The following is a 57,671-nucleotide window of genomic DNA, read 5'->3' as shown; positions in this document are numbered from 1 at the left end:
GGCTACTCAGCTTATCGAACGGGAAAGCGTACAGAAACCAAATGCTTAAAAAGCGTGAAGGCAGTCACCTACGAGGCGGCTGCCTTCACGCTTTTATCCAAGCCGTATTTTTCCTTCAAATAGATTCTCCTGCCAGTACTCTAGCAATTGCAGCCTGCTCACGTTTTCGATACACAGACGGTGTCTCGCCGAAGGACTCCTTAAATTTGCGCGTAAAATAAATGGTACAGTCAAATCCGACATCCGACGCAATCTCGTTGATCTGCCTATTCGTCCCTGTCAGCAGTTGCGCCGCCTTCTCCAGTCGAATCTTGCTTAATATATTCAATATCGTATCTCCTACCTGTTCTTTAAACAGGTGCGACAGTCTTGAAGTAGACAGACAGCTCTTTCTTGCCAGCTCGGGAACGCATATCTTTTGTGCGGGGAACAGCTGAAGCTCATGCAAAATTTGAGCGATTCTTGGATCCATGGAGACTGAACTCTCTTTCATGCAAGTCTGCTGAATATATATCAATGCCTCTTCTAACGCAATCTCCGCTAGCCGGCGATGTAGTTCCGAGCTCCCTGCAGGGGATTCATGTCTCACCATCCGTAATAATGCTTCTAGAATACTGTTTCTCTGCTCATCAACCCCAATGTGTCTGTAAAAAAAGCGTTCTTCCGATCCGGGAAGCCTAAGCCAAGTGCTCCACTCCGGATCGGGAACAAAGTGCACCCAAATAAATTCCCAGGCTGTCCCCTTTGTTCCGTAATGATGAGGGACACCGGGCATGAGAATCGTAACGTCTCCAGGTTGACAGTTAACCGCGTTTTGAGAGTTTTTTTGGACATGACCTTCGCCGGAAACGGTATACATTAATAACCAGTCTCTGCTGCCGGAAGGGCGATGAACGGCATATTCAGCAGACTCGTTATAATGGCCAGCAATCAGGATCCCGTATGGCCGGTCGATATGAATAGCATAATCGGTTTGTTTTTTAGCCAAATCGGTACTACCTCACATTCTTACGATTATCCTACAATTAAAAACAATTGCTTCTATTAAAAAACGATCAGCAGAGCAAATTATCGTGCATCGAATAGAACATATCATAAGGAGGCTGTACGGGCAATGACTGAGGTTTCCAGACTTAATCTATTGAATTGCAATCAAGTGGAAGTTCGCCCGGGAAAACTGGGGTCGAGCGGCGGGTATAATCCAAAAGGAGAATCCTTTGGTTTCACCAATTATTTTATGACTAAGAACAACAAGCCGTTTATCCCCGTAGTTGGAGAGTTTCATTTCACTCGCTTCTCCTACCTGCAATGGGAGGAAGAGTTGCTCAAAATGAAAGCCGGTGGCATTCATGTGGTGGCAAGCTACGTCTTCTGGAATTTTCACGAGGAAGAAGAAGGCGTGTTCGACTGGAGCGGCAGCCGAAACTTGCGGCACTTTATCGACCTGTGCGCGAAGCTGGAGTTTCCGCTTATTTTGCGGATAGGTCCGTTCTGCCACGGCGAAATCCGTAACGGCGGCATTCCGGACTGGGTCATCGCAAAGCCTATCGAGATCCGCTCAAACGACCCGGGATACTTAAAGCTGGCCAGAAAACTGTACCGGGAGATTGCGGTGCAAATGAAAGGCAGCCTATATCAAGAAGGCGGTCCTGTCATCGCCGTTCAGCTAGAGAACGAATTTATGCATTGCGGCGCCCCAAACGAAGCATGGGGTTATAAAACCGGTAAATTCCTGTCTTCGGGAACGGGCGGCAACGAGCATCTGGCAGAACTCCGCCGAATCGCCGAGGCTGCGGGAATTAAGCCAATGTTCTTCACCGCGACGGCCTGGGGCGGAGCGGCTGTTCCGGAAGAAGGCTTCCTTCCGATGCTGGCAGGCTATGCCTATACGTCCTGGATTCCCAATCAACCGCCAAGCCGGGAATTTATGTTCCGCGATTTGCGGGTAGTACCGGCTGAACCTGTAAACTTTGACACGAACGAATATCCGGTCGCTTATTGCGAAATGGCCGGCGGTATGCAGGTAAGCTATAATGCCCGTCCCTCCGTGCCTGCTGCCAGCATTGAAGCGATGACGCTTGTGAAGCTTGCAAGCGGCAGCAACCTGGTCGGCTACTATATGTATCACGGCGGATCTAACCCGGTTGGAAAAAACGGCTATCTGAATGAACAATATCTGCCGAAGATTACGTATGACTATCAGTCGCCTCTGGGAGAATTCGGCCGCGTGGGAGAGTCTTATGACCGTATTCGCTCCTTGTCCCTGTTCCTGGAATCATTTGGTTCCGTTCTGGCGCCTATGACAACTGTTCTGCCGGAAGGCCAATCGGATCTAGAGGTAACCGATACTTCAACACTCCGGTGGTGCGTCAGACAAAAGGACGGCTCCGGCTTCGTGTTCCTTAACAACTTCCAAGACCAAGTCGATCTGCCGCAGCGTCCATTCCGCATTGAGCTGGAAACAACCCGCGGCACGGTCTCCTTCCCCTTGGAAGGAGAAGCGCTGTTACCGTCTAACAGCGGCATTGTGTTGCCGTTTAATTTAAACCTTCATGGCGTTTCCTTAATTAGCGCAACTACGCAATTGCTGACGGAAGTGCAAGACAATGGCGAGCGAATTGTTTTCTTCTATGCGCATGACGGCTTAGCTGCTGAGTATGTGATAGCGAAATCTTCTTTGTCTCATATTGACGTTAACGAGAGTCAAATTAGAGATGCAGGCGACAACTACGTGATCCGGCCGATCGTTGGCAAGAACAGCGGCATTTTGTTCCGGACGACAGACAATAAGCCGATTCGATTTATGACGCTGTCCCGTCAGGAAGCGCTGCAGACCTACCGTTTCGAACTATGGGGACAATCTAGAGTTGCAATCTGCAGTTGTCCTGTTGTTTCTCATCTTGATCAGCTCATATTCACATCGCCAGGAAATCCGGAATTTAAGGTCTCCCTATTCCCGCCGCCAGCGAATGAACTTTACACGAATAACGGAATGGCCGTACAGCTAAAAAGAGAGGGCTTGTTCCACACGTATTCGCTGGATGTTCCAGTCTATACGCCAGAGCTTGACATCGCAAAGCCTTCCGATCAAACAGCAATTCTGCAATTCCATGACAGTGACTGGCCCTCCCATGTTGAAGACGTATGGCTCGAGATTGATTATGACGGGGATGTCGCCCAGGCATTCTTAAATGACAAGCTGCTTACCGACCATATCCATTTCGGAAAAACATGGAGCATCGGCCTAAAAGACTTTTATAATCAACTCGGGCACGCTACGCTTCATCTAACCATTACTCCTTTGCGCAAAGGAACGGTCCATACCTTTATTAACCAAGCTCAGGTCGAGAGGTTTGAAGGCGTAGAGATCGCGGTCTTCCACCGAATTGAAGTCATTCCGCATTATCGGATAAGCCTCCTGCCGGTAATCAATAAAAAATAGAAAAAAAGAGAAGCCGTCTTATGGTCATGATATGACAATGAGACGGCTTCTCTGCTTTAATCATTGAATTAATAATTTATTAAGAAATTGCTGGTATAGTGACCATAATAAGCATAAGAAGGGAGAACGGTCTGAGCTGATTCCTCTCTCCTACTACGACGATCCAGAGGTGGATGCAAAAAAATGATGCGCCGAACAAACCTCCTAAATTGGTCCATTCCGTTTTTAACGTTCCTGCTTGCATTACTCCTGTTTCCAACGAGCAGCTATAATGATTCGGATACGTTCTGGCATATTGAAAACGGCAGGTATATGATCGAACACAAAACCATTCTTCATCATGCCATTCATACGTTTTACGGGGATAGTCTTCCGTATATCCCGCATGAATACGGCTTTGAATTAATCGAAGCAGCTCTTTACCTGTTATTTGGCTGGCCGGGTATCTACCTGCTTACGGCCGTCAGTTTTGGTGTTCTTATGCTTGGGCTCTACCGGCTAATTAAAATATCCAGACTAGAGACAGGCTTTGAGGATATGCCGTTTATATGTACGCTTATATTATTTCCGGCAGGATTTTGGATTTACTACGTTTACTTTACAAGCCGACCGCAAATGATGTCCGCCTTCTTAATCGTCTGGTATTTCGTCTGGATGAGATCCTTCAAGATGACCGGAAGCCTGCGTTACGGCGTCTTGATGGTTCTTTGCTCCTGTTCTATCGCCAATATACATGCAGGCGTATGGCCGGTTATTGCCGTTTTTTCCGGCATGCAGATCTTAGCAGACTTATGGGAGAGATCTCTGCGTGTTCGCCACGTCATTGTTTATGGCGCAGCAGCACTTGCCGCACTGGTGAACCCTGGAGGGATTCGCAGCATAACCTATTTGTTCGTCGTCACCCGGCATCATTACAACCATCTCATTAATGAATGGAAGCCTATAGATTTTTTGGATTGGGAGAACATCCCGATTGTGCTGATGCTCCTATTTTTTGCTTATATCCTTCCATTCTCCCTACATAACAAGATATTCAGGTTTATGATGATGGCTGGTATTGTCTATCTTGGCGTCACCAACTACAAACAAAACTTATTTCTGTGGCTATTCGTCCCATACTTTGCTGCAACGTCCATCTCTTATGCACCTGGACTTCGTTACCTTGCCAAGCTGCGTATTACGCCTAAGCCGAAAAACGTTGCATACGGGCTTGCAGCCGGACTTGTCCTTAACAGCATTATCGTATTTGCGCATCCGCCTCAGGTGGACGATAAAAATTATCCCGTAGACGAAATGAATTATATTCTTGATCGCCAGAGTAACGGAACGCGACCAAAGGTTCTCTCCACATACGGAACATCCGGATATGCCATGTATCGTGGTGCTGACGTATTATGCGATGGGCGCGAAGACCCGTTTATTACCGAGGCTTCCAAAAGCATATTCGGCTGGACGGCTTTCGAACGTTCCATGTACGGCTTCTCGGACAAACTTCCCGAGATTGTAAATGCCGATCAACCGGACTACCTCATCATTCCAATCGATTCATCACCCCAGCATCGGAAGCAATGGGAAACCGCGTTCGGCAAACCCGTATTTTCGGGACATTATGGGTTCGTTTATGATATCCGTTCCAAGCCTAAAGACTAGCCGTTTTGGTTTATTTATAAAATAGAAGCCGGTTGGCATAGGCATTCCGGTAGTCGGTTGGAGTCAATCCCGTGATCCTCTTGAAGCTGTGCATGAACGGATGGCTGTCCGGGTAACCAAGCCGCTCGGAAATCTCTTTAATACTTTGATTGGTATCAGCCAGCAGCGATTTAGCGGCATCCATCTTCTCCTGAAGCATAAATTGTTTCAGCGGAATTCCAGCGATCTCAGAGAAAAGGAAGGACAAATACTTGGCATTATAACCAAAGTGCTCAGCCAATTGGCTGACCTTCAGATTCTCATGCCGATTCCACTTGATATAATCCACAATGTCGTTAAAAAGCTGCTGCTGCTTCAGCTTTTTGCCCGATTGGTTCTGAATGAAATACAGTTGATTGTACAACTCGCATAATATTCCCGTGGTCAAATAATTGTTGAGTGTCTGCTCCCGGTAGCTGCGGACGGAATCCTGCAGCTGCTTGAGCAATACAATCAACTTATCCGGACTTCGGAGCGTTCCTTTTTCCGGAATCCATACCTTCCCCTGCTCATACCCCGGATCATTCTCTTCGAGCTGGTAACCGTCCTGAACCGCAAAATGAAGCCAATAAAAGCTGCAGTCAGACTCCCGGTAGCCGGCCTGCTCGGCTCCCGGGGGCATAAGCAGGAAGTCGCCCTCGTTCAGGACATGGCGCTCGTTGTCCTTGGCTATATATAACGTACCCCTGGTCTGGATAAACAGCTCAAACTCATGCAGCAAGCGGTGCATGTGCATCCACTCCGGATTTGGCGCCACGAATTTCCCGGTCATTACCAGGGTTACCGGCCGGTCTACACGGAAGCTGAAGCTGGTCATAAGCCATCGCCCTTTCTGCCCTTTTTACACCTCATTGTAGAATAAATCAAGCAAATCGGATAGTTCCCTCCAAATTAACTTCCTTTTTGACACATAATCAAACCTTACGCCATTTACCGGAACCGCCAGCTAGTAATAAGCTTTTATCATATACGGGAGAGGATGATGTTCATGAAAGCATTAACAGGCATTCCGGCTTTGAATCATTTTGGACTGAACCGGGTGAAGTTGTTCAATGAATACCAAACAAACGCCTTTCAGAAGGAATTGGATTATTTGCGCAGCTATGACCTGGACCGGCTGCTTGCCGGATTCCGGGAGACAAACGGCCTGCAACCGAAAGCAGACAAATATCCCGGCTGGGAGAATACCGAAATCCGCGGGCATACGTTAGGGCATTACTTAACGGCCGTATCCCAAGCCTATGCTCAAACGCAGGATTCCGGGCTGCTGGAGAAACTGAAATACCTGGTTGCAGAGCTTGCGGAAGCCCAGCAGGAGAGCGGTTATTTATCCGCTTTTCCCGAGACGTTGTTTGACAATGTGGAGAACGGAAAGCCGGCATGGGTTCCTTGGTATACCATGCATAAAATCATTGCCGGGCTTATTGCCATCTATCACGCGACCAAGCTGCAGCAGGCTTGCGAGGTCGTGAGCCGGTTAGGCGATTGGGTTGCAGACCGTGCCTGTTCCTGGTCGGAGGAGCTTCAGGCTACCGTTCTTGCCGTAGAATACGGCGGCATGAACGACTGCATGTATGATTTGTACAAGCTCACCGGCAACAGCCTGCATCTGGAGGCTGCCCACAAGTTTGATGAGATCAGCTTGTTTGAAGCGCTTCGGGAAGGAAGGGATGTGCTCAAAGGCAAGCATGCCAATACGATGATTCCGAAGTTTATCGGTGCCTTGAACCGTTATTTAACGCTTGGCGAAAGCGAACGCGGCTACCTGGAAGCGGCGGTTAACTTCTGGGATACCGTCGTCTACCATCACAGCTATATCACTGGCGGCAACAGCGAATGCGAGCATTTCGGAGAGCCGGATATTCTGGACAGCAAACGCTCGGACGTAACCTGCGAGACCTGTAACAGCTATAATATGCTGAAGCTGACGAAAGAGCTGTTCAAGCTCACGCAAGACAGCAAATACGCCGATTTTTACGAGAAAACATATATAAACGCCATCCTTTCTTCGCAAAATCCGGAGACCGGCATGACGATGTATTTCCAGCCGATGGCCACCGGTTACTTCAAAATTTACAGCTCGCCCTTTGAACACTTCTGGTGTTGTACGGGTACGGGCATGGAGAGCTTTACCAAGCTGAATGACAGCATCTATTTCCATTTGGACCATAACCTTTACGTCAATCAATTCTACAGCAGCAGACTGGATTGGAGCGAGCAGCAAACCGTTGTTACGCAGACAACTTCGCTGCCGCATAGCGACCTTGTGCATTTCACGGTAAGCACAAGCAGCCCCAAACGGCTTGCTATTCATATTCGTGTCCCTCATTGGGCTGCCGGAGAAGTCGACATCGTCCTTAATGGGGAAGCCGTTATCGCTTCCGTTCAGCAGCAGTATGTTGTTCTTGACCGGATCTGGAAAGACGGAGATACCATTGATGTTCGCATTCCAATGAAAGTTACTTTCTCCTCTCTTCCCGATGCGCCTCATGTCATTGCCCTGCAGTACGGTCCTATCGTTCTAAGCGCAGCGCTTGGCAAAGAAGATATGGTCGAATCAAGAACAGGCGTTATCGTTAACATCGCGACAAGAAGGATCGCTGTGAAGGATTATATCGTACCCCAAGGAATGAACGTGAAGGAATGGCTCAGCCGCTTCGACAAGCATGTCGTGCGTCTTGGGAATGAACTGGCCTTTTCGCTTATAAACACCGATATGGATGAGCGGTTGATCTTTACTCCCCACTATCTGCAGCACCAGGAAAGATACGGCATTTATTGGACCCTCCTGGATGATGAATCCAAGGAACTGCGGCAGCATATGGAAGCTGTGGACCGCGAACGGAAGTTAAAAGAAGCTACGATAGATTCCGTTCAAGTTGGCAACGATCAATATGAATTGGAGCATCAGATCGAAGGCGAGCGCACGCATGGCGGTACGTGGGAAGGATTAAACGGAAGGATGGCGGAAGCCGGAGGATGGTTCAGCTATCGGATGAAGATCCAATCGGGAGCCTCGTTAGCGGTTACCTTTAACCGCATGCATACGAACAGAAGCTTTGATATTTACGTCGACGATAAGCTGCTGGCAACCGAGAGCTTTCCCGACGTTTGGAAGAGAAATTTCTATGAAACGCTGTTTGAGCTTCCCGATACTATAACAGCTGGCAAAACATTCGTAACCGTTAAGTTTGTTCCGAATGGGAAGATAAACGGCATTTATGGCGTTCTAAGAACAATCCGGCATACGGCAGAAAAATAAACAGATGGGACGCTTCTGGTTTTTGACCAGAGGCGTCCCTTTTACTGCTACCCTTATTAAAGCGTCTCCTGAACAACACCCGATTCAGCATACTCATCGCTATTTCTAAATATCAAGCGGCTAAAATTGTAGGCACCGTTATTCCAAACCTTGAAATCGTGAAAACCATCCTTCATCAGAACTTGATAATAAGGTCCAAGATGATTCCCCGCTTGGTCTATTAGTCCCTCGATCGATTTGGCATAGCTGGTAATGGCTACGCCATCGGCATCACCGCAAGTCATATACAGCAGCTGAAGCTTATGATCGGATGACGCGAGGCTTGCTCCAAGAACATTGCCGCCGCTCGATGTGGGGGCATTCGAAAAAGCACCGACATAAGCGAACAAATCGATCATACCGGACGTGAGCACCGTTTGGTCCAGCCCGTTGTTCCAGGAACTCTCGGTTCCCGTAAATCGCGTCGAGTCGTATCTGTAACCGCCGACAATCAGGTTCAGAGCTTGCATTCCTCCCATCGAAAGCCCGGCGATCGCTCGATGCGCGCGATTATATAGGATTCCCTCAGGAGATGTGTCTGTTATGTCCGCGTAAGTTTTGTAATTGGATTCGATAAACGGAATCAAATCGTATCTCAGCTCATAATCGAAGTAATAGAATCCCAGCATATTGGTTCCCTCGGTCGTAAAGGAAGAATCCATCCAGTCATGGGCGCTTCTTCCGTTGGGGAATACGACGATCAGCGGTTCGATGTCCCCCTTTGCAATGAGATTATCGAATAAATTGCAAATGATAAATCGCTCGTCAACCTTACCGTTGCTGCTTAACCACTCGAATTGATTCCCGCCGACTCCATGAAGCAAATACAATACATTGTATTTGACGGCGGTATCGTTTGGGTCATAACCCGCAGGCAGGTAGACATTGCATTGTTTCCAGATGGTATCGCCTGAAACGACTTCTCTTCCCGCTTCGCTGATCGCGATGTTCCGATCGGTGACAAGCTGCCGCGATATATTAATATAGTTGCTTACCTCATAGGAAACCTCTTCGATTGTACCTTGAAGCTCTTGATTAACAGACCTTAGATACTCGGCGGGTACCGCCGTCACTTTGATATCTCTCATGGTTCATTATCGTCCCTTCGGTCGCATGGTAATAGTTTAATATTAGCATGACGATTAAGGACGACGTAACCTCACAAATTATATGTTTATCATAGAATATAAAAGAGCACTGCGTTAACACAGTGCTCTTTCGAGTGTCGATAAAGTCCTTTGGACTTTTCGGCGCTTTTAATTTTATATGGAATAACTATCTTGAATGAGAGCCTTCACGACACGCTTCACGACATCTTTAGCTGCTTCCTCGATCGAAGCAGCAACTTCGATTGGCAAAAAGGCTTTACCAATTATGTCTTGCGCAATGGCTTGGTCATTGTCGTTCATAGAACCGGCAGGCACCAATGCAATAAGTCCCGCATCGTTTAGCAATGTGGCATAAGCCGCGATTTGCCGCACGGATTCTCCTGATCTGTTATCGATCAGCATCGTATGGTAACCTCTCGCTACCAAACGTTTCTCGACTTCCTTCGCAAGAGCCGTATTGTCCAGACCGGAACCCGTAAGCCAAAGCGTTAATGGCTGCTGTCCTTTTTGCTGGGCACGAACATCTCTGGTGACTTCCGCATCGATCCGAACGGCATTGTTAGAGCTTTGAAGAGCCTCGTCAATAACGCCGCAAGCGGATGTCATATTCGTTACGCGATCGATGAGAATAAATCCGCCGATGCTTTTATTTTTTTCAAACGAGTCAAAAACAATACCATCCGCTAGTGAAAATTCGCATTTAGCCAATTCATTCTTAACCACATGATCAGCTGTAACCGTATTGCCTGTATTAATATCGATTTTATAGTTAATTGCCGTCACTGTACCTGGAAGAACCTTCGTACCTACCTTCACCAGAGCATCTTTGCCCGGCGTCAGGACGGAATCATCCATCCAAAGAATCGTGGCGCTAAAGCTGTCAGCCTCTTGGAGCTGATTGTCCTTCGTAAATACGCAACCCCGCGAAACGTCGACTTCCCGGTCTAATTGAATCGTGACGGGTTGCCCCGCATGAGCCGAATTTCTGTCCTGGTCCGTTACTAAGATTCGTTTAACCTTCGCCTTCTCACGGCTAGGCAGCGTTATCAGTTCATCGCCAACCGCGATGCTGCCGGCTTCAATCTGGCCTTGGAATCCGCGGAAGGTGTGGTCCGGTCGGCATACCCGCTGAATGGGCATCATGAACGGCTTCGCTTCGTCGCTTGTATGAACATCAACACTCTCCAAATACGGCAGCAAAGGAAGACCCTTGTACCAAGGCGTATTCGGCGATTTCGTCGTAATGTTATCCCCTTCCGTTGCGGAAACAGGGATCACTTGAATGCTCTCGAACAGAAATTCTGTGGTGATGCGAGAGAATTCTTCTTTAATTTCGTCAAATTTCTTCGGATCAAAATCGACCAAATCCATTTTGTTTACCGCCAGAACCAGATGCTTAATCCCCATGAGAGCGCAAATCCGGGTATGGCGCTTCGTTTGAGTGATAATTCCTTTGGTTGCGTCGACCAGAATAACGGCAAGATCGGCAAAGGATGCGCCTACGGCCATGTTGCGCGTATATTCTTCATGCCCCGGCGTGTCCGCTACAATGAACGAACGGTGATCCGTCGTAAAATAACGGTAAGCCACGTCAATTGTTATCCCCTGTTCGCGTTCCGCAAGCAGCCCGTCAAGAAGCAAGGAGTAGTCGATTTTGCCGCCGCGGCTGCCCAGCCTGCTGTCCAGCTCGAGCGCTCTCTCCTGGTCGGCGAACAAGAGCTTAGCCTCATAAAGCATATGTCCAATCAAGGTGGATTTGCCATCGTCCACGCTTCCACAAGTTATAAATTTAAGCAGACTCTTCATCTTAGAAATAGCCCTCCCGTTTGCGTCTCTCCATGCTTCCCGCTTCTTCCTGGTCGATTACCCTTGTTGTCCGTTCGGAGGATACCGCACCAAGCGTTTCCTCGATGATCGCATCCAGCGTGTCCGCCTCTGAAGGGGCACCGCCAGTCAGCGGATAGCAGCCTAATGTGCGGAACCGCATCTTTGCCATTTCAATCTTCTCGCCTGGCTGCAGCTTCATCCGCTCGTCATCCACCATAATCATCTGACCGTCACGGTTGACGACAGGCCTTTCTTTCGCAAAGTAGAGGGGAACAATATCAATGTTCTCTCTGCGAATGTATTGCCAGATATCCTTTTCCGTCCAGTTGGAAATCGGGAATACGCGGATGCTTTCACCTTTATTGATTCTGGTGTTGAAAAGCTTCCACATTTCCGGCCGCTGATTTTTCGGATCCCAGGCATGATTCTTATTGCGGAAGGAGAAAATCCGTTCCTTCGCGCGCGATTTTTCCTCATCGCGTCTTCCGCCGCCAAATGCAGCCGTAAATCCGTATTTGTCCAGGCCTTGCTTCAAAGCTTGGGTTTTCATAATATCCGTATAGGCGGAACCATGATCGAATGGGTTGATCCCTTGCTCAATCCCTTCCTGATTGGAGTGAACAAGCATCTTGATTCCGAATTCTTTCGCTTTGCGGTCGCGGAATTCAATCATTTCTTTGAACTTCCACGTTGTATCGATATGAAGGAATGGAAACGGCGGCTTCTCCGGATAAAATGCTTTCAACGCCAAATGCAGCATCACGGAGCTATCCTTACCGATCGAGTACAGCATGACGGGATTTTCGCATTCCGCCGCTACTTCCCGAATAATATAAATCGCTTCAGCCTCGAGTTGATCCAGATGTGTTGTTGCATCTATGGAATCAAGCATCAAATTGTCCATGAAAAAGTGCCTCCCTTTAATCCTTACTAAATCTATAGGCTATATTTTATATCGTATCAGATTTTCACTTTGTTGCAAAGTGGAATAAAGTATTTTCTTTTATTTTTTTGACGCGTCGGTTTTCAAGAAAAGGGAGGACGCAACCGTACACCTTTCAGATTGTATAATTCCATTTTAGGAAAAAGCGCGGCGATCAGATAACGCAGGAAGTCGACGATTGGCTCATCCCCATCATGATCCAGACTGAACCGGCCGCGGATCATTTCCCGCAGAGATAAATTTGGAGTTCCTCAGAAGAATAATTACCAAACTCAATAATAATGAAAACATTCCCACTAGTACGACGTATTGTGTACCCATCCCTGATATAATTAGCCCGCCAACGGCAGAACCCAGTGTTGTTCCTACATTACAGGAAGCTATGAATACTCCATTTGCAAAGTCAGGCGCTTCAGGAGCTGCGGATGCAATCAAATATTGATTTATATTGGCCATTATTCCTCCGGCAAGTATTCCCCAAATGAAAGTAACAATTGCCATTGGTACGGTAAACTGCCCCGCGAAGATAACAATGATGTAAACAGCGCCCATGAGCAAAGGAAAAGATATTACTGGCTTCAAGGAACTACTAGATAGTAATTTGCCTGCGACAAGATTCCCGATAATATTGGCTGCACCAAAAATGAACAACGTTAAACTTATGACATTCGAAGGCATATGCGTTACTGTTTTCAGATAATCCGTAATGTAACTATAAACTCCAAAAACAGAAGAGTTCAATAAAACGACAGCCACAATGGAAAGCCAAACAATCGATTTTTTTAATACGGAAAGTTGCGTACTATATGAAAGCCTTTCTTTAACGGGCATAGATGGTACGAAGATCAATGTAGCAATGAATACCATACCGTTAACCACTGCAAAAAATGCCATCGCCATTTCATACGAAACGGCACTGTCGATGAAACTGGCAATCGGTACTCCGGCTACCATACCAGCAGAAACTCCTATAAATACTTTAGCAACCGCTTTTGGCGCTTCTTCTTTTTTTACGGAGGAAGCAGCTGCAGTAAACGCCATCGAACAATAAATCGGATGAAAGAAACCCAAAATTATACGAACAACTAACAGAATCGTAAAGTTAGATATAAATATGGATACAATATTTCCCAGAACAAAAACACCTAATACAAGTAACATGACCTTTTTGCGATTTATACCTGAAAGCAATAACGGCATCGTAGGACCAGATACTGCAATCGCAATGGCAAAAAGACTCACCGTCAATCCAGCTTTTGCTACGCTGACATGAAAGTGATCAGCAATGGAAGGCAATAACCCAATAACGCCCATCTCGGTATTTAAGATACCAAAAACACCGATGGTTAATATTAATATCAGTAATTTATTTTGATTCTCCATAATCTCCTACCTTCGTTAATAGATAATGTTGTTTCATCTTTCGAAACTTATTTTAGATATTCATTTAACATATAACAAATACTTATATCTCATATCATGATATGCTTTAAAAGCATCGAAACGTGATATCATACCCATAAGAAAGGAGCAGTGTTTATGGAACTTAGAGTTTTGAGATATTTTCTTACAGTTGCAAGAGAAGGCAGCATTACAGGCGCTGCTGATTTTTTGCATCTTACACAACCAACCTTATCAAGACAATTAAAAGACCTTGAACAAGAATTAGGTAAAAAGCTATTTAACCGCAGCAGTCACAGCATCTCTCTTACGGATGAAGGAATGCTCCTGCGGAAGAGAGCAGAAGAAATTGTTAATATGGTCGATAAATTAGAGAGAGAATTCAGTTCCATGGAAGAAACAATAAGTGGCGATGTATACATTGGTGGCGGGGAAACTTACGCGATGAAGCAGATTGCACACGTAGTAAAGGAGTTGCAGTTAAATTATCCAAATATACGGTATCACCTGTTCAGCGGCAACGAGGACGATGTGACTGAGCGGCTTGACAAAGGCTTCCTTGACTTTGGTATTTTAATTGATCCTGCAGATTTGTCGAAATATAATCACATAAATATCCCAGACAAGGATGTCTGGGGCGTTGTGATGAGGAAAGACAGTCCTCTTGCTGTTAAGGATACCATTCAAGCAGCAGATTTATTAAATGTTCCGCTTATATGCTCACGCCAAGCCATACAACAGACATTGTCTAAAAATGAATTTGTGGATTGGTTTGGTGAAGAATTTGAAAAGCTAAACATCGTGACTACATACAATCTTTTATATAATGCTGCTATCATGGTCGAAGAGGGCATCGGCTATGCCATAACCATTGATAAAATTGTGAATACGTCTAACGATAGTAAACTTTGTTTTAGGCCGCTGAAGCCAAGACTTGAGTCTGGCTTAAATATTGTTTGGAGAAAACATCAGTTTTTTTCCGTTGCTGCCGAACTGTTTTTAAATGAAATACGACAGAAATTTTCAAGTTCTTTATCCATTTGACTTTGCTTCCTTTTAACCACCTTCATCCTGGTACAATCTTCCCGTCAATCCGTGTAACGAGACTTAAAATAAAATTTGTTTGCATTAAAAAAGCCATCCTTCACTGAAAGGATGGCTTAGTTTTATTACTGATCCTAAATAGGTGTTTACATCTTCGCCTTATAAAACTAATCAAAATTTGAGATCGAGTTGATGGACACATTCTGCCCCATCATTCTCCTCGCCTCCAAGTTTACTCAGAATTGCATGCGCTTCACTTGTTGATTTGGCGTTCATCAAGCTGTTTCTGAGTTCACTTGCCCCTCGAAACCCACGGACATAGATTTTGAAGAAACGGGTAAGCGCACTAAACGAACGTGGCACCTCTGCTGAGTATTGATCATGCAGATCCAGATGGAGCCGCAGCAGATCAAGCAATTCCGCACTGCTGTGCTCCTTCGGCTCTTTCTCAAAAGCATATGGATTTTGAAAAATACCGCGTCCAATCATAATACCGTCGACACCGTATTGCTCAGCAAGCTGCTGGCCGGTCTGACGGTCAGGGATATCCCCGTTAATGGTCAGAAGTGTATCTGGCGCCACCTCATCACGAAGCTTCTTAATCTCCGGAATCAGTTCCCAATGAGCTTTTACTTTGCTCATTTCCTCTCTTGTCCGCAGATGAATGGACAGATTAACAATGTCTTGTTTCAAAATATGGGTTAACCAGCCACGCCATTCGTCTACTTCACTAAAACCAAGCCTTGTTTTTACACTGACAGGCAGTCCCCCGGCTTTGGCGGCTTGGATGATTTCCGCTGCGATTTCAGGACGGCAGATCAGGCCGCTGCCCTTCCCATTCTCAGCTACATTCGCCACTGGACAACCCATATTAATATCGATGCCTTTGAATCCTTCTTGCGCCATTCCGATGCTCATTTCACGGAAAAATTCCGGCTTATCTCCCCAGATATGTGCTACAATGGGCTGTTCATCTGGGGTAAAAGTCAAGCGCCCGCGTACACTTTTGTTTCCCTCTGGGTGACAATAACTCTCCGTATTGGCAAACTCCGTAAAATACACATCCGGTCTGCCCGCTTCGCTTACGACATGGCGAAAAACAACATCCGTCACATCTTCCATGGGTGCTAGTACAAAAAAAGGTCGTGGTAAATCGCGCCAAAAGTTTTCTTTCATCATTAAAAACCCCTCTATGCCTACCAGAACAATCGCTGTCCCGAGAATAGTAAAATACTTAGTACACGCCTTATTATAAACTGAAAAGCGCCATGATGGGTATGTCACTTCGTACCGTCAACAATGTTTCGTAATTACACCATAGTTGCCTGTCTAATTATAGATTTTTCACCTTATCGATTATAGAGCTTTATTGAAAGTGATTGAAGTCATTTAAATCTAAACATATCATGAAAGAAATAAAAACCCCCTGTCCTCTAATATCCTTTTACTTTTACAGCTTCATCATCAGTGAGCTGTAATACATTTTTCCCCCAAACACTTCTCAGCTCTAGATGATGGATTCATAACGATCTCCCTTTGCATGTAATCTATATATGCTGTATAGGAGGCGAACCATATTGGACCTAGAACACCATCCCTATCTTGTTCCTAATATCTTTTTGTTTATTGATCGAAGATGTTATCCTGATTGGACCATACAAAAGGCTAAAATCAGCTTTCACGATCTCACCTTTGTTATCGAAGGAAAGGCTAATTACTATATTGACGGCAAGAAATTCACCGCTGAAGCAGGAGATCTCGTCTATGTTCCCAGCGGCAGTGTGCGGGAAGCTCATACCTTTAAAGATTCTCCTATGCATTCCTATCCTTTTAACTTCTACTGGGCAGATCCTCATAATCATATTCAAATGCCCTTTCAGGGGTTGACGAAAAAGGTTATCACGAAAGAGATCCTAAGCTATCTGCGTGAATTTAACCATGTGTGGATGAGCAAGCAGCCTTATTACCATATTCAGGCACGGGCACTATTCGAATTGATCATCCACCGTCTATTAACCAGCTTTCACCGAAATTTATCAACCTCTATTGATCCCCGAATAAAGAAGCTTATAGAATATTTAACAGAACATTACTCAGATCAGAAATGATGCTTTCTTCCGGTGATTTCACCGTTAAGGATGCCGCAGAGCGCTGCGGCATCCAAGATATCTATTATTTCAGCAAAGTATTTAAAGAGATAAAGGGATATCCTCCATCTGCCGCCAAAATAAAATAATCTTAGTGTTACAACGGCAAAGCAGATGAAAGACAGAGGTCCCCATTACTGTTGCAATGGGGACCTGCTCTTGTCATTCAAAGTGCTGTTACTTCTTCCAGACTTCATCAATAGACGACTGGAATTGCTCTTTGTATTTGTCAATTACTGTGGATACCGATACACCCTCCAGAATATCGCCGACCATTTCATAGTAAGGCATATTCGGATAACCATCCTTTCCGTCAACTCTATTAATAGTTTCTCCTGCTGTCTTGGCGTTATGGATATCATCCTCATTGCTAAATAACGTTTCCAGCGTGGCCTGCTTCGGATAATCATAAATTGAATCGATATCATTGATTTTCTCATAGATATAGACCAACTGCTCAGGATGCTCTATTACACTCGGAATGGTCATGTAGTTCGGAATCGTCAAATGCGAGTGATATGCCGCCGCGCTAGGTCCTTTAGGAAATGGCAGGAATCCGATATCCATATCCGGCATATCCTTTTTGAAGCCATCCATCTCATAATCGCTTCCCGCGTACATCAATGTGTTGCCTTGACGAAAGAACTGCCCAGGTTCCGTCCAGTCTCCGCCTTCTGTAGGTCTAGAGATGTTTTCCGTAGCAAGCTTGGAGATGAACTCCAGGGTTTCCTTTGTTTTCGGATCCTCCAAATTCTGTTTATCACCTGCGACCAGATTGGCGTCATTGGAAGCCAGCGCCTGCACCAGAATATTGGCTGTAGCAACCCCCCATGTATCCAGCTTACCGTTATTGTCCGTATCTTTGTTAGCTTCTTTGGCAACTTGTATGAAAGTATCCCAATTCCAGTTATCATCATTCACATAATCCTGCAGTGGCTTCATGCCTAATTTATTCATCAGAGTACGGTTATAGAAAATACCTGACGATGCGCCGTTAATTCCGGAGCGGAATCCATAGCCTCTGCCCTCATACTGCGAATAATCGTTTGTATATTGCTGAATAAATACTTTGTCATTCTTCGTATATTCGTCTACAGGAGAGAACAGCTCCTGCTTAACAAGTGATGGAATCATCCACGGTCTCGCCATCCGGATAATGTCGCCGATCGGTTCTCCGGCAAGCAGCGATGCTGTAACCTTGCTTGAATATTCTGCATAGTCAACTATGACATATTCAATCTTAAAATTATGCTTTTTCATTAGTTCATCCAGATTCTGCTTTCGCTTGATATTATCCGGATTATCTTCCTTGATGGATTCGTCATACCAGGAAACCCATTTAATCGTTCGATCGCCCATGTCGAAATCCATTTCAGGTGTTCCGGTATCATCCTGAATTGCAGCAGGAGTTGCATCATTGGCTTCCGATTCCGAAGAAGTAGGCGTACTGTCGACTCCTACATTGTTGTTCTTGTTATTGCCGCCGTTGCTGCTGCATCCAGCGGCCAATAACAGAATCAGAATCAACGACATAAGCAGCGAATTCCTTTTCCACATCTTATATCCCCCCTATGATTTGGCTGTCTCTTCTGAAGTACAGCGCTTACAATAAGAAATGTTATCTGCTTTCCGGCAAACAAACCATGGATAATCTAAACTTGATTTGTAAGTTTAAAACATTAATTCTATAAAGAGATCATTCAGACATACATTTTTAAAACAATTATTCCAAAAAGTCAAAAAGTAGGTGCGCAAAATCGGAAACAATAAAAAAAGAGCACTGCATAAACGCGATGCTCTTTTTTATCAGCTACTTGGCATAGTACCACTTAATATTAAGTGTACCCTTTTACTTCTTTGCCTTATAAAACTCATAATTCAGCTTCATCAGCGCCCTCTTCTCAATCCGCGATACATAGTTTCGGCTAATGCGGACCATCCTGATCAACGATTATAACGAAATGAGCCTGCACATGGCAGGCTCATTTTGGGATATGATTATTGCTCTTTCTTCCAATCCAGTTCGACCAGTTTGGACTGCAAGAAGGCAATGTTCTGCTTCGCGTACCAGTCTGGATCGGATTGACGCGAGTGGAACCCGATTTCCGACGTCAGATAGCCTTTGTAGCCGACATCCTTCAATGCGCGGAGTACGCCATCGAAGTCGCAGCGTCCATGACCTGGCGGAAGCCGGTCGCTATCGGAGAGATGAATATGATGAAGCTTATCGGCCATGCGGTACACATAATCACTTGCGACTTCATTTCGGTACAATGAGTGGAACGTATCGAACATGAGCTTGACGTTATCCTGACCGGATTGCTCGCTCAGAAGTAGCGCATCATCCGCGGATTCAACGAGATTGCTGTCAGTCGGCGTCGGTTCGACGACCATGGTAATGCCAAGCTCCTTCGCATATTTCGCAACTTCGACGAGTGCCTCAAGACTGTAATCCCATGCTTGCTTCTTCGAGGTTCCGAATACAGCCCAACCAGCCAGGTAAATGACGGTTGGACACTCCCAATCATGCGCTAAGCGAAGTACTTCTTTATAGTGATTGATCGTATATGCTCTTTCCTCTGCAACCGGCGAACTTGGATTGTGGCCCGGACCGCCTCCAGGAGCCGGCAGCAAAGAGGATACGCTCAAATTCTCTTTCTTCAGCAGCTGGAGAATATCTTTGCGACGCTGCGCGGACACATGATCAGGCCATGCGTGCGGGCTGGCGCAGCCGATTTCAATGCCATCGTAGCCAAAGGAGGCAAGACGATGAATGACTTCTTCTAACGGATATGAAGGCACCCACACCGGAAAGCTGCTGTACACCCATGTATTAAACGAAATTCCTTTCACACTAAACACAACCTCTCGTATTTATTTCAATCTTGAACGGATCAATCCCAGATAAACACTGCCTTTTCCGTTAATCGCTCATCAAACATCCGGAATGCGGTCGCAGCTTCATCCAGCTTAAACGTATGAGAAACTAGCTTCTCGACAGGCAGCTTGCGCTCGATAATGAAGCGTGTAATTTCATCGTATTCGAAGATGGGGAAGTACCAGGAGCCTATAACCGTGATTTGCTTACGGATCAGCTGATTGCTCGGATCGATCGTCAGCTCCCGGCCTTCGCCGATAAAGGCTGCACGGCCATGTGCCCGCAGGCAGTTCAACGCCGTGTTCTGCGCATGCGGACTGCCGGAGCAATCGATCGCCGCATCCGCGCCGCGGCCGTTCGTAATTTCCATGATACGTTCCAGCACTTTTTCTTTTGCGTTAATAACATGGTCCGCGCCCAGCTCTTTGGCCACTTCAAGACGTTCATCCAGCATGTCAACCGCTATGACGGTCGCTCCTAAGCCTTTAGCAACCATGACGCCCGCTCCGCCCATGGGCCCTAAACCAAAAATAACGAGTGTGTCTCTGCCGTTAATGCTCAGGCGCTTCTGGGCATGGTACAGCGTACCAACCGCATCGGTGGAAACCGCCGCGACGAGGTAGCTCATCTCATCCGGAATACGCATGCAGTTCTCTTCCGGAACTACGACATAATCGGCATCGCCGCCGTGCGTATCGAAGCCGATGCATTTCCATTCCGGACAGAACATCTTGTAGCCGCTCTTGCAATATTCGCACTCACCGCAGCCGATCGCCAAGTAGACGGCAACGCGATCACCGATCTTGAAGCGCGCAACCCCGTTTCCTACCTGTGTAATTTCACCGGCTGGCTCATGTCCGGGATGGATGCAGCCGGATTTCGTCGTCCCTCCGCCTACGACCGGATTGCTGCCGTAGTAGAGGCTCATGTCGCTGCGGCAAATGGCCGATGCCTTCATCTTAATCAGTACCTCGCCGCTGCCTGGAACAGGAATGGGTACTTCTTTCACTTCCACTTGTTTATCGCCTGGAAAAACAACAGCCTTCATCTTCATCCCTATTCCCTCCATTAGTGTTGAACTTGAACCCAGCGCTCTTCTTTATCGCTTATAAGAATCGCTTCCATAATACACATCGATAGATGCCCGTCTTCGAAGGTTGCGAAATTCGCCTTATCCTTCAGCGGGTTCTTGCCTTCCCGTATATACTTGTAATACTGCAGCATCATGTTCTTCACCGAATCAGGCCAACCTTCCGTATGCCCGCCAGGATGATGAATGGAAGGTCTCGCTTCTTCGAGGAACAATGCCGGATCTGCCATCAGCACCTCATTGAAACGATCGCGATGGCCAATCCATAAACTAGCCGGCTCCTCCTGCTTCCAATAGGCGGATTTACGGCTGCCGTTCAATTCAAAGCTAAGCGCATTCTTCCTGCCGGCGCTAACCTGTGATACCGTAAAGGCTCCCTTACTGCCATCGTCGAAGCGGATAAGCACCGATGCATAATCCTCCGTATTGACAGGTATATCTTCATATTCTAAAACCTGCTCCCCTTTGCTTGCGCCGAATGTAATTGCATGGGATACTGGCTTCTTTCGGATTGGATGCACGGTCCATAGATCAGCGAATACTTGCTTAATTTTCTTCCCTGTTACATATTGAACAGTATCGCACCAATGGGAGCCGATATCCGCAATAGCTCGCGACCTGCCGCCACTTTTTTCATCCAATCGCCAATTGTAATCCGTTTCGTACAGCAGCCAGTCCTGCAGATAGCTGCCGTGTACGGCATTGATCCTGCCGAATTCATCCTGCTTCACCATTTCCGACAGCTGCTTCATCATCGGATATTGCCGGTAGTTAAAATTAACGCCGTGCACGACGCCGTGCTTGCGAGCTAGTGCCACCAGCTCCGCAGATTCGGCACTCGACATGGCCAGAGGCTTCTCGGACAGTACATGCTTGCCGGCCTCGATGATTTCGCGGTTGATCTGATAATGCAGATGATTCGGCGTGCAATTGTGAACGACCTCAATGTCAGGATTGCGGAGCAAATCCTTATAATCTCCATAGGCAAGCGGCACGCCGAGCTGATCGGCTTTATTCCTCGCGCTTTCCTCACCGTTCTGGGCCAAGGCTATTACTTCTACAAATTCCAGTCTGCGTACGGCCTCAATATGGGCAGGTCCAATAAAACCGGTTCCGATAATACCCGCTTTAATTTTTTTATTCATTTTTTTACAGCCTTCTTGCCGAACAAGACAGCCAATATAATAATGAGACCTTTAATCATCATTTGTTGACTGACATCGAGGCCCATAATAATGAGTCCGTTATTAATCGTGCCGATCATAAGTGCGCCCACTAAGGTACCGATGATCGTGCCGACGCCTCCGAACAAGCTCGTTCCGCCGAGAATGACGGCCGCAATGACGGACAGCTCATCGCCTTCTCCGAAGGAGAAGCGTCCCGCATTCATCCGTCCGGCATAGAGCAGACCAGCCAGGCCAGCCATTACACCCGTACCGAGGAAAACCATAAGCTTGATGCGCGCGGTCTTCACACCGGAGAATTTAGCTGCATTCTCATTGCCGCCTGTAGCAAGCGTCTGTCTGCCGAACGAGGTTTTGCGCAGGAGCACATGCGCGATGATCGTAAACACTACAACCCACAGCAATAGAACAGGAACCGGACCGATATCGCCCGAGCCGAAGATGAAATTAAAATGGTTATTGATGATCGGAATCGGCGCCGTATCGGTGATCCACATTGCCATCCCTTTAACAGCTCCCATTGAACCAAGCGTTACGAGGAAGGAAGGAATAGCCGCCTTCGTTACAAGCAAGCCATTTATAAGACCGATCGCAAGCCCCGTGCCGACACCGGCGATGAGTCCGCCGATCAATCCGAAGCCGGATTGAAGAGCCAGCGCGCCCGTCAGCGAGGATAAGGCGGCGATGGAGCCTACGGACAGATCGATTTCGCCCGTGCTGATAACAAATGTCATCGCAAGGCCCATCAACGAAATAGTGGCCGTCTGTCGCACGATGTTGAGCAGATTGCCCGATGTCAGAAAACCATCTTCGAACAAAGTAGCCGAGAAATAAATAAATACGCCGATAAAGGCCAGATAAACGATGTAGTTCCTCCATTGAAAACTTTTTATGGATCCGAGCACGCCCGGTTTGTTGTCAGATTTGGTTATACTAATATCCCTGGATTGCATATTGCAGCTCCTCCTCAGATTGAATCTCCTTGCGCTTCATCTCCCGATTGATCTTGCCTTCGTGCATGACAAGCACGCGATCACTTAGTGCAAGAAGCTCCGGGAGTTCTGAAGAAACAACGAGTATTGCCTTGCCGTTTGCGGCCATTTCGCGGATGATATCGATAATTTCGGTTTTGGCGCCGATATCGACGCCGATCGTCGGTTCGTCCAGCAGCAGAACATCCGGTTCAGTGGCAAGCCACTTGGCCAGAACAATCTTTTGCTGGTTACCGCCGGATAACAGGCCGCTTTGCTTATAAATGTTGTCGGTCTTGATATTTAGCCTTTCAACGAGACGCTTGCTGATCTCATTGGATTTCTTGTTGTCGATCAGCATCCCTTTTTTCACCTTTGAGAGAATCGGGAGGATCATGTTATCACGGATACTGTGCTGTAAAACCAGTCCCTGCATCCGGCGGTCTTCCGGAATTAAGGCAATCCCCGCATCAATTGCGTGCCGTGCGCTTTGAATTTTCCGCTTCTTCCCGTTTACATAAACCTCGCCGTTGTCCATCGGATCAATGCCAAAGATCGTACGCAGCAACTCTGTTCGCCCGCTCCCCATGAGACCGGCCACGCCGATGATTTCACCGGGCTGGATTTTCAGGCTGACATTGTCCACCTTCGTTCCCGCTGTGACGTTCCGAATCTCGAATACGGGCGGTACATCGGTAGCATAGTCGCGTTCCACCCACTCAAACGCTTTGTCGAACTCCGCGCCAACGATATGCTGAATGACCGAGTCAAGCGTTGTTTCCTTGATAATTTCCGTCGTGATTTTACGGCCATCCCGCAAAATAGTAATGCGGTCACAGATCTGAAAAATTTCATCCATGCGGTGGGAAATATAAATGATCGCATAACCCTTTGCCTTAAGCTGATTAATGAATTTAAACAGTACTTCCGTCTCCGTCTTCGTCAGTGACGAGGTTGGTTCGTCCATGATGAGAACCTTGGCTTCCTGCGACAAGGCCTTTGCGATTTCGGTCATCTGCCAATAGCCAACTCCGAGCTCCTGTACAACATCTGACGGTTTTATATCAACACCTAGTTCTTTGAGCAGCTTTTCAGTCTTGCGCGCATTGTCTTTGTCATCGAGCAGCCCCAAAGAGGTTTTGGCTTCACGAGTTAGATAAATATTCTGAGAGACGGTTAATGTCGGAATTAAACTGAACTCCTGAAAAATCATCGATATTTTATTCGCCCTTGCATCTTCATAGCTTTTAATGCTAACCGGCTTTCCTTCGATCACGATGTCTCCTTTGTCGGCCGTGTAGACGCCGGTAAGAATCTTCATAAGCGTCGACTTGCCGGCTCCGTTCCCGCCCATTAGCGCATGAACCTCGCCTTGCTGCACCGAAAAGCTAACATCATTCAGAACACTAATGCCATTAAATGCTTTAGAGATATTTTTCATTTCGAGAATGGGTTGTTCCACTGCACTCACCTTCTTTATTTGGAGGCCGCCAATGAGCAGCCTCCGTAAATTGGATGTTTACTTCTTCATTGCATCCTGTATACTTGCCGGTGCGTCTGTGCCATAAATCAGCTTCCAGTTTTCCAGCACATTTTCTTTGGTTACTTTGATAGCTGGCGATGCAACATAGGCAGGGGCTTCCTTGCCAAGCAGAGCATAACCGGACAGAATGGCTTGCGCTACGCCTTGGTCATACGGAAGCTGTGCGCCAAGACCACGAACGATACCGTCGGAAGCGATCGATAAGGCTACGTTAGTACCAAGGTCGACTGTAGTGACAATCAGATCGTTCCGCCCCGCCGTTCTTGCAGCAGCCATAACGCCCTCTGCCGGAACGTCCCACGGTGCGAATATCCCGTTAATATCCGGGTTTCTCGTCAGCATCGCCGATGCAACTTCCTCACCCTTGTTCGGATCGGTAATTCCGCCTTTAGCGACAATTTCGATATCCGGATACTTCTCTTTAATGCGGGCTTCGAACGCATCGGAACGGTTCTTTGTCACGAAAAAGTTCACATCATGAAACACAATGCCGACCTTCCCTTTCCCGCCTAGCTTCTCCGCCATAATATCTGCAGCTAACGCACCGTTACCATAGTTGTCGCCGGATACGATACTGATATAATCCTTGCCAGGGACAAGCCCTTTCGCCGCACCATCCATGAATACCAGCTTCACGCCTTGATCGACGGCTTTCTTGTATGCGCTTGCAGTGGATACAGCATCGACTGGAACAGAGATCATAATATCTGGTTTTTTCGCCAAAACCGTTTCAATGTCGTTGACCTGCTTTTCGGCTTTAAACTGGGCATCTGTTACCGCAACAACTTCAATACCCATTTTCTTGAACGTATTTTCCATTGCGCTTACAGCAGCTGTCATATAGTCGGTACCGGAATAATGCATGACGATCGCAGCCTTGAACTTCCCATCCTTAATCTTCTTCAACTCGTCTTCAGAGAGCTGCAGGCTCTTAGCCGATACCGCCTTCTCTCCATTTGGGCCAATGTCCTGAACCGGCAGATCAGGAATATTCGGATTAATCGTCAGTGGCCCGGAAGCCGTATAGCCCTCATGTTCTTTCGGTGCCTCCGTCTTGTTTTGCCCGGCGTTTCCGCAGCCTGCTATCGTCAAACCGCATACAAGCAGCAAAGCAAGTGATGATATAAATCTTCTCTTCATATTCTGTTACCCCTCACTTTATATAAGTTGTAGCTCGATTCCTTCGCATCAGCTGAACAATCGATTAACTTGAGTATAGGGCGAACGTGGTTACCAAAATAGACGATGAATTTAACCTGAAGGGGGAACTTTTTAGTGGAGAATTCACGCGAACGTAAAGAAGGACCGTGCGATGTTTTGAAATCACACAGTCCTTCTTTTTTACCTAGTAAACTAATTTTCATTCGTTAATAGCCGCTCTCTCTCATCAAATGCTCAACCTTAACAGCCGCTTCATCCAGTGCGGTCCTCGCATCCTTCTTCCCGGTCAAATACTGCTGCACCGCCGTTTGGACGGTCTCCGACACTTGGTCGTAATTTTTGATTCGCGGCCTTCCCATACCCACGCTCAAGGATTGGCCGAGCACCTCGTAATACTCACGAAGCGACTCGTCGGGCACAGTCTTGGCTGTCGCATAAGCTGACTTCCGGGTCACGTGCTGCCGAAACCGCAAGTAATCGCGCTGTACATCAGCGCTGGTCAAGTAGTCAGCCAATTCATAAGCTTCTTTCTTATGCTCCGAATACTTGTTTATTGCTAGCCCCCACGAGCCGAAATGGGGCCCCCGTACCAATATATCCCCATTTTTCACGCCGGGAAGCATGAAATAGCCGACCTGGCCGCCTTGCAGGTTCGGTTGTAGCTTCATATCGTGGAAATTCATCCCCATGGCCACTTGCCCGAAGCCAAAAGCGATCTCGACCTCATCCCACGTGTAGGAAAGAACGTCTGGCGGGGTCACTTTGTCCTTAAGTATCCAGCTTCCATAAGTCTCCAGGGCCTTTACTCCGCTCTCGGAATTAAATACGGGATTAAGCTTCTCATCGAACAGCTTTCCACCGAAAACGCTCAGAAATGATTTGTAATCGACGAAGCCGGCTTCATGCTTACCCGCCATCAATGTTGTGCCGTACATATCGATCGTCCCGTCGTGATTGATATCGCGGGTAAAGAACTTGGCAATGTCCATATATTCGTCCAGCGTAGTCGGGATGCTGAGTTCGCGTTTAAACCTTTTTTTAAAGGCGGCCCGATTAGCCTCATCTTGGAATAAATCTTTCCGGTAGCTGACGGTAAGCACGTTCGACTGAATCGGCAAGCTCCAAATATCGAAGCCCGCTGCTGTTATACGATCCAGATTGATCGTATCCATCCCAGGCGGCACCCTTTGCGGCATGTCCTTGTCAAAGACAGAACTATCCAAAAACAATTTCGCGATGAAATCGTTTATATCCGCAGTCGATTCCGCTTGACGGATAAAAGGCGTCATCGGTTCCAGATGTTGAATAATTTTCGGTATCCATGGGGTATCGACAGCAATGAGATCATATTCACTGCTCATTCGGGACAACTCCGTAAACACCTTTTCCTGCAGACTGTTATACGGAAACGTGTTTACTTCAACGCTAATCCCTGTCTGCTTCTCGTAGTTTTCGGCCGCATTAACGACCGCCTCAGACCCAGCTTCTACCGTTGCATATAATACCTTCAGCTTAGTGCTTGAAGAAAGGGAATCCAATTCGTCCGGCGAACCGGAACGATATATGCTGCCATCCGTACATCCGGAGCAGCTTATCGCGATCATGCATAGCATAAGCATATGTATCCTTAGTCTGAACACCTCTGCGCCACGCCCTTCTTTTCTGTCTTCTTACTCACTTTCATCCGGTTCGGTCAGGATACCATTATTCTTCCTAAACTCCGAAGGCGAATAACCGAACTCCTTCTTGAACAAGCTTCTGAAGTAGGCATAATCGGCATACCCGATATCCTCCGAAATTTCGTTCACCTTCTTTCTCGTGTTCAGCAGGAGTGCGCTTGCATGCTTCATTCTTCTGCGAGTAAGATACCTGACGAAGGTGATGCCCATTTGCTGTTTGAACATGCGGCTTAATGTAACGGGGTGGACATTTACGGCTTCCGAGACAACCTCCAGACTCAAGTTTTTCTCATTTGAATTCTCGATTACTTGCAGAGCCTGCTTAAACCAGTTAACCGCTTGCGGAATCTCGCGATCTTGCTGATCAAGGTTCTTAAGTGCCCTGACCCCGTTTATCACCATATGGCGAATCCGGTCCTTCAAAACTTCCCATGTATAATGCCGTCCTATCCATTCATGCCAATAATAAAGCGTTTCTTCATCCACCATAATCATATTGTTCCTGCTCAGACCTTCATCCAGTACAGCCATAAGGTATGCGCATTCCTTCCGAAGCTCATCGTAAGTCACATTCGTCAAGCATTCGAACCATGCATTCAATCCCATTTCCAGCTCTGAGATCTCACCGGTCCGCGCATGTTGTATAATGATCTGCCTGTGCTTCGCGGCTTGATTCGCCCACTCTTTCTGTCCGGCACGTTTGCCGGAAGGAGGAGCATCGTTTATCTGAAAAAATCGGAGCTCCCTCTTCATGCGCATTTGCGACTGCAATGCGGGTAAAAAAGCTTTTCTCTCTCTGAAGCCGCTAGCTGATTCTTCCAATGGCGCTCTTAATACGATGGCTTCCAGGTCGGAATCCAGCGTCAATGTGAGCAGTATATCGTGGGAATTGTTGTATTGATCCAATAGTGCTGCGCGATTGCCTAGCTCGATTTGCTTCCATTCGCGTTCATCAAACCACAGGCTGACATTAAAAGGCTGTACCTGCTCAATGGAAACATGCGGAATCGGGGTGACGCTCATAAGCTGATCCAGCTCCTTAATAAAAGTCTGCACCAGCATTCCTTTCACCTTAAGGACAATATCCGACAGTTCTCCACGATCTGCCGGCTTGAGCAGAAAGCCGGTGGCGCCGAGTGTGAGCGCTCTCCTCGCATATTCAAAATCATCATACCCTGATATAATGACCACATGAATAGCAGGATACTTCTCATGTATGCGCTGAAGAATATTCAGTCCGTCAAACTCCGGCATGCGGATGTCCAGAAAAACAAGATCGGGTTGAATAAGCTCGATTCGCTTCAGGGCTTCATATCCAAATTCCGCATTAAACACTTGCTCATGCGGAAAAAGCGCCGTCAGCTTTTGAATAATGCTGACCCGCACTTCACTTTCATCGTCAACGACACAGATTTTCACAATAAATCCAACTCCTTTATGCAAACCTAAAGCGAAGCATATAGAAAATGACGCGAACGAGGGGGAACCCGTTTTTGTTCTTATTCATTTATTTGAAGCGTATCATACAACGCATGTCGCTGAAGTACAAGTTGTTCGTGCTGTTGATTCTGATTTCGATCATTCCCATATCGTTGGTTAGCTATAGCTCCGAGTACTTTATGTTTCGCTCCAGCACGGAGTATTCGGCATCCATTTCTTCACAGTATGTGGAATTTGTCTCCAAGGAGCTCTCCGATTATTTGCAAGCCATGAATGAGTCGTTCGACAGTCTCTTTATTAACGCAAGCTTCCTTAACTATCTTGGAACACCTGCCGACCAATTAACCGAGCAGGCCAATGCTATGATGCGATTTCGGCCAATAGTCCGGAACTCGCTGCAATTTCACCCCGAGGTACTCGGTGTACTGTATGTCGACCGCTTGGGAAAAATATATTTCGATTCGTACCAGAATCAATTGAACCCCTTGTATTCGTTCGGAGCGGACCACCCCTATAAGGCTGCATTTGCAAACAGCAAGCCGGAGCTCACTGCGCCGCATCGATTGCCTTATATTCTGTATAGCAAAGCAAATGTATTCTCTTATATCAGACCAATATTGGATACAGACACGGGCCAAACAGAGGCCTTGTTCATCATAGAAATCAAGGAAGAGAAAATCATGAGCATGCTTAGCAGCAATCGGCAGGGCGAGGAAGGGCAAGTTATTATGTATCATGAGAAGAATGATACGACCGTGTCCGAATCGCCCGATGCCGCCGCTCTGATGCAAGATTTCCAACAAGCCAGACTGCAAACTCATAAGACAAGCAGGCAGTTGCTGTTCACATCCGGCGCGCGAGAATATCAGGCCATCTACGCCGATCTTCCAGGCAGCGATTGGAAGATCGTATGGACGGCTCCCCTTAGCAGCATTAATAACGGGGTTCGGCAAACGTATCTGCTTACGCTTCTGATTGCTGCCTTCAGCCTGGTGACCGCCTTGATTATCGCCTTCCCTGTCATGAGCAACATTCTTCAGCCCTTGTTCAGGTTGAAGAAAGGGATGCAGAGCTTAGGGCGCGGCGTCTATGTCCCTGTGCCGATGAAGCACAACTATGATGAGATCGGATTTTTAATCAACAGCTATAATCAAACGCTCGACAAGCTTCAGCTCATGGAACGGGAAGTATATCAAGCCAACATGAGAGAGAAGGAACGCGAGCTGCTTCAGCTGCAAGCTCAGATCAATCCACACTTTCTGTTCAATACGCTGGAGACGATCGAATCCTACGCGGTCAGAAACAATGGCGAGGCTGTCGGCGATATGGTACAGTCTGTCTCCCGCATGATGCGATACACGATTAGAAGTGACGACGGATGGACCACGCTAAAAGAGGAGATGGCGTACATTCACAATTTCCTGACGATCCATTACTATCGTAACGGTAAAGATGTCGACGCCCATTTCGAGATCGATCCCGAGCTGCTCGATTTTCCGATCATGAAGCTCAGCATTCAGCCTTACATCGAGAATGCAATCAAATACGGTTGGAGTCCGAATATGAGCACCGACGAGTTTCAGCTCACCGTCAAGGTTCAGGCCCTCGCGGATGCCTTAATGATTGTCATATGCGATACGGGAACCGGGATATCCAAGGATGTGCTGGACAAGCTTAGGCAGTTGATTCAAGGTAAGGGAACGACCAAGGATCCATATTTCCGTAAGCATACCGGCATTTTCAACACGTACCGCAGATTAATGCTGGTCTATGGCGATCAGGTTCAACTTTCTGTCGAAAGCACGCCGGAGCACGGCACCCGGTTTGAATTCAAAGTCCCTTACGGACACCAAAATCGAGGCCCCGCTTAATCGCTTGAATTCGCCGATCATGATTTGAAGATCCCGGGAGCAAACAAGAGGTAACCATTATGGCTACCTCTTGTTTGTTATGCTTCTTGAACTGTTCCCACTGATGCCGTTGCCGGCTGCGGTGAGGTACTTACCCATCTGCCACTGCTTGCGGATTCCAGAATCGCATCAGAAATTACATGGATACGATACCCGTCATGGAAGTTCGGAGAGACGGCCGCATCGTTAACGATAGCAGATATGAAATCATGCGTTTCGATGATTTTTGTCTCGCCGTAGCCGATTCCGAGAGCTGGAATAGGCCACAACGCTGCACCGTTCGGATGGGCAGGACCGGTATAAATCGTACGGAATCCGCGTCTGTCGTCCGGGTCATCCGAGAAGCAAACCTGCAGCTCGTCTCGTCGTTCGTAATTAAAAGCAATGGATCCTTTGTCTCCATGAATTTCAAAGGTCAGGAAGTTATTTCTTCCCCAAGCATTACGGGTCGCTTCGATGCTCCCAACAGCGCCGTTCTCGAATCGAAGCAGCGTACTGATCTCATCATCCACGTCAACTACTGCTTTCTCCAAGGCGCCAGTTGATTTTACCGTACCCAGCTTATCCACGATGCCGGCGGATACCGGACGCTCTTTGATCCACGTATTGGCCGTACCCATCACTTCTGTAATTTCTCCTACCAAATAACGGGCGAAATCAATTACATGCGTGCCGATGTCCCCAAGCGTACCCGAACCGGCCACATCCTTGCGGAAACGCCAGGACAGCGGCGAATTCGGATCGGCTGACCAATCCTGCAAATAGGTGCCCCGGAAGTTCAAAATGTTGCCGATCGCACCTTCCTCAATATATTTCTTCGCAAGCGTGACGGCAGGCGTCCGGCGATAGTTAAACGCCACCATATGCTTCACGCCGGCTTCGTTCACGGCATCCAGCATCTGCTTTGCTTCTTCTGTCGTCCGGGCAAGCGGCTTCTCGGAGATAATATGCTTCCCTGCTTTGGCCGCGGCGATGGCGATTTCGGCATGCGTATTATTCGGCGTGACGATATCGATAATATCGATGCTCGGATCTTCGATCACTCTTCTCCAATCAGAAGAGTACGAATCGAAGCCGTAGCGGGCAGCAGCCTCTTTTGCCAGCTCCTCATTGATATCGACTACCGTTTTGCGGTACGGAATGGCAGGCGCGGGCCAGAAAAACATTGGCATTCCCGCATAAGCCAGCGAATGCGCCTTCCCCATGAAACCTCCGCCAATCATCCCTACGTTTAATGTACGCATTGTATTCTCTCCTTCACAGGTACGATTAATGGATTACAGAGACTTGTTCGTTTATAACAGGTGACGAATTACTTCGCCATATCTTGAATCGCTGCAGGTGCATCCGAATGGTAAACGGTTTTCCAGGATTCCAGGACGTTCTCCTTATTTACCTGCAGCGACGGCACCGCTACGTACGCCGGCGCTTCTTTTCCCAACAAGGAGTACGCCGCCAGAATCGCTTCCGCAACGCCTTGATCGTATGGCAGCTGGGCGCCTAGACCTTTGATCATGCCGCCCTTGGCAATGTCCAATGCCACGTTCGTGCCAAGGTCGATCGTCGAAATCACCAGATCGTTTCGGCCAGCGGAACGTGCGGCAGCGAGCGCGCCTTCGGCCGGTACATCCCACACCACGAACATGCCCTTCATCTTCGGATGTTTCGTCAGCAGTGCGGCAGCGACTTTCTCGCCGTCGTTAGGACCAACGATTCCGCCGCGGTCTACGATTTTGATGTTCGGATACTCGTCTTTAATCGTTTTCTCGAAAGCCTCGGTTCTTTGCTTCGTGACGAAGAAGTCCGCATCATGGTAGATCACGCCGACCTCGCCTTCTTCGCCGATCGCTTTCGCTAGAACATGTGCGGCTTCTACGCCATTGCCGTAGTTATCGGCAGAGACCACGCTGACGTAATCTTTGCCGGCCTGCAGTCCGCTTGCCTTGTTGTCCATGAACACGAGCTTCACGCCTTCATCCGCGGCTTTCTTGAAAACACTCGCCGTCGAGACCGCATCGACCGGAATACTGACCAGGATATTCGGCTTTTTGGCGAGTATCGTTTCAATGTTGGCTACCTGCGTTTCTGCTTTGAAGTTCGCATCGGTTGTGGCAACGATTTCGATATTCATTCTGGTGAATGTATCCCTCAGTCCCTTCAACTGCGCCGCGGACCAGTCGTTACCGGCATAATGCATGGAGATAGCTGCCGTGTAATGACCGGACTTTATCTTTGTCAGCTCTTCTTCCGTCAATTGCAGCGTTTTGGCGGAGACGGCACTCTCGCCGTCCGGCCCTTTGCTTAGAATTTCTTTATCCGGCAGGGCCTGATTAATCGTGATCGGTCCGCTGGTTTCCGCAGATGATGCCCCGTCATTAGCTGTCGTCTTCCTTCCCGCATCGTTAGCTTCGGCAGCTGCATTCGAGGCGCCGCCGGTGCTTCCGTTGTTCGTACCGCAGCCTGCCAGAGCCAAGCTGCAAACAAGCATAAATGCTACCACTACAGAATTACGTTTTCTCATGGCCAATGCCCCCAGTTTGATGATGAATGCCAATTCAATTCAAGCCTTCGGCCTTCGATACTACGTCGCGTTCTTAGTTCGGGCCGTTAACGTGGCACACCCCTCCTCTGCAAGTTCAACCGCTTTCGAAAGCGCTGCTTGTCTTTGCTGCCAACTGAAAATGTAAGCGCGTTCAATAAAAGTATAGAAGGTTCAGGCGGGGAAAACAGCAGAATAATTTAACATAAAGCGAAGAACTTTTTAGCCTTCACGCCACTGGATGGCATGCTGCTTACTGTCTTTCCCTGTTGGTACTCGCCCCAGACGGCTTCTCCTTGTGTTAATTCCCCGGTTCAAAAAAATGCGGATTAATTTGAGACTGAAGCTGCTTCATGACAGCTTCCCTGGACCGAATCTCCTCTTGGTACACCCGTTCCACTAGAAACTGGATCTCTGCCGCCATCTCCACGAAAAAGAGCCCCCTAGAACCATTTCAGGCTTGGGGGCATTTATAGATCAAAGCACATTATTTATCGCGATAATGATTAGCTCTTCGATTAACTTCCGCCAGCGAAACGGTTTCCTCAATTCGCTTTTGTCTCGTTTCTTTCCGTTTGGCATTCAGTATCCACTCCAGGATCATTCGCTTCGAGGAGCGAGGGAACTTTTCGAAATTGGACTTTGCCAAAGTGTTTGCTTCTAGCGCGTGCTGCAGGTCATCCGGAATAACCATATTCTCTACTTCATTCAGAGCATCCCATGTACCGTTGTTTTTTGCTGCTTCAATTGCGGCCAAACCTGCTGGAGCCATGAGTCCTAACTGGAGTAAATTTTCTATTTTCCCTTTATTGACCTTGCTCCAATTACTCTTCGGATTCCGTTTTGCAAAAAACTGATAATAACTATTGTCGTCCCGCTTGTTAGGTTTGCTGTCAACCCAGCCGAAGCACAATGCTTCGTCCACAGCCTCATCATAATAAACGCTTGGAACACCGGAATCTTTTTTATAGATGATAAGCCAGACCGATGACGCCGATGCATGGTTCGCCTCGAGCCAGGCGCGCCATTCTGCCCTAGTCGCGGCGGATATTGCATTGTCTTCATACTTCAATTCTTACATCCACCTTTCTACATCAATAATACTTCACAGCTTATCCTTCTAAAAAGCACTATACCCTCTTTGACAGCACAACCTCAAGTATCGAAGTAAGCAAGAAAAAGCAACCGTCAAATTACCGGTTGCTTCGAAACTTTACAAGATTCCAAAAGTACGGAAAGCCTCCGTGCACAGCATTCCTTCCTGAAGAGCGGTTCGCACTTTATTCTCACCTTCTACCTTCTCAATAGCGAGCTGAATCACTTGTTCTTCCATCCTTCTTGGCACAACAACTATCCCATCGATATCTGCAAAAATATAATCTCCTGGCTCTATCTTTACTCCATCGATTTCAATAGTTTGTTGAAAGGCGATCAGATTAACCCTGCCTTTGGAATCTGTTGGCACTTGTCCTCTGGATGCGATTGGGAATCCCATTTCAAGCAGCTTTGTTGTATCCCTATTCAAGCCGTCTACGATGGCACCGCGTCCGCCACGCGCACGACAAGCCGTTGCAAGGAGTTCTCCCCAGAAAGCGGCTTCATCGGGAGCACCGGTTGTCACCACAAATACTTCTCCCTTGGCGATGGAATCAATTGCCTCCATCTGCTTTTGATAGGGAGCTGCTGGAATCTCGTACGTTATCGCCGCCTGTGCCGTAAACCCACGTCCACTTACCTTTTTGCCAGGATCGATAAGCCTTATTCCTTTACCAAAGGTTTGATAGCGGTATCCTAACTCATCCAGCACGTCCGAAAGTACTGCAGAATATAGCTTCTGCTCTAAATAATCAAACGATAACCCTGCGATGCTTTCTCTATCTTCTTTCATTGCTGCTACACCTCCTTATTATTAAAGAACTGAAAGAGCCGCCTTCATATAACCTAGCGCATAAGCCATTCCAGCGTGCCATGGTGCCCGACAAGTCATTTGCGGCGTATGATCCGGGATAAATACACCATCAAAATCATGTTTCTTAAATAGCTTCAGTGCTTGAATCATATCGATGTCGCCTTCGTCGACAAAAACCTCCTGGTAATCAGGAACTTTGCCTTTTACGTTACGGAAATGAACATAACCTATTGCCTGCTGGGAAGCGTACTGTTCGATTGTGTCGTAAATATTCCCCTCTGTCATTTCCTGCAATGTACCTAGACAAAACTCTAGCGCATTGCTCGGGCTTGGATAGCAGTCAAGCAGCCGTTGATAAAGCGAGGGTTGATTCACTAGTCTGCCGTATCCTCGAATTGCAGGCATCGGCGGGTCATCTGGGTGTGCCGCTAATCGTACCCCCGCTTCCTCTGCCACAGGCACCAGCTCTTTTAGAAATCGCTCAAGCCTCTCCCATAGCTCCTCCGAGGTGATTGGTGGCACAACTCCTTCGGAAGCATGACGATCGTAAGTCATGTTCCAGATTTGTCCGTTTGGTATCGGGGTCTCTAAAGGACCGTCAACAGTCCGAAACGTCGCACTGACGGCTCCTCCTCTGGCTACAGCTCGATTAATATGCCCCCATACTCCCGCAATACTGAAATTGTACCCAATAATGGGAATACCCGCTTTGCCTACATTGGTAACGATTTGTTTCAGCCTATCCATCTGTTTAGTCCTCATGGGACCGTCTAACAAAACATCATGCCAATCACCGGGACTGAAGTTTTCAATGGCTTCCCATTTCAATCCTTCCTCCTCGATGGAGCTTTTAAGCCGCAGCAGATGGTCCAGCTCCCAAGCAGGATCTTCAGGCGGAGCATATCCCATGTTGCGCTGGCTGTCGGTATCGGGAAGGCCTTGAATACCTTTATAATAATCAACTAAGTGAACAACCAAATGAGAGCATCCTGCCTGCTTGGCGAAACGGAAATTATCCTTCGTCAGCCTATCGCGATAAAGACCAAGTCCCAGCTTCATCTTTCATCCTCCTTGTCTTACAATGCATCATCTCCGGCAATATAAGTGGGATATAAGCTCATGCCTCCATCTACAAATAACGATATTCCCGTTACATAGTCAGCTTCATTGGATGCCAGCCATGCTGCACAAGCCGCAACATTTGCTGTTCTTCCAATTTTCCTCATGGGAATCAGATTCTCAATTTTTTTCTTCATCCCAGGGTCTGCGAGTAAGGTCTCGTTCATTTGTGTCCGAATGGCTCCTGGGGCAATCGCATTAACTCTTATTCCTGCATGCGCATATTCAGCAGCCAGCGACTCCGTAAGCATAGCAACTCCGCCCTTGCTTGAGGCGTAATGAACATGTCTGGGCTTTGGAATTTTCTGATGAACACTAGACACATTGATAATAGACCCGCCGCTGCCCTGCTTCAGCATGATTCGTATGGCTTCCCGTGCAAACAGAAACACTCCGGTTTGATTCACGCCGACAATCTGGTTCCACTCTGACAAAGGAAGCTCATGGGAAGGAGCCGTCGATTCGATTCCCGCATTGTTGACTAGAACATCAAGTGAACCGAATCGAGAAACAGTGCCTCTGACAGCCATTTGTACATCTTCTTCGGATAAGACATTGCCTGAGAACTTCACAGCTTGTCCTCCTGCTTCCCTCACCAGTTCCGCTGTTTGCTCAAGCAGCTGCGAGTCGCAAATATCAAACAGAGAAACCTTCATGCCTTCAGCACCAAAACGTATCGCGATTTCCCTTCCTATGCCTTGTCCAGCTCCAGTAATTAATGCGGTTTGGCCCGCCAGATCCGAATACATGCCAATCACCCTTTGTTAATACCGCTCCAAAAGCTTAAGAAGCTTTTCATCCAGGAGGTATCCATCTATGCTCTTATAAATGACATCGCTTCGTCCTGAGTTTAATAAGCCAAACGGACCACGGAAATTCCAAAGCGCATAACCAATGTTTCGTGAGGTCAGCACCTCAAGCAAATCATTCATCCATCCCAGGAAGACATCATGCGGTGTCTCCCGATGACAACCCATTTCACCGCAATGAATTCCTACTCCTTGGGCCATTAATTGCGACCAGGGCTCGTATTTGGCATGAAGTTTTTCTTTATTCCATATAACATTGTCGCAATTTTCATTTGGCCAAGTCGGCAGCTTTTGAGAATTGCCTCCCCAGATCGCCTTATAATGGCTGACCGTCCATGGGTCATACCCCCTGCAGCTTTGCCCTATACCAAGTGGTGCCAATTCGGGTACAGCCGTGTTGCCACCGTCAAGGCCGTTCGCGATAATTGGACGATTGGCATCCACCTGTCTGATCGCTTTTACAACCTCTGTTACCACATGTACGTATTCGCTTGGTTGCATCGGCATACTATCTAGTGTCGTTGGTTCATTTAGCAAATCAAAGCTTAAAGCGTCACCAGGCACTGACTTGTACCTTTCGGCGAAACGACTCCAATAATAGGAAAAGGCCTGAAGAGCCTCTCTGTCCTTCCATAGGTTTAACTTATTGGGCTCATTGACTTTATCGTAATCATTAATGCAGTAACCCGGTGCACGATGAATGTCCAAAGAAACGTGCACATTATACTTAAGTCCCCACTCCACCGCTTGATCAATCCGTCTAAGCGTATTCTCATTCATCTCATAAAGATTTGTACCCGAGTTCCAAAACAGATAGGATAGCGGAATACGGGCAAAGTCAAAGCCTAATTTACTAATTAAGCGGAAATCCGATTCCAGGAATTGGCCATCATCCTCATACGGGAAGATTTGTTGCCATTCCGTATTGGTAGAGAACATTTCTACTAGATTAAAGCCCCTCCAACGAGGCAATGGATTATTACTCATGACGCTTCTCTCCTTCTTTTACATCCATAGCAGTTCAAGCTCAGATGCATGATGTAATTCCATGTCCAGCCATACAAGGCATGATTCCTGCAATTGGGTAACTCGATATTGCTGTTTCTCTTGAAGAACGCTGCCATTAAGCAGTACCGTCATGTGCTCTGACGTGACGGAATTGGTTATTCTAAGACATGGCCGGATTAAGAGATCCGCCCTATCAGACAATTCTATTGTTAATTGGACTTTGTTCTTATAGCCGGCATCAATGAGATATTCCATTGCTGCGTGCTGATATACAGCGGCCTCGCCAGATGAGACAACGATTTTTGCTGGATGCAGCCAAGAAGCAATTCTCTCACGGAGACCTTTACGATCAAACGGTTGATGAACACCAATTAACGTCATCCATTCTCGGTAAGGACGGCCTCGATCGTCTATTTTGTAATCCCTTTCCCATGCAACGTCATTCCATGCTTCGACCCCGGCAACACTGCTGTGCGACACTTGTCCCGTCCAGGTTGTACCTGATTTGAATGGCTCTTGATAAGGCTCTTTATTCACAGGCCAATGAGACATTTCATAATGATAGCTATGCCAGGAGATATCGGTGGTCGAACGAGATTCCGGACAAACTTCGTACGGACCCGGAACATTCGGAAAAGCAATAAACACATCCGGAATTCCATTTGTAAAGTGTATGGCTTGAATCGTTTCATCCCAAGCTTCAACGACAGACCGGTCATCAAGCTGATATAATTGACCGTTAGATTGGCTGTTGCGATCATACCAGCTGCGGTCATACTCCCTTGCATCTCCTGTCAAATTCAAGAGAGTTAATGGAATTTCATGAATATGATCGGAAGGCTTGGTTTGGGTGCCCGCGATAATGATGGACTCCTCAAGCTCATGCCAGTTTCGCCACTTCGTATCCAGCTTAGGATAATAACGAATATGACGTATGCCGGTCCCGTCAGGATAAAAGACATAATGCTCTTCTACCTCAGGCTGATCGCTGCCCTCGCCCGAGTCTGGCCAGACGCGATAATCAGGATTGGTAAGCAAGTAACGCCAACAGATCACTTTACGAACCTCATGATCTTCTTTAACTTCAACTGAATTAAAAGCATTTAGACGGTCAGACATGGGTTCAAAGCAGCCTTTCTCCTCTTCGACCCAAGATTCCACGAACTCATACGTAAACAAAAGCTGATCGTTCATATGCCAAGCCGGAACATGATTCATTTGATCCCAAAAGACGAATTTGATATCTTGTCCATGATAAGCAAACCGCTTGTCGAAGGAAATGACATAAGCTTCACCTGCTGCGCCAGACCAGTGATAGGACCGTTTTATTACTCGAAACCCGGTCTCCCTGTCGCTATGATCCCGCTCCGGTCTTGGACTGGCTGTTAATCGCGTTATCCCTTCAAATGAAGTGCGCTCTTTAGGAAGCAATAGGGCAACAAGATACTCTGTCTCGTTCCCGAGCCATTCCATTGAAGGAGCTAGCTCCATCCAATCCTGTCTCCAGTTCCCGTTAATCTCCATTCCTACTGCATAAAAAAAATGAAAAAATCCGGATTGTTTATCTTTCTCCATTCGCAATTGTCCCGCTGTACCGTTGAATGGGACCGAGAACAATTGACCGGTTAAATCTGTCCGGTAACGTTCTTGCCGCTGCTTTGCAGAAAGTGTGTCTGTATTGTCTAAGACGTCAATTGTCCCAGCTTGACAATCATGCACCTCAACCTGTATCCCATCGCCATCCAGCCGCAGCTGGATGGATGTATAATGGTCAGGATTTGGAATGCCGTCTTTAACTGCAACTAGCGCTAGTCCTAGCCCCTCATCACGTTCGTAACTTAACTCTGCAGCAAAATGACCAGATAAGTTATAAGGATAGGCATAAGCTTCCCAATCACTTAAACCCGTCAGGGCAATTTTACTGCAGCACTCAGTTAATTCTTGACGTCCTGCATCTACGCACATTGCTTATTCCTCCCCACCATTCTAGTAGCTGTCACTCAAACTGCGGCAGGTTAATTGTTCCTTGATCTCCGCAAGAGATAGCGGCCGGGACAGTCGACTCCGATCCAATACAATGGTACGACTTTGATCAGCAGACAAGTGGAAATAATTATCGCTGAACACGGCATCATCTTCGGTAAGATCCAGCTCTACAAACATGGCAAAAGCATCGGAATAAACCTTAATCCTAATCTCATCATCGATTTCTTCACATGTAACACTCAAATGAGCTTGAGGGAGTTCGAATTCCTTCGCTTTTACAAATAGAGTCGTTCCGGATGCGGTTACTCCCTCATTCTCTATCCATTCGTATTCCAAATAATGCGATCGTAAAGCAGCAGTAGAACAAAGAATGTCTTCAAAGCTAAGCTCTTTGAACTTCATGCTGGATAGAGGTTCAACCTCTACGTTCATCTCTCCAGAAGCTGCAATGGCCGAATCAGAAGCTCGTCGCAGTCTCCATACCACGTATCCTGTTACGGCATTCATCGTTTCGTTAGTGAGATGAAGGGATGCCGAGCTTCCTTCTTCACAGACAGACAATAGTACCGGTGCAAAGAAGCGCTTGGCAGCATATTGCAAAGCTTTCCACCGTCCGTAATAGTCGATGCTAGCCCAAGATGCCACTGGCCATGAATCATTCAGCTGCCAGTACACCGCTCCCATACACCTTCCCCGATTCCTCCGCCAATGCTCCACCCCATATCGGACTCCCTCAGCCTGAATTAGCTGAGATACATAAGGGAAAGATTCGAAATTTTTCGGAAATTTAAAATATTGAGATAAATAGTACACAGTAGGTTCAATACCATTTGGGTGCTTCTGATGATTCTCTATCACATTGGAGAATATATTCAAATCCTCCGGCAGTGCAAACGTATGAATCGTTTTCATTCCCGGGAAGGCTTGCAGACCGAACTCCGACATGAATCTTGGATAACGATTGCGAAAATCGGTGAATGGCTTGCGATGATGCCAGATCGACCAGTCATGCATGTCCCCGAAATTCTCATCATTTGGCCGGTCAAAGCTCCCTAACGAAGAAGGAGAGGCCCGCCAGTAGAACGTATTTGGATCGACCCGCTTCGCAACCTCAGGCAATACGACCTCAAACTGCTTAATATAATCTGCCTTTAGTTTAAGAGATTGGTTAATATCCCACTCGACCCAGGCCCACTCATTTTCGTTATTGCCGCACCAAAGTCCAAGACAAGCATGATGACGAATTCTCTTCATATTTTGTTCGGTTTCAGCAACAACATTATCCCGGAACTCATCTGTAAAATCATAAACCGCACATGCAAACAGTAAATCCTGCCAAACAAGAAGCCCATATTCATCGCACAGATCATAGAAGTAATCTTCCGGGAAGTATGCTCCTCCCCAAACGCGAATGCAATTGAAATTAGAATCCACACAATCCTTAAGCAGTCTTGCGGTTTTGTCTCGAGTCATACGGGCAATGATATTATCCTCAGGGATATAGTCCGCCCCCATAGCAAATATATCTACTCCATTTACACAAAATGAGAATGAACGTCCCCACTCATCATCATTTTGGGTGACAGAGATTGTTCGCAATCCGATACGCAAGCTGCTTCCATCCAACTGCCTCTCGCCGTTAAACACAGTGGTCTGAACTTTATAAAGCGGCTGTTCGCCAAATCCGTTAGGCCACCATAGCTTTGGATTCTCGATATCAAATAAAAGATGAGTGACAGGTGAAGCAGCCTGTGTCCGTTTGTTCAAAACTTGACCATCAGGTGTGCGAATGACCACTTCTACATAAATATCTGAATTAGACCAGTTCTCCAAACCCAGCTTTACATCCAGTCCTACTCTTCCATTTGCATGATGCTGAGTTACATACACGTCTTCTAATCTAGCATCGTTAAAACCAATAATAGAAACACCGCGCCAAATTCCTAAGTCAGGCAAATTGGGTCCCCAATCCCAACCAAACATATGATGCGCTTTACGAATATAAGGAAAACCGGGCTCTCCATTAACAGACCATATTGGATTTTCTTTATACTTCTCTCGAATGTACTGCAATGGAGATCGAAGGGTAACCAGAAGTTCATTCTCTCCTTGGCGCAAATAATCCTTAACATCGAATTCATAGGTTCGGTGCATATTATTTGTGCAAGCCAGCAAGTGCCCATTTAACAAGATTTCTGCAAGTGTATCCAAGCCTTCAAAGCGGAGCAGCACTTGGTCGCAGGGCATCTGGCTGCTATGGATGGAGAATACCTTTCTGTACACATAATCGTGTTCCGATATTTTAGTTGCTTCTCTATCGTTTTCACGATAATAAGGGTCTTCCATTTTACCCGCATTCATTAAATCATTATAAACAGATCCCGGAACAGACGCTTCAGTCCAATCTGTTTCGTCCCATCTTCTCATACTCCAATTTCCATTCAGATCAAGTATCAACAATGTGTGTTCCACTCCTTATTTATGTCTTTCGTAACATGGAGCCCGTATCGCTTAGATTACGGACTCCAGGCAACGAATATCATCCTGTCTTACTGAATGCCGATCTCATCGAAGTGCTTATTCGCTTGTTCTTTGATGTAATCCGCTAAAGCCTCCACTCCAGCTTGCTTTAACTTGTCCTGGTAGGTTTTAAGCGCAGCGTCCACGTCTTTGACTGCGCCAACCATCAGAGGCATACCGTATTGTTCAACCACCGAGTTGACCGCTGCTAATTGAGACTTTACAGGCTCGTAATCCATGGTTATTCCATCAAAAATATTTGGCTTGCTAATCGAAGCCATCTTCTCTTTCAAAGGTTTGTATCCAGTCCACTCATCCTTATTAGGCTTCAAGTTCTGCTGGGTATACCATCCCCATCCAGAAATGTCGTATCTCACAAAATTTTTGGGATCTACGCCAGCTGGCGGGATAACTAAACTCTTGCCGTCTGTATCAAGATCGTAGTGCGTTCCTTGAATACCATAAGTGATTAGGTTAAAATAGGACTCGTTATTTCTAATTTTATCCAGAAGCATTAATGAACGATCGATATGCTTCGAGCTTCTAGGAATGGCCATAGCATTGTTGACTGTCGGATCTGCCATGGCATAACCTTTAAATTGACTAAAGTTGAAATAGCCGATTTTCATTTCCGGTTTTTTCTTAGCCAAATCTTCAATAAAGCCCTTCGTCTTGTCTATATTCCCCCAGTTGATAGCCCCTGTGCCGGATGTAATCATCTCCCCCGGAGATTGTTTGGCAATCAAAGCATTTTTCGACCAATATCCGTTATCAGCCCATTGTTTCATTCGCTTAACATAGTCAGCATATTCCGGCGTAAACGGATAAATCACGATGTCTCTTGGGTCCATATAGGACTTCGACGCGATTGGACTGGTATAGCCCCCAAGAAGCTGGAAGTCAGTAGAAGTAGTGAACAAGTCCAGCAAACCATCATACGGATTACCATTAATCGGGATTACGCCTGTCTTAGCCTTTTTAACCCCATCCATATATTGACCTAAAGTGTCCAAATCCTTGATTTCTGGCAAATTGAGTTCTTGACGCCAATCTTCCCGATAATAAAAGCCATCCACAGCCCAGTTAGGGTTAGTGTTAGGAACAGCGTAAATTTTATTATCAATAGTGGCTGCCTTCCAATCATCTTTAGGAACCTTAGACCAAGTATCCGGCATGTCGGTTGGAAGAAGGGACGAGATATCTACGAAAGCACCTTGTTTCGCATATTTGTAAAAATCCAGCCAATTGGCCGCATAAATCATGTCGATTGGTTCTCCCGAAGTCAACAGCAAATTATATTTGGTCTGCCAGTCGGTCCAGGAAGTAAATTTAATCGATAAAGTCGTGTTCAGGTCTTTCTCGGCCATCTTATTAAATTCAGTCAGTACCTTGTCCATATCTTTAGGCGGATCACCAACTAAGTACCACGTTAGGTTTACGTGCTCCGAGAGATCTGGCCCATTGGATGCCACAGGTGTTTCCGATTTGGCTACGTTGCTATCATTGCTGCAGGCTGCTAACGTTACAGATATTACAGACATCATGATCATTGCAGCTGATTTCCAGCTTTTCTTTCTTTGCATTGTGAAGCCTCCCCTTAGTTTTGTATTTATGTTAGCCGAAGTATCCGGTTCTAACCTTTTACAGCCCCGATTGTCAGTCCTTTTACGAAATACCTCTGCAATAATGGAAACAAGAACACCATAGGTCCTGTCGCTACAACAGCAACAGCCATCTTCAAGGTCTCGCTTGGGGGCACCTCAGCCCCGTTAGTTGGAATGGAGCCATGACTCAGAATTTCTGCTTTAGATAAAATACGATACAGGAAATATTGCAACGGAACTTTGGAATCGGTTGTAATAAATAAATTTGGCGCAAACCAATCGTTCCAATAGTTTAAGGCAATGAACAACCCGATAGTTGCAAGAGCAGGAGTCGATAGCGGGAGAATTAAGCGCATGAATATAGTAAAATCGCCAGCTCCGTCAATTTTAGCCGATTCCGTCACTTCAACTGGGATTGAGTTCATGAAATTTCGCATCAGCAATACGTTCCAGGCATTGACCAGTCCGATAAGTATAAGAGCCATCACCGTATCTTTCAGATGCAAATTCTTCACAATCATAATGTACCAAGGAATAAGCCCGCCACTAAACAGCGTCGTAAAGTATACAAAAAAAGATAATCCGTTCCGAAAAGCATAATCGCGTCGAGAAAGCACATAAGCTCCCATTGCTGTCAGAAACAATCCAAGCGACGTTCCAATAACCGTGATGAGAATGGTGACTTCGTAAGCGTTCAGAATGGATGATCCATACTTCCATATGGCGTCATAAGCTGCCGAAGAGAAATGCTTTGGCCAAAATCTGAATCCATTAACAAGAATGTCTTCTTCCTTCGTCATTGATCCAACGGCAATTAACCAGAAAGGAATAATACAAAGAAGTGAAATAACAGTCAATAAGGTATAACTGATGAAATGAAAAGATCTAGCACCGCTGTTCGCCTTCATATCACACCTCTCCTTCTAAAACAGCGCTGATTCTTCGCGCGTTCTGCGAACAATGAAGTTGACAATCATTACAAGAACAAAACCGAAAAAGGATTGGAATAATCCTGCTGCCGTCCCCATGCCAATGTCGAAATTAACGGTCAGAGAACGATATACATAAGTATCAAGAATATCAGTTGCATTATAGAGTAGCCCGTTATTCCCGATAAGCTGGTAGAACAGATCAAATTGGCCTCTTAGAATACCACCCAAACTGAACAAAACAAGCATAATAAACGTAGGCATTAACAATGGGATCGTAATGTAACGAATTTGCTGATAAATGTTTGCACCATCGATTCGAGCAGCTTCATAATACTCATCACTGATCGCCAATATTGCTGCCAAGTATATGATCATTCCGTAGCCAAGACCCTTCCAGACATTAAAAAACACAATAATGTACTTCCACGGAGCTTGTTGCATATAAAAGTTATACTCTGGCAGATGCAATTGTTTTAAAAGAGAATTAATGACACCATTATCAGAGTTAAAGAGCATATAGCCAAACGCCCCTACCAACACCCATGATATAAAATAAGGTAAGAATATGAAGGATTGGCTTGTCTTCCGGAACCATTTGGCCGGCACTTGGCTTATTAGAATTGCACACATCATCTGCATAAAATTTCCTGCCAAAATAAAAGCTAGATTATACAGGACAGTGTTCTTCACTAGCTTCATGAGCATTCCTGAATGGAATAGAAATTGAAAATTATCCAAGCCGACAAACGGGCTCTTAAACAAGCCAAGCTCGAAATCGAAGTGCGTGAATGCGTAGTAAACACCTGTCATCGGCAAATAGGCAAAGACGAGAAAAAACAATATCATCGGCAGTGCCATTAAAGATAGAACGTAATTTTGCCTTACCTTATCCATCCACTTCTTCTCAGACGAAGGTGATAATCTGTCTGTCATAGTACTCCTCCCTGTTGTACAGCCAGGCCCGGCTCGTTCACTTACAACCTCATCCTAGCCTCCAATCGACGCTTTTCGCAACTTCGTTATAAGCTCCTTTATTCGTTTTCCTGCCTTTTAAGCTAAAATGCTAAATAACATATATCCTTCCGGATAACATAATCAATCTTTCAAAAAAAAAGAAGCTTCGCTACAGCGAAGCTCCTTCTACTTTCCTGTCTATTCGCATCAATCATTATTTTGGTCAGCAGCATTCTTTCGATATTCAGTAGGCGTTACTCCAAAATATTGCTTAAAGGACTTATAGAAATGAGGGCTGTTAGAAAAGCCTGCTCGTTCAGCAATTTCGCCAATTGATTCATTTGAATGCAGCAATAGCTTGCTTACCTCGTCCATTCGAACTTCAATAATATAATTGAGAATCGTTTTGAAGGTAGCTTTTTTGAAAACGCGGCTGATGGATGTTGTCGACATATTCATCGCCTCGGCGATGCTCTCCAGCGACAAAGTCCGGTCCGAGAACCGCTGATGAATAATTTCCATTATTTTCTGCACGGTATTATCCTGTTTGGACAACTTCTTATCCTCAAAGGTCGATTCAATCCCATCAAATACTCGGAAGAATTGTTCCTCGATCTCACGAAGAGAATCCGCTTGGTTTACGGAAGCCAATAGAGTATGGAAATCCAACTGAAAAGAAGAAAAACCATTTTTCTCTATCGTCGTAATCGCATTATGAATGACATGAATAAGTTTGGTTAAAGTAAAATGAAACGCCATGTAAGTAGACTGTGACGATTCCATTAATATGGATGTTAATAATTGTTTCACCGGTTCCATCCTGCCTAACTTAAGCAAATCGATTAACTGCTTCTCTTTATGGGAGGAATAATCGTAGCTGCTAGTGGCTCTCCCTTTCAATAAGTCAGGCCATAAAATGCATGAAGATTCGTAGAAAATGCGATAATAGGACAATTGTAGCGTCTCCATATATAACTCATTAATTGAAAAGATATCTTCTCCTGAATCACTAACAAACACGGATATTTCAAGATTAAATATGGATTGAACGGTCTTTTGAATTTGCATAAACAAGCTGTTCAATTCTTCTTCTGCAGGAATGCGTTCCAGGTCATTATTTGAGAAGATAATGGCTAATCGGTTCTCGCTTAAATCTAGGGCATAAGTCTGACATACTGGTGCAAGCCATTCTTGCGCAACATTTAAAATTCCGAATTTAAACAGTTTGCGATCTTGATCATCAAAACGCTCCGAGAACATGGAATAATGATCTATACGCATAAGAACCACTCGGAAAGAATGCTGAGTACTAAAAGGAATTTCAAGATGATCCAGCTTACTTTGTAGAGTTTCCATATTTTTAGGTATATTGCCGGTTAGCAGATTCTCAACAAAGTCTTGTCTAAGTGCCTGAAAGCTGTCCCTTCGATCCTTTTCCAACCGGGGTAATTTCGATAGCTTTTCATCCACTTTTTCAAAGAATTTACGTGATGCCATATACGATATAAAAAGGCCGAATAATAGCAACCCCACCGTGATGATCACTGTTTTCCATCTCATCATATTAATTTGGTGGGTTAAAGCAGAATACGAAGTGATACGTATATATCTCCATCCTAAATAATCCGGAGCTGTATACGTAACGAGCGAATGCGTTTTATCTACATCGGCGGAGAAGTACCCTGAATCCACTCCGCCTTCAATAATCCTCCGAATATAAGAACTATCGGATAAATTCGATAGCATAGGTAACTTCCACGTGTTGGAGATTAATGTTCCTTCTTCGTCAATGATGAACGTATTATTGACGGAATTAGAAATAAGACCATCGACAAACTTATGCATTTGTGTTTCTGATACATTTACAATAATTAGATTCCTTCGTTCACCTTGATTTAACGTATCGTAAAGAAGATAGGTATAGACATCTCTATTTTTTTCCAAGTCAATATCACTATTTGGAGGTATGGGAATTTTTCTTGGAATTGGCTTTAAGGTCAGCTTTTGATCGTCACCTTTAAATAGTAACAGGACATCCTTGTCGTAAAATTCACTCCTTGGCTGAACGCTGCTTTGCTTCAAATCGGTGCTGATATAAAACTCATCCTTATTGCCATTGTACACGTAAAGGGAATCAATAAACGGAGAAGTAGCCCGGTAAGCGTCCAATTGATCAATGGCATCCCTAGTTTCTGAAGTATCCAGAGCAGAGAAGTTTAACAGCTTATTTACCATTTTATCATTGTAGATTTGTTTGACGAGCGCATCTGCTGTAACCGTCATGATGGATGCTTCGTGAGTGGTTTGCTTTAAGCTGTTAACGGTTGATTGATAGGACTGCTTCAGCACAATCTCTTCAAAGTGAAAATAGAGGAAGGTAGATAATGCAAAGATCGTGATGGAAGTCGAAACCGTCAAAAGGGCGAACACTTTGGCGTATAACTTCATATTCTGGATGATTCTCACCCTAAAATGTCCCCCCTAGTATGCTCTCAATAATTTTATCAGATTACATAATATCAAATTTTCATTTTTATTTCCTGTATTGTTAGTTTAAAGCCTGGCTAAGTTGACTAGAGATTAGACTTTTTATATCTTTGAGGCAACTAAGTATTTCGAGCATAACTATGTTTTTAAATACTTATCCCCTGATACAGTTTATGACTTCTTAAAATATATATATTAGGCAATTTTGAAGGTATAAAATATGGCCTGTTCATGTTATACAACGAAAGGCTGGGCAATCGCCCAGCCTTTCGTTGTATAATTCATTGAACTTGAAGCTTATTACAGAGCAGCACCGCTGCTTGACACTCAGATACCGGAACCGTTTATTTGATCTTATTTTTTTGTTGCATAGGCAATCGAAGTGTAAACGCATAATGCCCGGCTTTATGAATGAGTTCGAGTCTTCCTGATTGAAGTTCCGCAAGTTGCCTAGATATCGCTAGTCCCAACCCGGCACCTACTTGAATAGTAGGATTCTTGATGGCATGCTCCGTTTTGTAAAATCGTTCAAAAAGCTTGGCTTCTTCCTCTTGTGTTATATATTCCCCTTCATTTGCTATCGTTAAATAAATCCAACATTCATCGCAGTCCAGTGTAACATCGATTGCTTTTGGAACAATTGCATACTTTAAAGCATTCATTAAAAGATTATCAATAATTCTTACCACTTGCTCGGGGTCAATGAGGACTTGAGATTCCGTAACATTAATCTGCGATCTAATAATGGAATGATGTTCGTTTGCAATGGGCACAAACTCAGATAATATTTGTTCAAGGAGCGCTCGCAAGTCAACCTGTTTCTTCATTAATTTCAAATTCCCAGAAGAAATACGCGTATAAACAAATAAATCATCTATTAGCTTTTTTAGCTGTTCAGCTTTCTTATATGCATTATTCAAAAAACGATTGTATTCTGACTCATTCTGAAACGAATGGGTTCGCAGCAAATCAAGATAACCAATCATACTTGTCAACGGTGTCCGAAGATCGTGGGACACCCCAGTAATTAAATTCATTTTTGATTCTTCGTTTGCTTTTTCCTTTTCCTTCTGATTTCCGAGTTGCTCAGCCATTTCGTTCATATTCTTAGCCAAATTACCAAGCTCATCCTTTCGGCTGACTGGTATTCGGTAATTTAAATTACCTTCCGATATAATTCCGAGCCCTTCCGCTAAAAGGGACATATAATTAATAATTCTTCTTGTGAAAAAATAGAAGGCGATGAGGAAAAATATTAGGAACATGATGGGAACTATATAAATCATGAAGGGATAATATTGCAAACCAATTCTCGCCCATGCCGTCGAATTTATGGTTCCTCCCACAATCGAGGTAATGATCGAAGCAATAAGAATGGAAAGAATTGTGGCCCACAAAAAAGAGTAGCGAACACTATGTTTTCGCAGTAACCTCATATTTGTCAATTTTATAACCAACACCCCACACTGTCTTTATATATTGTGGTTCCCTTGGCACTAGTTCAAGTTTTTCCCTTAAATTACGGATATGAACCATTACCGTATTATCAGAGTAACCCGTACGTTCTTTCCACACTGTTTCATATATGGCATCGGCGCTGAAAACTTGTCCGGGATTCGCTGCAAGTAACTTTAAGATTCCAAATTCTAAGGGGGTTATCGTGACCTCTTGTCCTCTAATCGATACATAATGTTTTGTCTCGTCAATAACGAGATCCTTTATATTAATGACATTCGTCTCTGTTATCTTAGGTTTAAGGAGGTTTTGACGCCGCAACTGCGATTTTACCCTTGCTATCAGCTCCATAGGGTTAAATGGTTTTGTCATGTAGTCGTCGGCACCAGTAGTAAGCCCTACAATTTTATCCATATCCTCTTCTTTAGCAGAAAGCATAATGATTGGTGTGGAATATCTTTCTCTAATTTTAATGCATGCCTGAATACCATCCATGTGTGGCATCATTACATCTAGTATGATAAGGTCAACTTCGCACTTTGATAAGGTTTCAAGCGCCTCTATTCCGTCTGTCGCCTCCAGAACTTCGTGTCCATCATTTCGCAGATAGATATGGATCACATCACGGATTTCTGAATCATCATCTACAACAAGGATAAAAGCCATTATTCTGCTCTCCTCCTCCTTATTACTCAACTCTTTTTCTACAAACATAAACAAAAGCCGGGGGAAAATTCAATGGGACAAGAGATATCCTTTCAATTTCAAAATATTCTGAAAGCAGCCTCCTCATCTGTAAAGAATATTGAAATGCGATAAGAAGACCTCCGGGTTTAAGAGCAGCAATGCATTGCCGGATAAGGTGAAGACGCATATCAGCTGAAAAATTAAAAAAAGGAAGTCCACTAAAAATGCAATCCACTTTCTGCATATTGTGTTTCTCTAATTGCCATAATAACTGCAGCGCATCTCCTTCACATATCCAATCCGGATAATCATTTTTTATTCTTCCCCTCATTTGCTCATCTTTTTCAAAAATCATTACTTTTGTTTTTGGAGTTAACCGCTTCGCCAGCAATCGGGAAATGGCTCCTGTCCCCGAACCTAACTCTATAACCGTTTTTGTATGCTCCCATGATACTTGGTCAAGCATCCTTTTAGCCAAAAATCGTGAACTTGGCACCAAGCTTCCGACGTATTTGGGATCCTGTATATACTTTTTAAGAAACAGTAATGGTTGATTTATGTTCATAATTATCAACGCCCTATTCATTGTCTTGTCAGTTAATTAGAAGTTAACTCAGAAATATTACATACGGAGAGAGTCCACAATAACTGTTGTATTTATCGTCACCTCATTACTGTCTGGTATTCAACAAGACCCGATACAAAATCCGGCAAATAAATATTCTTCACATTTACAACTATAAGAATAATTTCTTAGTTGCCACTTATGATTTTTCTAAAGAATTTCTGAAGATTTGTTCAAAGGTAATTTCTTACCATGAATTATTCGATTTATGCAGCCTTAGCCTGACCAGCTAATTGGCGACGAGGAAAATCATAAAACAAGCCACAGCTAAATCCGCTGCGGCTTGTTTTATTTACGTATTATAAAATGCAATCTTTCTCTACGACGTCAATCAACTGTTTAAGCTGTTGTACGCTATATTCTAATGAAAGCGAATAATAGCGCAGCGTTCCTTTTTGTTCGATTTTTACAAGATGATTATCGCGCAGGATTTTTAAGTGATGGGAGATTGCGGGACGAGAAAGGTTCGAATGCTCAGCAATTTCATTCACGCTTAACTGCTCCCGTTCAGCCAATAGGAGGATGATATCCTGTCTTGCGGGATCGCTTAAAGAGTTAAATAACGGTATACATGCTCGGAAAATATCGATCGCTTGTTGTGACATAATTCCATGAGTCCTCCTGTTCGGAAAATAAATGAAGGGATTTTTATTTATCTCCCGCGACATATTTGGCAATTTTTGCTGCTAAACTACGTGGCAAGAATTTTGCCCCAAGAGCACCTGCCTTGTTCATGCCGCCGGTTATAACCACTCTTTTCCCCTTCATCATTGCATTATAACCTATTTTAACAACTTCCTCAGAATCCATTGCCCGGCTAAACATTTTCGTATTTTCTACAGCAGCAACGGTACCGAAATTGGTCTTCGTAGCTCCCGGGCAAAGAGTAGTCACCGTAATTCCAGTTCCAGACAACTCTTCAACAAGAGCTTCTGAGAAGGATAGCACAAAAGACTTAGTTGCATAATAAATGTTCATCATAGGCCCGGGTTGGAATGCTGCGGTGCTTGCGACGTTTAATATTTTCCCGGTGTTTCTTTTTTTCATGTTCTGCAGAAAATAATAGGTTAGTTCCGTTAAAGCAGCTATGTTTAATTGAATCATGTCTAATTGCTTTCGGATATCCAGCTCGTCAAATTTACCTAATAAACCAAATCCGGCATTATTGACAAGAACATCGACTGTAACGAATTGTTTTTCTACCTCATCAAATACTTCCTTAGCCGCGCCTGGCTTACTCAAATCCTTTTGAATGACAGTTACATGTATATCTTTATACGTTTTTTTTATTTCCTCCAACTTTTGGCCGCTTCTGGCTACAAGAACAAGATGATAACCATCCTGGGCAAATCGTTTTACAAACTCATAACCTAATCCGCTGCTAGCTCCTGTTATCAATGCTGTTTTCATTATTATTGGTCCTCTCCGTTCATCTATACACATATGTAACCATATGTTTAAACACTTAAACACTTAAACACTTAAACACTTAAACACTTAAACACTTAAACTATTGAACATATAATACATAAGAATGTGAAAAACGTCAATTGTATATCTACAAATAAGATCGTTGCCAAAAATATGAACGCATAGGCTGAACAACATTTTCCACTGTTCAGCCTACCTATTGTGTTCATAACCTATTCTTACTTACCCAACTGCCAACGATCAAATTCAGAACGAAAATGATCTCCCATCCATAAGCAAGTCTCCCATAAATCAGCGACAGGTTCTTGCGTGAAAGGAAGCCTGGCCATATAATTCGGTGGACCGAATTCAGGACTAAATGTCATACATGCCTCTCCTGCTGCCTGTCTGTTAACTGCAATCTCTTGCCACCACTGATTCGCAAACGCAGAACCAGCGGCTGAAATCGGCAGTAAACTTTCGTTCCGGTATCTCTCGAAGGCCGAGCTGTGGGCCAAGGAGCATACATCGCTCTTCCCCCAGATTTGTCCAGCAACAGCTGTTCCATAGAAACATTTCTATCCCCTTTTTCCCTGCAGCTAGACCAACAATTAAGTCCAGCTTGTATTTGCGCAGCAGCCGTTTAAATTCATTCTTCTCACCAATCGAGCCATGCCACACCTCTATGCCATCATAACCAGCTTCTGCAATCTTTTTTAGGACAGATTCCGCACTTCCCTGCATCTCCCATGCTGATTTGAATACTTTTAGTTTCATCGTACGGTCTACCTCATCTTGCTGGGGAAATTGTGAATATAGAGAAGTTCGATAATAATAAAGAAAACCCTTGATACACAAGGGTTTTGAGTGTTTTATTATGGTGAGTCAAGGGGATCGAACCCCTTACTTCATCGCTGCCATCGATAAGCACTTCATTTCTTCGCCTTATAAAACTCATGATACAGCTTCATCAGCGCCCTCTTCTCAATCCGCGACACATAACTCCGGCTAATCCCCAGCTCCTTCGCAATCTCGCGCTGCGTACGCTCATCCCCGCCATGATCCAGGCCGAACCGGCCGCGGATCACTTCCTGCTCCCGCTCATCGAGAATATCGAGGTTGCGGTAGATCTTGCTTTTCTCGATTTTCAGCTGCACCCGATCCACAACATCGTCGGCCTCCGTGCCGAGGATATCGATCAGCGTAATTTCGTTCCCCTCTTTGTCCGTTCCAATCGGGTCATGCAAGGATACATCCTTGCGTGTTTTCTTCAACGAACGCAAATGCATAAGTATTTCGTTCTCAATACAACGAGCTGCGAATGTAGCGAGCTTCGTGCCTTTTCCGGTCTGGAAGCTTTCGATCGCCTTAATCAAGCCAATCGTTCCGATCGAGATCAAATCCTCGAGATCTTCCCCCGTGTTATCGAATTTTTTGACAATATGCGCGACCAGCCTTAAGTTATGTTCAATCAGCAGGTTGCGCGAATGCGCATTCCCTTCCGCCATTAGCTGCAGATGCTTCATCTCTTCTTCTTCATGAAGCGGCTGCGGAAAAGCATTGTTTTTGACATACGATACGAGCAGCGACAGCTGCTTAATGAACAGAGCAATAGCAGCAAAAAGTCCCATGTTCCTGCACCCCCATAAGCTGAATGGCCAGGGCATACCTCTGGCTCACGATGAAGTCGGTTCTACATTGTATGTGGGCAGAGGCCTAGAAGTGCATGTACGCGGAAAATCGCTTGCAATGATTCATTTCATTTAGATTGGGTAAACTACCTTAAGACTTGGAATGTTAGCCGAGGAGGTTGTTGTTACATGAACAGAAAAGATAAGCATAATGATGAATACGATGAGTTCTATAACGAGACTTCGAATACGGTAGCCGGAATCAATACACCCAAGGATCATGAGAGCTACGGTCCGCTCGACATGGTCAGCGAAGCCGTCGAAGAATTCATGGAAAATGTCCAGCATGCTTTCGATGGACATCATGAACGTGAAGACCATGAAAAGGATTAGAAGATAAAGGGTTGTTCTTTTCAAAGAACGGCCCTTTGCATTTTCTTTTCACCATTTGCAGAACAAATCATACTTTGTGGTAATTCCATCTATCGGGCGTGAAAGTTGTCATTGACAAAAAAAGTTGCACTGGTACAATAAATTTAAGAAACAATAAAATCTATCCTGCATACTCCTAAGTATGTGGTTTTTTTAGACAGAAAAGTTGCACTTGCGCAACAATATTAGTTAAGGAAAAGACAAGAGGTGATTTTCATGATGGAGACATCCGTTACGCAGTCGCAAGACGAAGCTTGGCGTACGCAAGGTACGCAGCCATCCTTGCCGGAAGTACACCGCTCGCTCCGCATTCCAACCAAAGGCTCTTGGTTGAAAAAGTTATTGGCCTTTTCCGGTCCTGGCTACCTGGTCGCCGTAGGATACATGGACCCGGGGAACTGGGCAACGGATATAGCCGGAGGCGCCATGTTTGGTTACACGCTGCTCTCGGTTATTCTGATCTCAAACTTGATGGCCATTCTGCTGCAGGCATTAGCAGGGAAATTGGGTATCGTAACAGGCAGAGACCTTGCGCAGGCCTGCCGGGACCATTACAGTAAGCCGGTTGTTTTTACGTTATGGCTGCTATGCGAGCTGGCCATCGCCGCTTGTGATTTGGCGGAGGTTATCGGCTCAGCGATTGCGCTTAATTTATTATTTGGCATACCGCTGATGTACGGTGTAATCATAACCGTACTGGACGTCTTTATTGTCCTGCTTCTTCAGAACAAAGGCTTTAAGTATATTGAAAGACTTGTTGTTGTTCTAATTTTTACAATAGGTGCTTGCTTTATTACCGAAATATTTCTGGCAAAACCGGATGCGCCTGCATTGTTCGCAGGATTAATTCCAAGCCATCATATTGTCACCAATCCAATGATGCTGTACATTGCTATTGGTATCCTTGGCGCCACCGTTATGCCGCATAACTTGTATCTGCATTCGTCTATCGTGCAAACGAGACGCTACGAGCAGACCGAACTTGGCAAACGGGAAGCCATCAAATACGCTACATGGGATTCGTCGATCGCCTTGTTCTTTGCCTTATTTATTAACGCGGCTATTCTCATTATCTCGGCGGCTACCTTCCACAAAGCAGGCATGACCGACGTAGCCGAGATCAGCCAGGCATATGACCTGTTGACTCCGCTGCTTGGTACGGCAGTTGGTTCCATTCTGTTTGGGGTAGCGCTTCTGGCTTCCGGGCAAAACTCAACGCTTACAGGTACGCTTGCCGGTCAGATCGTTATGGAAGGCTTCCTGAACATCCGAATGAAGCCTTGGCTGCGCCGCCTTGTTACCCGGCTTATTGCGATTATTCCGGCCGTTATCGTTACCGCGATATCTGGTGAAAGCGGCACGGCACAGCTCTTGATTCTTAGTCAGATTATTCTGTCGTTCCAATTATCCTTTGCCGTTGTTCCGCTCATTCAGTTCACCAGCGACAAAAAGAAAATGGGCAATTTCGTTAATCCGTTATGGATGAAAATACTCGCTTGGTTTGTAGCTGTTGTCATAATCGTCCTTAACGTCTTCCTGCTCTACAAAACCTTCTTTGGTTAAAAAGAAAGCCTGCCGTTTACGAATGCGTAAAGGCAGGCTTCTTTTATCGATCATTATTTAGTGAAGACGTGATTACCGATCTTAACGGTTACCGGACGTGACTTCATCCACTCGGAATTCGTGATTTTCGGGTTGTAGAAATATAAGGCTCCGTGCGTAGGGTCAATCCGCTTTGCAGCATCCTTGGCAGCATTCAATGCGCTAACCGTGGGCATATTCCAGAACTGCCCGTTGCTAACAACGCTAAATGCGCTTGGGGCAAAAATAACCCCTCGGATTGTACTAGGAAATCCGCTCGTTTTCGAACGATTTAATATTACGGCAGCTACGGCAATCTTCCCTTTGTAGCTTTCGCCTCCAGCCTCCGCATTAACAACCCTCGCCATACGGGACAAGTCAGAACGGTCTACGGTTACTTTGTGCAAGGCGTGCAGCGTCATGGAGCCAGCTACTCCATCCGGCTTCAGGCCGGCCCCCTTCTGAAAGGCTGCCACAGCAGACTTCGTGGAAGCGCCATAATTACTCGTTATATTGCCTTTATAGTAACGCAACATATACAGTCTCTCTTGCAAATCCTTAACCTCTGTCCCTTTGCTGCCTACTTTTAACGATGCAGCTGACGCCTCCAAAGGCAGGCAGAGGATAGATGCTATCAGCATCGATAAGACGATTGTACCAAGCTTTCGTTTCATTATGCGATCCCTCCAGTATGTATGCTTGCTTGTCTTTAGACTCGCGTTTTTTGAGTTTACCATAACTATCCTGAATAAAAGGTTTCCATAGAATTTTCTAATTAGTTCTAATTCAACTCTCATAATTCATAATAATTAATGGTGAATACCTCATTACTCCATATATATTCGCAATATTATTGATGTTATAGTGGGTGATAACCCATACAAATGTTTACAAATAGCAATCTGGAAAACAATATAAAAAGCCTGCCGGTTATCGGCAGGCTTTCCTATGTATATGGCTTGCGCCTTCAAAACTGGATGCGAAAGTTGTTTTTCCTTAAGTTTTTCCGGTTTTACACCGGGGCCCCCGCAAAGTACTCGGAATCGACTCCGAATCATTTGCTTCACTTTGTGGGGTATTCATTGTTTATGCTTCCGAAGTACGTTTCCTTCAGAAACGTTTTAGGATAAGCCCTCGACCGATTAGTATTCGTCAGCTCCACACATTGCTGTGCTTCCACCCCGAACCTATCAACCTCGTCGTCTTCAAGGGGTCTTACTAATT

47 protein-coding genes, 1 rRNA gene and 1 pseudogene (1 of these 49 running past the window's edge) are annotated in these 57,671 nt (G+C 45.6%); 10 read left to right on the top strand and 39 right to left on the bottom strand.

Going from position 1 to position 57,671, the window contains the following annotated elements:
* Positions 1 to 49, top strand: partial view of a LacI family DNA-binding transcriptional regulator gene (locus WFK81_RS27830; protein WP_336790354.1) — the 3' portion only. Its footprint begins 968 nt before the window's first position; 49 of the gene's 1,017 nt are visible here — the last part of the coding sequence; its start codon lies beyond the left edge, outside the window; the stop codon is at positions 47 to 49.
* A 66-nt stretch (positions 50 to 115) separates the two neighbouring features.
* Here the strand turns inward: WFK81_RS27830 and WFK81_RS27825 are convergent, their stop codons facing one another.
* On the bottom strand, positions 116 to 988 hold the full coding sequence (locus WFK81_RS27825; protein WP_336790352.1) for a helix-turn-helix domain-containing protein: 873 nt from the start codon (positions 986 to 988) through the stop codon (positions 116 to 118).
* Positions 989 to 1,114: 126 nt separating this feature from the next.
* Between WFK81_RS27825 and WFK81_RS27820 the strand changes: the two genes are divergently transcribed.
* Together WFK81_RS27820 and WFK81_RS27815 are read left to right on the top strand one after the other, a co-directional pair.
* Positions 1,115 to 3,442: a beta-galactosidase gene (locus WFK81_RS27820; RefSeq protein ID WP_336790350.1), complete on the top strand. Its 2,328-nt coding sequence runs from the start codon at positions 1,115 to 1,117 to the stop codon at positions 3,440 to 3,442.
* A gap of 183 nt (positions 3,443 to 3,625) precedes the next feature.
* Positions 3,626 to 5,092 (top strand): hypothetical protein, encoded by a 1,467-nt coding sequence (locus WFK81_RS27815; protein WP_336790348.1) that lies wholly within the window; start codon positions 3,626 to 3,628, stop codon positions 5,090 to 5,092.
* 10 nt (positions 5,093 to 5,102) lie between these two features.
* On the opposite strand, the gene WFK81_RS27810 is transcribed toward WFK81_RS27815, so the two are convergent.
* Positions 5,103 to 5,948: an AraC family transcriptional regulator gene (locus tag WFK81_RS27810; RefSeq protein ID WP_336790346.1), complete on the bottom strand. Its 846-nt coding sequence runs from the start codon at positions 5,946 to 5,948 to the stop codon at positions 5,103 to 5,105.
* A gap of 171 nt (positions 5,949 to 6,119) precedes the next feature.
* Here WFK81_RS27810 and WFK81_RS27805 point away from each other — a divergent pair, with 171 nt between their 5' ends.
* On the top strand, positions 6,120 to 8,393 hold the full coding sequence (locus tag WFK81_RS27805) for a glycoside hydrolase family 127 protein (protein WP_336790344.1): 2,274 nt from the start codon (positions 6,120 to 6,122) through the stop codon (positions 8,391 to 8,393).
* Between the two features lie 56 nt (positions 8,394 to 8,449).
* Here WFK81_RS27805 and WFK81_RS27800 read toward each other — a convergent pair whose 3' ends face one another.
* From WFK81_RS27800 to WFK81_RS27785, 4 genes are all read right to left on the bottom strand, one after another.
* Positions 8,450 to 9,520 carry an alpha/beta hydrolase gene (locus tag WFK81_RS27800; protein ID WP_336790343.1) on the bottom strand — a complete coding sequence of 357 codons (1,071 nt, stop codon included), beginning with the start codon at positions 9,518 to 9,520 and terminating at the stop codon, positions 8,450 to 8,452.
* A 174-nt stretch (positions 9,521 to 9,694) separates the two neighbouring features.
* Positions 9,695 to 11,347, bottom strand: coding sequence for a GTP-binding protein (locus WFK81_RS27795; protein ID WP_336790341.1), 1,653 nt, complete (start codon positions 11,345 to 11,347; stop codon positions 9,695 to 9,697).
* A gap of 1 nt (position 11,348) precedes the next feature.
* A complete protein-coding gene (cysD, locus tag WFK81_RS27790) occupies positions 11,349 to 12,272 on the bottom strand; it encodes a sulfate adenylyltransferase subunit CysD (RefSeq protein ID WP_336790339.1) in 924 nt (307 codons plus the stop codon).
* A gap of 231 nt (positions 12,273 to 12,503) precedes the next feature.
* On the bottom strand, positions 12,504 to 13,694 hold the full coding sequence (locus WFK81_RS27785) for an MFS transporter (protein ID WP_336790337.1): 1,191 nt from the start codon (positions 13,692 to 13,694) through the stop codon (positions 12,504 to 12,506).
* A gap of 156 nt (positions 13,695 to 13,850) precedes the next feature.
* Here WFK81_RS27785 and WFK81_RS27780 point away from each other — a divergent pair, with 156 nt between their 5' ends.
* On the top strand, positions 13,851 to 14,756 hold the full coding sequence (locus tag WFK81_RS27780; RefSeq protein WP_336790335.1) for a LysR family transcriptional regulator: 906 nt from the start codon (positions 13,851 to 13,853) through the stop codon (positions 14,754 to 14,756).
* 171 nt (positions 14,757 to 14,927) lie between these two features.
* On the opposite strand, the gene WFK81_RS27775 is transcribed toward WFK81_RS27780, so the two are convergent.
* Positions 14,928 to 15,932, bottom strand: a complete 1,005-nt coding sequence (locus WFK81_RS27775; protein WP_336790475.1) for a tRNA dihydrouridine synthase — start codon at positions 15,930 to 15,932, stop codon at positions 14,928 to 14,930.
* A 401-nt stretch (positions 15,933 to 16,333) separates the two neighbouring features.
* On the opposite strand from WFK81_RS27775, the gene WFK81_RS27770 reads away from it, so the two are divergent.
* The gene (locus WFK81_RS27770) at positions 16,334 to 16,864 is read left to right on the top strand and encodes a cupin domain-containing protein (RefSeq protein ID WP_336790333.1); all 531 of its coding nucleotides are present in this window, start codon (positions 16,334 to 16,336) and stop codon (positions 16,862 to 16,864) included.
* Complete coding sequence (locus WFK81_RS27765; RefSeq protein ID WP_336790331.1) at positions 16,861 to 16,992, top strand: AraC family transcriptional regulator; 132 nt, start codon at positions 16,861 to 16,863, stop codon at positions 16,990 to 16,992. Before WFK81_RS27770 ends, WFK81_RS27765 begins: the two co-directional genes overlap by 4 nt.
* 88 nt (positions 16,993 to 17,080) lie before the next feature.
* Here the strand turns inward: WFK81_RS27765 and WFK81_RS27760 are convergent, their stop codons facing one another.
* The 9 genes from WFK81_RS27760 to WFK81_RS27715 form a co-directional block, all read right to left on the bottom strand.
* Entirely contained in the window at positions 17,081 to 18,460 is a 1,380-nt protein-coding gene (locus tag WFK81_RS27760) for an ABC transporter substrate-binding protein (protein WP_336790329.1), read from the bottom strand.
* 441 nt (positions 18,461 to 18,901) lie between these two features.
* On the bottom strand, positions 18,902 to 19,756 hold the full coding sequence (locus tag WFK81_RS27750; protein WP_336790327.1) for a sugar phosphate isomerase/epimerase family protein: 855 nt from the start codon (positions 19,754 to 19,756) through the stop codon (positions 18,902 to 18,904).
* A 41-nt stretch (positions 19,757 to 19,797) separates the two neighbouring features.
* Positions 19,798 to 20,835 (bottom strand): zinc-dependent alcohol dehydrogenase family protein, encoded by a 1,038-nt coding sequence (locus WFK81_RS27745; RefSeq protein ID WP_336790325.1) that lies wholly within the window; start codon positions 20,833 to 20,835, stop codon positions 19,798 to 19,800.
* Between the two features lie 14 nt (positions 20,836 to 20,849).
* Positions 20,850 to 22,016, bottom strand: a complete 1,167-nt coding sequence (locus WFK81_RS27740; RefSeq protein ID WP_336790324.1) for a Gfo/Idh/MocA family protein — start codon at positions 22,014 to 22,016, stop codon at positions 20,850 to 20,852.
* Positions 22,013 to 23,008 (bottom strand): ABC transporter permease, encoded by a 996-nt coding sequence (locus WFK81_RS27735; RefSeq protein WP_336790323.1) that lies wholly within the window; start codon positions 23,006 to 23,008, stop codon positions 22,013 to 22,015. The genes WFK81_RS27740 and WFK81_RS27735 overlap by 4 nt, the downstream gene beginning before the upstream one ends.
* Entirely contained in the window at positions 22,989 to 24,497 is a 1,509-nt protein-coding gene (locus tag WFK81_RS27730; RefSeq protein ID WP_336790321.1) for a sugar ABC transporter ATP-binding protein, read from the bottom strand. Before WFK81_RS27730 ends, WFK81_RS27735 begins: the two co-directional genes overlap by 20 nt.
* A gap of 48 nt (positions 24,498 to 24,545) precedes the next feature.
* Positions 24,546 to 25,709 (bottom strand): substrate-binding domain-containing protein, encoded by a 1,164-nt coding sequence (locus WFK81_RS27725; RefSeq protein ID WP_336790319.1) that lies wholly within the window; start codon positions 25,707 to 25,709, stop codon positions 24,546 to 24,548.
* A 227-nt stretch (positions 25,710 to 25,936) separates the two neighbouring features.
* Positions 25,937 to 27,343, bottom strand: a complete 1,407-nt coding sequence (locus WFK81_RS27720) for an ABC transporter substrate-binding protein (protein WP_336790317.1) — start codon at positions 27,341 to 27,343, stop codon at positions 25,937 to 25,939.
* Between the two features lie 57 nt (positions 27,344 to 27,400).
* A complete protein-coding gene (locus tag WFK81_RS27715; protein WP_336790315.1) occupies positions 27,401 to 28,828 on the bottom strand; it encodes a response regulator transcription factor in 1,428 nt (475 codons plus the stop codon).
* Between the two features lie 74 nt (positions 28,829 to 28,902).
* Here WFK81_RS27715 and WFK81_RS27710 point away from each other — a divergent pair, with 74 nt between their 5' ends.
* Positions 28,903 to 30,720 carry a cache domain-containing sensor histidine kinase gene (locus WFK81_RS27710; RefSeq protein ID WP_336790313.1) on the top strand — a complete coding sequence of 606 codons (1,818 nt, stop codon included), beginning with the start codon at positions 28,903 to 28,905 and terminating at the stop codon, positions 30,718 to 30,720.
* Between the two features lie 77 nt (positions 30,721 to 30,797).
* Here the strand turns inward: WFK81_RS27710 and WFK81_RS27705 are convergent, their stop codons facing one another.
* From WFK81_RS27705 to sigK, 21 genes and pseudogenes are all read right to left on the bottom strand, one after another.
* Entirely contained in the window at positions 30,798 to 32,003 is a 1,206-nt protein-coding gene (locus tag WFK81_RS27705; protein ID WP_336790311.1) for a Gfo/Idh/MocA family protein, read from the bottom strand.
* Positions 32,004 to 32,071: 68 nt separating this feature from the next.
* Positions 32,072 to 33,280 (bottom strand): substrate-binding domain-containing protein, encoded by a 1,209-nt coding sequence (locus WFK81_RS27700; protein ID WP_336790309.1) that lies wholly within the window; start codon positions 33,278 to 33,280, stop codon positions 32,072 to 32,074.
* Between the two features lie 337 nt (positions 33,281 to 33,617).
* Positions 33,618 to 33,731, bottom strand: a pseudogene (locus tag WFK81_RS27695) (sensor histidine kinase); the annotation flags it as partial.
* A 54-nt stretch (positions 33,732 to 33,785) separates the two neighbouring features.
* A complete protein-coding gene (locus WFK81_RS27690) occupies positions 33,786 to 34,370 on the bottom strand; it encodes a YdeI/OmpD-associated family protein (RefSeq protein ID WP_336790307.1) in 585 nt (194 codons plus the stop codon).
* Between the two features lie 141 nt (positions 34,371 to 34,511).
* Complete coding sequence (locus WFK81_RS27685; protein WP_336790306.1) at positions 34,512 to 35,186, bottom strand: RraA family protein; 675 nt, start codon at positions 35,184 to 35,186, stop codon at positions 34,512 to 34,514.
* 21 nt (positions 35,187 to 35,207) lie between these two features.
* Positions 35,208 to 36,266 (bottom strand): mannonate dehydratase, encoded by a 1,059-nt coding sequence (locus WFK81_RS27680; RefSeq protein ID WP_336790304.1) that lies wholly within the window; start codon positions 36,264 to 36,266, stop codon positions 35,208 to 35,210.
* 17 nt (positions 36,267 to 36,283) lie between these two features.
* On the bottom strand, positions 36,284 to 37,075 hold the full coding sequence (locus tag WFK81_RS27675) for a glucose 1-dehydrogenase (RefSeq protein ID WP_336790302.1): 792 nt from the start codon (positions 37,073 to 37,075) through the stop codon (positions 36,284 to 36,286).
* A gap of 15 nt (positions 37,076 to 37,090) precedes the next feature.
* Positions 37,091 to 38,122, bottom strand: a complete 1,032-nt coding sequence (locus WFK81_RS27670; RefSeq protein ID WP_336790300.1) for a glycoside hydrolase family 5 protein — start codon at positions 38,120 to 38,122, stop codon at positions 37,091 to 37,093.
* 18 nt (positions 38,123 to 38,140) lie between these two features.
* Positions 38,141 to 40,108 (bottom strand): hypothetical protein, encoded by a 1,968-nt coding sequence (locus tag WFK81_RS27665; RefSeq protein WP_336790299.1) that lies wholly within the window; start codon positions 40,106 to 40,108, stop codon positions 38,141 to 38,143.
* 21 nt (positions 40,109 to 40,129) lie between these two features.
* Positions 40,130 to 42,589 carry a beta-mannosidase gene (locus WFK81_RS27660; RefSeq protein WP_336790297.1) on the bottom strand — a complete coding sequence of 820 codons (2,460 nt, stop codon included), beginning with the start codon at positions 42,587 to 42,589 and terminating at the stop codon, positions 40,130 to 40,132.
* Between the two features lie 89 nt (positions 42,590 to 42,678).
* On the bottom strand, positions 42,679 to 44,232 hold the full coding sequence (locus WFK81_RS27655) for a DUF3502 domain-containing protein (protein WP_336790295.1): 1,554 nt from the start codon (positions 44,230 to 44,232) through the stop codon (positions 42,679 to 42,681).
* Positions 44,233 to 44,282: 50 nt separating this feature from the next.
* The gene (locus WFK81_RS27650; protein ID WP_336790294.1) at positions 44,283 to 45,161 is read right to left on the bottom strand and encodes a carbohydrate ABC transporter permease; all 879 of its coding nucleotides are present in this window, start codon (positions 45,159 to 45,161) and stop codon (positions 44,283 to 44,285) included.
* A gap of 15 nt (positions 45,162 to 45,176) precedes the next feature.
* Positions 45,177 to 46,118, bottom strand: a complete 942-nt coding sequence (locus tag WFK81_RS27645) for an ABC transporter permease (RefSeq protein ID WP_336790292.1) — start codon at positions 46,116 to 46,118, stop codon at positions 45,177 to 45,179.
* Between the two features lie 228 nt (positions 46,119 to 46,346).
* Entirely contained in the window at positions 46,347 to 48,605 is a 2,259-nt protein-coding gene (locus tag WFK81_RS27640; protein ID WP_336790290.1) for a helix-turn-helix transcriptional regulator, read from the bottom strand.
* 365 nt (positions 48,606 to 48,970) lie between these two features.
* Positions 48,971 to 49,912, bottom strand: a complete 942-nt coding sequence (locus WFK81_RS27635; protein ID WP_336790288.1) for a HAMP domain-containing sensor histidine kinase — start codon at positions 49,910 to 49,912, stop codon at positions 48,971 to 48,973.
* Positions 49,913 to 50,039: 127 nt separating this feature from the next.
* Positions 50,040 to 50,747, bottom strand: coding sequence for a response regulator transcription factor (locus WFK81_RS27630; protein WP_336790473.1), 708 nt, complete (start codon positions 50,745 to 50,747; stop codon positions 50,040 to 50,042).
* 22 nt (positions 50,748 to 50,769) lie between these two features.
* Complete coding sequence (locus WFK81_RS27625) at positions 50,770 to 51,333, bottom strand: class I SAM-dependent methyltransferase (RefSeq protein WP_336790286.1); 564 nt, start codon at positions 51,331 to 51,333, stop codon at positions 50,770 to 50,772.
* A gap of 359 nt (positions 51,334 to 51,692) precedes the next feature.
* Positions 51,693 to 51,998 (bottom strand): ArsR/SmtB family transcription factor, encoded by a 306-nt coding sequence (locus tag WFK81_RS27620; RefSeq protein WP_336790284.1) that lies wholly within the window; start codon positions 51,996 to 51,998, stop codon positions 51,693 to 51,695.
* Positions 51,999 to 52,041: 43 nt separating this feature from the next.
* Entirely contained in the window at positions 52,042 to 52,803 is a 762-nt protein-coding gene (locus WFK81_RS27615) for an SDR family NAD(P)-dependent oxidoreductase (RefSeq protein ID WP_336790282.1), read from the bottom strand.
* 411 nt (positions 52,804 to 53,214) lie between these two features.
* Positions 53,215 to 53,580 (bottom strand): hypothetical protein, encoded by a 366-nt coding sequence (locus WFK81_RS27610; protein ID WP_336790281.1) that lies wholly within the window; start codon positions 53,578 to 53,580, stop codon positions 53,215 to 53,217.
* A 155-nt stretch (positions 53,581 to 53,735) separates the two neighbouring features.
* The gene (gene sigK / locus WFK81_RS27605) at positions 53,736 to 54,434 is read right to left on the bottom strand and encodes an RNA polymerase sporulation sigma factor SigK (RefSeq protein WP_015845870.1); all 699 of its coding nucleotides are present in this window, start codon (positions 54,432 to 54,434) and stop codon (positions 53,736 to 53,738) included.
* Between the two features lie 189 nt (positions 54,435 to 54,623).
* On the opposite strand from sigK, the gene WFK81_RS27600 reads away from it, so the two are divergent.
* The gene (locus WFK81_RS27600) at positions 54,624 to 54,827 is read left to right on the top strand and encodes a hypothetical protein (RefSeq protein WP_336790279.1); all 204 of its coding nucleotides are present in this window, start codon (positions 54,624 to 54,626) and stop codon (positions 54,825 to 54,827) included.
* A 255-nt stretch (positions 54,828 to 55,082) separates the two neighbouring features.
* Positions 55,083 to 56,429 (top strand): Nramp family divalent metal transporter, encoded by a 1,347-nt coding sequence (locus WFK81_RS27595; protein WP_336790277.1) that lies wholly within the window; start codon positions 55,083 to 55,085, stop codon positions 56,427 to 56,429.
* Positions 56,430 to 56,482: 53 nt separating this feature from the next.
* Here WFK81_RS27595 and WFK81_RS27590 read toward each other — a convergent pair whose 3' ends face one another.
* Together WFK81_RS27590 and WFK81_RS27585 are read right to left on the bottom strand one after the other, a co-directional pair.
* Entirely contained in the window at positions 56,483 to 57,121 is a 639-nt protein-coding gene (locus WFK81_RS27590) for a cell wall hydrolase (RefSeq protein WP_336790275.1), read from the bottom strand.
* A gap of 448 nt (positions 57,122 to 57,569) precedes the next feature.
* Positions 57,570 to 57,671, bottom strand: a 23S ribosomal RNA gene (locus tag WFK81_RS27585); the annotation flags it as partial.

This window comes from Paenibacillus sp. MMO-177 (assembly GCF_037147795.1).
Lineage (GTDB): Bacteria > Bacillota > Bacilli > Paenibacillales > Paenibacillaceae > Pristimantibacillus.
Note: the sequence above shows the minus strand (reverse complement) of the source record. Positions and strands in the feature narration are given on the sequence as shown.

Coding starts and splice junctions, on each gene's coding strand:
- WFK81_RS27820 (WP_336790350.1), top strand. CDS start 1,115: ATGACTGAGGTTTCCAGACTTAATCTATTGAATTGCAATCAAGTGGAA.
- WFK81_RS27815 (WP_336790348.1), top strand. CDS start 3,626: ATGATGCGCCGAACAAACCTCCTAAATTGGTCCATTCCGTTTTTAACG.
- WFK81_RS27810 (WP_336790346.1), bottom strand. CDS start 5,948: ATGACCAGCTTCAGCTTCCGTGTAGACCGGCCGGTAACCCTGGTAATG.
- WFK81_RS27805 (WP_336790344.1), top strand. CDS start 6,120: ATGAAAGCATTAACAGGCATTCCGGCTTTGAATCATTTTGGACTGAAC.
- WFK81_RS27800 (WP_336790343.1), bottom strand. CDS start 9,520: ATGAGAGATATCAAAGTGACGGCGGTACCCGCCGAGTATCTAAGGTCT.
- WFK81_RS27795 (WP_336790341.1), bottom strand. CDS start 11,347: ATGAAGAGTCTGCTTAAATTTATAACTTGTGGAAGCGTGGACGATGGC.
- cysD (WP_336790339.1), bottom strand. CDS start 12,272: ATGGACAATTTGATGCTTGATTCCATAGATGCAACAACACATCTGGAT.
- WFK81_RS27785 (WP_336790337.1), bottom strand. CDS start 13,694: ATGGAGAATCAAAATAAATTACTGATATTAATATTAACCATCGGTGTT.
- WFK81_RS27780 (WP_336790335.1), top strand. CDS start 13,851: ATGGAACTTAGAGTTTTGAGATATTTTCTTACAGTTGCAAGAGAAGGC.
- WFK81_RS27775 (WP_336790475.1), bottom strand. CDS start 15,932: ATGAAAGAAAACTTTTGGCGCGATTTACCACGACCTTTTTTTGTACTA.
- WFK81_RS27765 (WP_336790331.1), top strand. CDS start 16,861: ATGATGCTTTCTTCCGGTGATTTCACCGTTAAGGATGCCGCAGAGCGC.
- WFK81_RS27760 (WP_336790329.1), bottom strand. CDS start 18,460: ATGTGGAAAAGGAATTCGCTGCTTATGTCGTTGATTCTGATTCTGTTA.
- WFK81_RS27745 (WP_336790325.1), bottom strand. CDS start 20,835: ATGAAGATGAAGGCTGTTGTTTTTCCAGGCGATAAACAAGTGGAAGTG.
- WFK81_RS27740 (WP_336790324.1), bottom strand. CDS start 22,016: ATGAATAAAAAAATTAAAGCGGGTATTATCGGAACCGGTTTTATTGGA.
- WFK81_RS27735 (WP_336790323.1), bottom strand. CDS start 23,008: ATGCAATCCAGGGATATTAGTATAACCAAATCTGACAACAAACCGGGC.
- WFK81_RS27725 (WP_336790319.1), bottom strand. CDS start 25,709: ATGAAGAGAAGATTTATATCATCACTTGCTTTGCTGCTTGTATGCGGT.
- WFK81_RS27720 (WP_336790317.1), bottom strand. CDS start 27,343: ATGCTATGCATGATCGCGATAAGCTGCTCCGGATGTACGGATGGCAGC.
- WFK81_RS27705 (WP_336790311.1), bottom strand. CDS start 32,003: ATGCGTACATTAAACGTAGGGATGATTGGCGGAGGTTTCATGGGGAAG.
- WFK81_RS27700 (WP_336790309.1), bottom strand. CDS start 33,280: ATGAGAAAACGTAATTCTGTAGTGGTAGCATTTATGCTTGTTTGCAGC.
- WFK81_RS27685 (WP_336790306.1), bottom strand. CDS start 35,186: ATGAAAGAAGATAGAGAAAGCATCGCAGGGTTATCGTTTGATTATTTA.
- WFK81_RS27680 (WP_336790304.1), bottom strand. CDS start 36,266: ATGAAGCTGGGACTTGGTCTTTATCGCGATAGGCTGACGAAGGATAAT.
- WFK81_RS27675 (WP_336790302.1), bottom strand. CDS start 37,075: ATGTATTCGGATCTGGCGGGCCAAACCGCATTAATTACTGGAGCTGGA.
- WFK81_RS27670 (WP_336790300.1), bottom strand. CDS start 38,122: ATGAGTAATAATCCATTGCCTCGTTGGAGGGGCTTTAATCTAGTAGAA.
- WFK81_RS27665 (WP_336790299.1), bottom strand. CDS start 40,108: ATGTGCGTAGATGCAGGACGTCAAGAATTAACTGAGTGCTGCAGTAAA.
- WFK81_RS27655 (WP_336790295.1), bottom strand. CDS start 44,232: ATGCAAAGAAAGAAAAGCTGGAAATCAGCTGCAATGATCATGATGTCT.
- WFK81_RS27650 (WP_336790294.1), bottom strand. CDS start 45,161: ATGAAGGCGAACAGCGGTGCTAGATCTTTTCATTTCATCAGTTATACC.
- WFK81_RS27645 (WP_336790292.1), bottom strand. CDS start 46,118: ATGACAGACAGATTATCACCTTCGTCTGAGAAGAAGTGGATGGATAAG.
- WFK81_RS27635 (WP_336790288.1), bottom strand. CDS start 49,912: ATGATTTATATAGTTCCCATCATGTTCCTAATATTTTTCCTCATCGCC.
- WFK81_RS27630 (WP_336790473.1), bottom strand. CDS start 50,747: ATGGCTTTTATCCTTGTTGTAGATGATGATTCAGAAATCCGTGATGTG.
- WFK81_RS27625 (WP_336790286.1), bottom strand. CDS start 51,333: ATGAACATAAATCAACCATTACTGTTTCTTAAAAAGTATATACAGGAT.
- WFK81_RS27620 (WP_336790284.1), bottom strand. CDS start 51,998: ATGTCACAACAAGCGATCGATATTTTCCGAGCATGTATACCGTTATTT.
- WFK81_RS27615 (WP_336790282.1), bottom strand. CDS start 52,803: ATGAAAACAGCATTGATAACAGGAGCTAGCAGCGGATTAGGTTATGAG.
- WFK81_RS27610 (WP_336790281.1), bottom strand. CDS start 53,580: ATGAAACTAAAAGTATTCAAATCAGCATGGGAGATGCAGGGAAGTGCG.
- sigK (WP_015845870.1), bottom strand. CDS start 54,434: ATGGGACTTTTTGCTGCTATTGCTCTGTTCATTAAGCAGCTGTCGCTG.
- WFK81_RS27600 (WP_336790279.1), top strand. CDS start 54,624: ATGAACAGAAAAGATAAGCATAATGATGAATACGATGAGTTCTATAAC.
- WFK81_RS27595 (WP_336790277.1), top strand. CDS start 55,083: ATGATGGAGACATCCGTTACGCAGTCGCAAGACGAAGCTTGGCGTACG.
- WFK81_RS27590 (WP_336790275.1), bottom strand. CDS start 57,121: ATGAAACGAAAGCTTGGTACAATCGTCTTATCGATGCTGATAGCATCT.